Source organism: Kitasatospora sp. Ki12 (assembly GCF_054601375.1).
The window spans coordinates 1821884-1877377 of sequence record NZ_BAAIHT010000003.1 but is presented as its reverse complement, the minus strand read 5'-3'; the positions used below and the strand labels follow the sequence as shown (position 1 = coordinate 1877377).

Here is a 55494-nt window from a genome sequence, read left to right as displayed (position 1 = left end):
CCGTGCTGATGACCCGCCGCCCGCTCAAGGCCAGCGAATCCGCCCTGCTCAACCGGTCGTTCATCAGCCTGCTCGACCACGCCATGCTCGGCCACGAGGCGGGCGGCCCGGATCACCAAGGCCCGAAGGAGGCGTGATGCTGGAGACCCCCGACGCGGTGATGGCCGCGCTGCACGAGAACGACTCCCGCCCGTACGGCCGCACCCGGACCGTCACCGCCGAGGAACTCGTCGACGCCGCCGAGCAGTTCGAGGACACCAAGGTCCGCTCGATGGCCCTGCTCGAACTGATGGAGGCCTACGAGTACGACGGCGAGCGGAACAAGACCCCGGTCGTCTTCGCCCGGGTGCTCAAGCTCTGGGACCAGGATCCGGACGGCTTCGGCGAATGGGCCCGCCACCAGGTGTTCTGGCGCTTCAAGTGGGTGGCCGGCGCGCTGCGGGACAACCCGGACGTGCCGCTGGCCGCCGTCGAGCGCTGGCTCACCGAACTGCGCGACCGCTACCGCGCGGCCGGCCACGGCCTCCACCCGTACTACGCCGAGCGCTACCACCTGGCCGAGGTCACCGGCGTCGGCGTCCAGGACGCCTACGAGCTGTGGACGGCCCGCCCGCGCTCCGAGATGAGCGACTGCCCCGCCTGCGAGACCCGCGCCCGCGCCCGGCACTTCATCGACCTCGGCGACGACGCCCGGGCCCTGGAGGTGCTCGCCCCGGTGCTCGGCGGCCGCAGCACCTGCGAACTGGAGCCGTACCTCAGCCAGTCCGTCGCCCTGCTGCCGCTGCTGCGCCGGGGCCGCACGGACGAAGCCCGCTCCGCGCACCTGACCGGCTACCGCTTCGCGCGCGGCAAGTCCTCGATGCTGGGCGCCGTCGCCCGGCACATCGAGTTCTGCGCGCTGTCCGGCAACGAGCCGCGCGGCCTGGAACTGCTCGCCGAGAACCGGGACCTGTTCGCGGTCACCGGCGAGGCCGCCGCCCGGCTGGACTTCCTGACCGGCGTCGAGGTGCTGATCGCCGCCCTGGCCCGGGCCGGCCACGGCGAGCTCGCGGTCAGCGGCCCGGCGGGCACCGCCTGGACGGTGGACACCCTGCTCGCCCACCTGCGCACCGAGGCGGACGCGCTGGCCGCCCGCTTCGACACCCGCAACGGCACCGACGCGGTCGGCGCCGCGCGGCGCGCCCGGCTGGCCGTCGAGCCGCTGACGTCCGAGCCGCTGGCACTGGGCGTGCGGGCCGCCGCCGCGCCCGGGACGACGGCCGCCGTCCCGGCCGTCGCGCCCGCGCCGCGTCGGGCGGTCGAGGCGGAGCCGGAGGACTTCACCGCCCTGGTGGTCCGGGCCCGCGAGCTGGAGCTGCTCGGGCACCCGGACTCCGACCGGCTGTGGAAGCGGATCGCCGAGCGGGTCGCGGCCGCGGACTTCGTCCACCCCGAGGGCACGGCCGTCGGCAGCCCCGAGCGGCTGCGCGCCGAACTCGCCGAGCAGCGTGCCCACGAGGCGCTGGAGCGCGACGCGTACGCGGAGGGCAAGGCGGGGCTGCTGGAGGCGGCCGCGCTGTTCGAGGCGGCGGGGATGGCCGGGTCGGCGCTGATGGTCCGCACCCGGACGCTGATCGTCGACCTCGACGAGGCGTCGGAGGTGGCGGAGGCGTCGGGGGACTCGTCGTCGGAGGACTCGTCGTCGGGGGCCGAGGACGGCGAGGCCGAGGTGAAGGGTGAGGCGAAGGGCGAGCTCGAGGCCGAGGCGAAGGGCGAGGCGAAGGGCGAGGCGAAGGGCGAGGCGAAGGGCGAGGCGAAGGGCGAGGTTAAGGCCGAGGTTAAGGCCGAGGCGAAGGCGAAGGCGGCCGACTGGCCCGCGCTCGACGAGGCGCTGGCCCGGGCCGAGGAGCTGCGGTCGGCCGGCGAGCTGACCGACGACGACTACCTGATCGTGCTGCAGACCCGCGCCTACGCCGCCCACCACGACCTGGTCGAGGCGCTGCCGGAGCCCGCCGCGGAGACCGTCGCACGCTTCGAGGCGGCGGTCGGCGGCTACCACCGGAGCGCCGTCGAGCTCGGCTCCGACCGGCGGGCCGCGACCTCCCGGCAGTACACCGCGGACGCCGCCGCCCGGCAGGGCCGCCTGGCCGAGGCGGTGGCCGAACTGCGCGAGGTGCTGGCCCAGTTGGACGCGGCCGAGCTGCCCTGGCACACGCCGCGGGTGCTCGGTCTGCTGGGCCAGGCGCTGCTGCAGAGCCGCGAACCGGCCCAGGCGGCCGAGGTGTTCCACCGGGCGCTGGCCGAGGCCGCGCGCTGGGGCGACGACTCCTACCCGTACGCGCCGACGTACATGATGCTCGGCCACTCCTGCATGCAGGTGGGCGACCTCGGCGGTGCGGTCCGCGCGCTGTCCGAGGCGGCCGCGCGCTACGACCGCAAGGGCCCGGAGGCCGTCGAGGAGGCCGCCCAGGTGCGGCTGCAGCTGGCCGACGTGCTGCGCGACACCGGCCGGACGGCGGACGCGGTGGCCGTCCTGGAGTCGGTGCTGCTCGACGCGTCGGCGGCCCGGCTGGACGTCCGGATGCTCGCCCAGACCCGGCTGGACCTCGCCCGCGGCCTGGCCGAACTGGAGGAGTACCGGGACGCGGCCGAGGAGTACCTGCGGCTGGCCGACCTGGTGGCCGGCTGGGAGGACCAGGAGACCCACACCATGGTCGCCTGCGAGGCCGCCCTGGCGCTCGCCCAGGCGGACCGCTGGGACGCCGCCGAGGCGGCACTGGCCCGCGCCCGGGAGGCCCACCGCGAGGCCCCGCAGGTCGACCAGATGGCCGCCACCCTACGGGAGTTGGCGCGGACGACGATGCGCGCCCGGGGCGCCGACGGGATGGACTCCGCGCTGGCTCTGATCGCCGAGGCGGACGGCGTCGGCGCGGCCGCCGAGGAGAGCGGCCAGGAGTACAACGCCTGGTACCTGCGCGGCGGTTCGCACTACGAGCGGGCGCGCTGCCTGGCCGTCGCCGAGCGGTACGAGGAGGCGCTGGCCGAGGTCGAGCGGGCCGTCGCGGTCTACGACGGGGGCGGCGAGCGGGCCGAGGCGCCGCGGGCGGAGTCCGTCCGGCTGGCCGCGCTGATCGAGGGCAGCGACCTCGGCCGCACCGGGGCGGCGGTGGCCCGGCTGACGGGCGGCATCGCGCGCTGCGAGGCGGCCGGGCTGCCGGAGGCGGCACAGGTGCTGCAGGAGCTGCGGGAGCGGTTCGCGGCGTCGCGGTGACCGGGCCGCCGGTCGGTGCCGGTGCTGAACCGGCGTGAGGGGCACCGGGGTTGTGCACCCCGGGGCCCCTCACGCCTGCGGTTCGGTCATGCGGCCGGCTCTGCCGGTGCGGTCGGTCCGGCCGTTTTGCCCGGTGTGCCCGGGCGGAGTTCGGTCGGCCGGGGCCTGGCCGGCCGGGGCGCGGTCAGCAGGGGCCGTCGTCGGCCCAGACGCCCCACTGGCCGCTGGCGCTCGGCACCTCGTTCAGCGTCCACCACTTGGCGTGGTAGTTGTGCCCGTTGTACGAGACCTTGGCGCCGCCGGTGTACGTGGTGCTCGCGCTCCACGCCGGCGCGGTGCAGGCGCCCGGGGTGCCGGGGCTGGTCGGCGGTGTGGTCGGGGGAGTCGTCGGCGGCGTGGTGGGCGGGGTCGCCCCGGCGAACTTCACCGTGTACTTGGTGAAGTCCCAGTCGTTCTGCGCCACGCTGGAGCAGGAGCCGGACAGCCCCGGGTCCACCGGGCCCTGGCACTGCCGGTCCCGGTTGACCGACCAGTAGGTGTACCGGGCCAGGCCGTGCGCGGTGGCGAAGTCCAGCACGGTCTGGAAGTCGGCCTGGCGGAAGTACTCGGCGGCGTCGGTGCGGCCGTTCATCAGCGACACGCCCTCGTGGGCGTACGCGGTCGCCTCGTTCCAGCCGAAGGTGGTCTGCAGGATCCCGTTGAGCTTCACCAGCGCGTCGGTCTGCGCAGCCGCGCCGTTGAAGCCGCCGTCGAACGGCATGATCGAGTAGTTGTTCGGCGTGAAGCCCTGCGACTTGGCCTCGTTGAGCATCTGGGTGCCGAACCAGCCGGTGCCCGCGTTGGTGCCGGCGGTGGTGATCGAGATGTACAGGCCCGGGTTGTTCTGCTGGAGGATCCGCGCGGCGCCGATCTCGTTGTGGATGGCCGTGGTGTTCTCGTACTCCGGCTCCTCCAGGTCGAAGTCGATCGCCTTGAGCTGGTACTTGGTGATCACCTTCTGGTAGCCGGCGGCGGTCGCTTCCGGCGTGCCGCAGACCTGGCCAAGCTTGGTGCCGCCGTACCCGCCGACCGACACCGAGACGTCCCCGCCCTTGCCGCGGACGGTCTGGATGACGTTCGGCATGGTGGTGTCGGTGTCGATCGAGGAGGTGCCGCCCCAGGCGGGGGAGCAACTGTTGCCCTGGGCCAGGATGAAGGCCAGCTGGAAGGCCTTCTGGCCGGTGGCGTCCATGACGGCGGCGGCGTCCGGCGGGCTGTTGTCCTCGGGCATCAGGTAGGGCGCCGAGGCGTACCAGTTGCTGCCCAGGCCGGTCGCGGCGGTGACGGCCGTGGTGTCCGTGGTGTCCGTGGTGTCCGCCGCGGCGGCGCCGGTGCCGACGAGTGCGGCGAGGCCTCCGGCGACCAGGCCGAGCACGCCGGTCACGGCGAGGGCGGTCCGGCCGGAGCGGACGCGGTGCCGGTTGCGCGGCCGGGTTCGGGGCTGGATCCGGGGTTGGTTTCGGGGTTGGTTTCGGGCGGTGGAGGTGCCGGGCGGATCGGCGGGGTGTTCCGGGCCGGTCGGGTGTGGGGGAATGGCGCGTTCCATCGGAAGCCTTCCAGGAAACGGCGGTGGGGGAAGTGCCCGTTTCGCGCCGGAGGTGGGGGTGGCGCGGCGGCAGGCAGAACTGCCCAGGGGCGTTGGGTGGTTGCCGTGGGCTCCCACTGGTATAGACCTGTCCCGGAGGGCGGGTCAAGACCCGGTGGAGGGGGAGTGTGAACCGCCGGGAACAGGAGCCTCTTGTTCCGGATTACCGTCCGTTGACCGCTTTCGAAGTTGGTCTAGACAAGCTCTCGAGCGGTCGGTTAGCTTTTCGAACCGCGAGATCTCGTCAGTAAGTGCACAGCCTCTCCAATCCATCTTCCCGAGTGGAGGAACAAATGGTTCAGGCAGTTCTCAACCTGGTCGACCGCGTGGTTTCCGGTGGCCGCAAGGCCGATGTCGCGGACGCGTACTGCGCCTGCCCGGCCGGCACCACCACGCACTGCAGCGGTGAAAACCTGTACGTCACGGAGTGCTGCTCCTGGAACTGTGCGGTCAAGCCGTCCTGTGTCACGTACGTCATCGTCGGCGGCTGCTGATCGTCCGCTGATCCGTCCGTTGATCCGTCTGCCGGCCCGTCTGCCAGCCCGTCTGTCGACCTGTCTGCCGGCCCGTTCCGGTTCGCCGGTCGAGCCGGTCGAGCCGGTCGGCTGACACACGGCCGCCGGTGCCCCCGTCCTGCGTCGGCGGGGGCACCGGCGGAGGGGGAGTCATGACCGCATACCTGTTGCTCGGCTGCCGCGCCGTGATCGCGGTGGTGTTCGCCGGATCCGCCCTCACCAAGTTCCGCGCGCGCCGCGACTTCGCCTCCGCGCTGCGCGTGATGGCGGTCCTGCCGCCCCGGCTGACCGGTGCGGCGACGGTCGGGGTCCCGGTCGCCGAGGCTGCCCTGGCCCTCCTGGTCTGGGTGCCCGAACCCGTCTCGACCTGGGCTTTCGCCGCGACCGGCGGGTTGATCGCGCTGTTCTCCGCCGTCCTGGTCCGGCTGCTGCGGCAGGGCGCCGACGTCTCCTGCTCCTGCTTCGGCGCCTCCGGCGTGCCCGTGAGCAAGGCTCATGTGGTGCGCAACCTGGTGCTGATCGCCGTCGCCGCGGCCGGCCTGGCGGCGAGCATCGCGCCCGGCCCCGGTGGCCTCGGGCCGACCGGGGTGGCCGTCGTACTGCTCGTGGCGGGCTTCGCGAGCGCGCTGATCATCGCCACCGACACGCTCGTCGAGCTCTTCTCGGCGGCACGCTGAGCCGCGCCCGCCCCCGCCCCCGCCTCTCGCCGTTCGGGCCGCCCGACCCGGTTCGGGGGTGCCCTCCCGGGCGGCGCGGTGCCCCTTTCCTCCCGGATTCCACCGGGGATTCGTACCGGAATTCCTCCCTGTACCCGACCGAACCAGGAACGAGGCACGGAATCGTCATGACCATGCTTTTCATCGTCATTATCGGCTGTCTTTCGCTGTTCAATCTGATGTTGACGCTCGCGCTCGCCCGGAAAATCAACACGCATGGTTCCGCGCACGGTTCGCCGACCTCCTTCGGAAATATCAGGACGGGCGTCTCGGTGCCCGACAACCGGATTCCGGACGGTGCTCCCGTACCGGAATTCCGGGCATCCACCGGAGCGGAGGGCGACGTCACCAGGGCCGACCTGGTCGGCGCACCCGCCGTGGTCGGCTTCTTCTCCGGGACCTGCGGGCCGTGCCTGGAGCAGGCGCCCGACTTCGTCAAGGCCGTCACCGGCTACCCGGGCGGGCGCGAGCGGGTCCTCGCCGTCGTCAAGGGCAGCGGGCCGGTGGTCGCCGAGCTGCGCACGCTGCTGGAGCCGGTCGCCCGGGTGTCGGTCGAGACCTCCGGTGCCGGCCCCGAGTCCACGGCCGAGGCGTTCGGGATCGTGCGCTGGCCCAGCTACGTCTCCGTCGACGCGGACGGCCGGCTCACCAACCACCTGGTCCCGGGCGAGCTCGTCATCCCGACCGCCGCGCGATGAGCGGGACTCATACCGGTGGCTCCGCCGGCCCGGTCGGCGGTGGGTCGGTCGAGGGTGGCCCGGTCGGTGGTGGCCCGACCGAGGGTGGCCAGGTCGGTGGTGGGTCGAACAGCGGTGGCTCGACCGGCCGCCGTCCGGTCGGCCTGGGTCCGGCCGGAGCGGGGATCGGATCGGGGGCCGGGGCCGGGGCCGGGGCCGGGGCCGGATCGGGGGCGGGTGCCGGGCGGGCGTTCCGCTCGGCGGGTGCCGCCTGCGCGCTCGCGTGGCGGGCCGGCCGGACCACCCTGCTGCTGTCGCTGCTCTGCGGGCTGGTCGCCGGCCTGCTGCCCGCCGCCACCGCGCTGCTGGTGAGCCGGCTGTTCGACGCGCTCACCGGTGCCGCGGACGGCCCGACCACCGGCACCTGCGTCCTGCTGGTCGTGGCCAGCCTCGGCATGGCGCTGTTCCCCGCGCTCGGCGAGTACACCCGGGCGCGCTCCAGCCGGGCGATCCGACTGCGGGTGCAGGAGGAACTGTTCGACGCGGTCAACCGGCTGCCGGGCCTGCGGCCCTTCGAGGACCCGCGCTTCCAGGACCGGCTCCGCCTCGCCCAACAGGCCGGCGGCGTCGCCCCGGACATCCTGGTCGGCGCGGCCTTCGGCAGCCTCCAGGCGCTCCTCACCGTTGGAGGCTTCCTCGTCACGGTCTTCGTCGTCAACCCGCTGCTCGGCGTGCTCACCCTGGTGCTGACGCTGCCCCTGGTGCGGGCCCAGCTGGCGGCCGGCCGCCGCCGGGCCGCCGTCCTGAGCGAGACCATGTCCCGCAACCGGCGCCAGTCCTTCTACAGCAGCCTGGTGTCCGACGTCGACGCCGTGAAGGAGATCCGCCTCTTCGGCCTGCAGGACTTCCTGCGCGGGCGCGCCCGGCACGAACTGCGGGCGGTCAGCGGCGCCGAGGAACGCACCGACCGGCAGAACCTCGCCCGTCGGCTGCCCGCCTCACTCCTCGGCGTGGCCGTCTACGCGCTCGGCCTGCTGTGGGCGGTACGGGCCGCCCGGCACGGCGAACTCTCCCTCGGCCAGGTCTCGGTGTGCCTCGCGGCGGTCGCCGGCATCCAGACCGGTGTCGGCCAGCTCGCGGCCGGCGGCGCCTCCGCCTACCAGGCCGCGCTCACCTTCGACCACTACCGCACGCTCGGCGAGGCCCCGCCCGACCTCGCCCCCGCCACCGACCCGCGCCCGCCCGCGGCGCTGCGCGGCACCATCGAGTTCCAGGACGTCTGGTTCCGCTACCACCCCGACGCGCCGTGGATCCTGCGCGGCGTCTCCGTCACCCTGCGGGCCGACACCGTCACCGCCCTGGTCGGCCTCAACGGCGCGGGCAAGAGCACCCTCGTCAAACTGCTCTGCCGGCTCTACGACCCCGACCGCGGCCGGGTGCTCTGGGACGGCGTCGACATCCGGGAGTTCCCGCCCGACGAGTACCGGCAGCGGATCGGCGTCGTCTTCCAGGACTACTGCCGCTACGACCTGACCGCCGGCGAGAACATCGGCCTCGGCCGCCTCGCCCACCTCGACGACCAGGCCCGCATCGCCGACGCCGCCCGCGCGGCGGGCATCCACGACCGGGTGCGACGACTGGACGGCGGATACGGCGCCCTGCTCAGCCGGATCTTCCTGCCCGAAGGAGTGACGGAGGCGGGCTGGGGCCACTCCCTGTCCGGCGGTGAATGGCAACGCCTCGCGGTGGCACGGGCGTTCATGCGCGGTGACGCCGACCTGATGATCCTCGACGAACCCAGTGCGGGCCTTGACGCCGCCGCCGAACAGGAACTCCACGAGAACCTCCGCGAGTTGCGCCGGGGCGCCACCAGCCTGGTGATCTCCCACCGGCTCAGCACCGTCCGGGACGCCGACCGGATCGTCGTCCTCGGCGCCGGCCAGGTGATCGAGGACGGCACCCATGACGCCCTGATGGCCCTCGGCGGACGCTACGCGGAACTCTTCACCCTCCAGGCCTCCGGCTACCAGGACGCGGTCGTGTCGATCCGGGCGGGCGGGGTGTGAGGTGTCGGGCTGTGAGGTGTCGGGCGGGGCCGTGCCGGTGGTGATGCGGGTCCGGGTGTCCAGTCGGTCGGTTCGCTGAGCGGAGGAGGTGCAGGGGTGGGGCTGCTGGTGGTGGTCGGTGGCGGGCTGGTGGTGGTCGCGGTGGCCCTCGCGGGGCTGTTGCGGGTGGTGATGTCGGTGGTCGTGGTCTCCGGCCCGAGCATGAGTCCGGCGCTGCGGCCTGGTCAGCGGGTCCTGGTGCTGCGGCGGGGCCCGGCCCGGTTGCGTGCGGGCCGGATCGTGGTGGTCTCCCCGGACGGCCTTGGTGCCGCACCAGCCGGCGCCGCACCGGTCAGCGCCGCAACGGTCGGCGCCTCGCCGGTCGGCCCGGCCAGGCGGCAGCCGGACCGGCTGCTGGTGAAGCGCCTGGCCGCGCTGCCCGGTGATCCGGTCCCGCCGTCGGTGCGTCCGGTCGTGGCGGGCGGTACGGTGCCGGGCGGGCATGTGGTGCTGCTGGGCGACAACCCGGAGTTCAGCACGGACTCCCGGATGTGGGGCGCCGTTCCGGCGCGCAGCGTGGTGGGCGTGGTGCTCGACGGCGTCCGGCTGCGGGATTGACCGGGGGCGTCGGTTCCGTCGGCTCTCTCGTCTCGTCGTCGTCCCCTCGTCGTCCGGTCAGGGCCGTGCCAAGGGTGCCGGGACCGGGCCGGCGGACTTGAGGGTGCGGAGGACGGGGGCGGACTCCAGGGCGGTGATCTCCGGGACGGCGCCCAGCCGTTGGGTCAGGTACCGGTGGAGGTCGGCCGGGTCGGTGCACAGGGCGAGGGCCGCGAGGTTGCTGGGCCCGGTGGTGGCGGCGACAAAGGCGAGTTCGCGGTGGGTGGCGAGGGCGCGGCCGACGCGGTCGAGGTGGGCGGGGGCGACGCTCAGCCAGAGCAGTGCCTGCATGTCCGCGCCCAGCAGCCGGGGGTCGAGCTCCACGTCGAGGAACACCGTGCCGTCCGACCGGAGTTCGGTGAGTCGGCGGGCGACGGTGGCCGGGGTGCGGCCGGTGGCGGCGGCGAGGTCGCCGAGGGGTGTGCGGCCGTCCCGGTGGAGCGCGCCGAGCAGGGTGTGGTCGGACTCGTCCAGGCCGCCGGACGCGAGGCCGGACGAGGGGAGGCCGGACGGGGGGAGGCCGGACGGGGTGGGGTCGGCGGTGGCCGGGCGCAGCCGGGCCTGCTGGTCCTCGCTGAGTGCCTCGGTGCTGGCCGGCCAGGCGCTCGGGCCGCCGCGGTAGGTGTGCAGCAGGCAGTGGGCGGCGACGTCGGTGACGGCGGCGGTACGGGGGATGTCGCGCAGCAGCAGGCTGTGGCCCTCGGGGCCGGGGCCGGTGTCGACGATGGCGGTGATCTCGGTGCCGCCGGAGGCGAGCTTCACCCAGGCGGTGTCGGCGCGGCGGACCAGCGCCTGGGCGAGGTTCTGGGCGGTGTGCGGGCCGGCGGTCAGGCGCAGCAGCCACTGTGAGCGTCCGGCCCGGTGCGGGTCGGCGAGCCCGACGACCCGGAGTCCGGCCTCGGCCCGCAGCCGCCGGTAGCGGCGGGCGACGGTCTGCGGGGAAACGTCGAGGACGGCGGCGATTTGGTTGAACGGGGCGCGCCCGTCGACGCGCAGGGCGTGGACGAGCGCGCGGTCGAGGTCATCGAGCATGAGTGGGTTCCCGGGGGTCGGACGCACCGTCCGATTCTGCCGTGTCCGGTCCTGCCGTGTTCCGTTCCGTCGCCTCCGGTGCCGTCGCCTCCGGTTCTGCCGCGTCCGGTTCTGTCGCGCGTGGTTCGGTGGGGACGGCGGCGGGGGAGGTATGAGCGCCGCTCATGGCCCGCCCGGCGACGACGACGGCTGCCAGCACTCCGACCGCGACCCAGCAGGCGCGCTGGGCCCCGGCGCTGTCCGGGGCGGCCAGGTAGATCCGTCCGAGCACCGCGACGCCCAGGGTCGAGCCGAGCTGCTGGACGGCGTTGAGCAGGCCGGCGGCCGATCCGGTCTCCTGCGGTCGCAGCGGCCGCAGGGCGGTGGTGAAGAAGACCGGGGTGAACAGCCCCTGCCCGAGTCCGACCACGGCGAGTGCGTACGGCAGCGCGTCCGGCCGTTCGCCCGTCCGGTAGGCGCCGATGGCGGCCGTCACCCCGATCGCCATGACGGCCACCCCGGCGGGCATCACCCGCGCCCCGTACCGCGGGACCAGCGAGGAGCCGGCCCACACGGAACCGGCCGCGAGCCCGGCCGACATCGGCAGCAGGGTCAGGCCGGAGGCCAGGGCATCCGCACCGCTGCCGAGTTGGAGCTGCAGGACGACGACCAGGCCGAGCCCCGTGGTGGCGGCGAAGGCGAGCGCCAGGGCGACCAGCGCGGCCGGGAACCGCACGGAGGTGAACAGGCTCGGCTCGACCAGGGTGTCGGTACCGCGCCGGGCCCCGCGCCGCTGGTGGACGACGAAGGCGACCGCGGCTGCCGCACCGACGGCCGGCCACACCGGCGGGGTGTGTCCGGTGGCCAGCAGCGGCAGGACCAGCAGTCCGGTGGCGAGTGCCGCGAGCGCGCTGCCGACCGGGTCGAGGCCGGGGCGGCGCGGGGCGCGGTCCTCGATGAGCAGCGGGGCGAGGGTCAGGACGGCGAGCGAGAGCGGGAGGTTGACCAGGAAGACCGCCCGCCAGGAGGAGCCGAAGAGGTCGGCGTGGGTGAGCACCCCGCCGAGCACCGGTCCGGCGACCGCGGCGATTCCCATCACGGGCCCGATCGTGCCGAGGGCCCGGGCGGTCTCGGGGCCGCGGAACATCGCCTTGATCAGGCCGATGGTCTGCGGCACGATCACGGCCGCCGCCGCACCCTGGACGGCCCGGAAGACGAGCAGCGCGCCGAGCGTGGGCGCACAGGCGCAGGCCAGCGAGGAGAGCAGGAAGCCGATGACGCCGATCCGGAACATCCGCCGGCGTCCGGCCCGGTCGCCGAGCCGACCGCCGGTGAGCAGCAGGACGGCGAACGGCAGGGTGTACGCGGTGGTGAGCCAGGGCACGGCGGCGGCCGGTCCGCCGAGGTCGGCGCGCATGCGCGGCGCGGCGACCTGCACGATCGTCGCGTCCAGCAGGTTCATCGCCTCGGCGGTGAGCAGCGCACCGAGTGCCCACCAGCGGTGCGGGTGCGGGTGGCCCGGTCGGGCGGACGGTGGGGGCAGCGGCTGAGCGGACAACAGGTCCTCCTTCGGGCGTACGGCTGGAATGCCGTCACCCTCCGGCCGTACGCCCGCGCCGACCAGCCGCCGCAGCCCGGATCGGCGGAAAGTTCCACCGGCCCGGCCCCTGGCGCCGAAAAGCTCCATTCAGCTCGGCGCCACCGCCAGGGCCTTGCTCGTGTTCGAGTCGCTCCCCTCGCCGTCGCCCGTGGCTCCGCCCGCGACCCTGCCCGCGACTCCGCCCGCGCCCTTGTGCATCGAGGCCAGCCCCGCCAGCAGTCCGCTGACCGCCGGGGTCCACGGTCGGCCCGCCGGCCCGGTGAGGGTGAGCCTCCGGTGGACGGCGGGCCGGATCGGGACCAGTACGCAGTCGGCCGGGAGCATGGTCAGTGCCAGTGCGGGCATCACCGACACCCCGACACCCGCGTTCACCATGCCGATCAGGGTGTTGAGGTCGCGGATCCGGTGCCGCGGCGAGAAGCGGGTGCCGGCCCGCCGATAGGCCTCCCGGATGTGGCGCTCGCAGCCGCCCTCGGAGAGCAGGAAGTCGTCGTCCTCCAGCTCGGTCACATGGATGGTCTCCTGCCCGGCGAGCGGGTGGTCGCGGCGCAGCAGGGCGTGCATCGAGTCGGCGCCGAGCGGGACCGCTCCGGGCTGCGGCGGCCCGGCGTCGACCAGGACGGCGGCGTCCACCGTGCCGGCCTCCAGCCAGGTGGCGAGCTCGGCGTCCTCGCCCTCGAAGACCCGGACGGTGAGCTGCGGGTAGGCCGCCTTCCAGTCCCGGAGCAGCCCGGGCAGCAGCGCCTGGCAGACGGTGGCCGGCGCGGCCAGCCGGACGGTGCCGGTCAGGCCGCCGGCGTGCTGGGTGGCGACGGTGCGCACGGCGGCGGCCGCGGCGACCGCAGTACGGGCGTGCGGCAGGACCTGCCGGCCGAGCGGGGTCGGCCGGCTCGGGTTGCCGCGCAGCAGGACGGGCGCGTCCAGGGCCCGCTCCAGGGCGGCTACGGCGTGCGAGACGGCGGACTGGCTGATGCCCAGTTCGTCGGCGGCCGCGCCGAAGCTGCCGGTGTCGGCGACCGCGATGAGGGCCCTGAGCTGTGCCAGGTTGACGTCCGTGGTCATCGGACGTCCTGGTACCTGTGACCTGGGGACATGAGACTTCCTCATCCACGTCGGACTGCCACTTGTTGGACTCATGCTCGGGCGCCGGAGCACCCTCTGTCCAGGTGCAGGGAACACGGGAGGAATGCGGGGGTGGTTGCGGTGCGGCGCTGGTTGCCGGGTTTTGCGGCACTGTCGGCGATCTGGGGTGCGAGCTTCGCCCTGATCAAGGTGGCGGTCGACGCGGGGGTGCCCCCGGTCTGGGTGGCGCTGTGGCGGTGCCTGCTGGGCGCGGTCACACTGGGAGCCGTTCTGCTGCTGCGCGGCGAGAGGGTGCCGCGCGACCGTGCGCTGTGGGGGCACTCGGCGGTGGTCGCGGTGCTGCTCAACACCGTGCCGTTCATCCTGTTCCCGTTCGGCGAGACCAGGATCAGCTCGGTGCTGGCCGGGGTGATGAACGCGACCACTCCCCTGTTCACCCTGCTGTTCGCGGTGCTCACCGTCCCCGAGGAGCGCCACCCGGGCGCCCGCCGGCTCATCGGGCTCGCGCTGGGGTTCGCCGGGGTGCTCGTCGTGTTCGGGGTCTGGCGCGGCATCGGCTCCGGTGAGGCCGCCGGGGGCCTCGCCTGCCTGGCCGCCGCCTGCTGCTACGGGGCGGGCTTCGCCTACCTGCGGCGGTTCCTGTCCGGGCGACCGGAGTCGGTCACCACCCTCTCCGCGCTCCAGATCGGCTGTGCCGCGGCCGAGTTGGCCGTCATCGCGCCGCTCGCCGCGGGTGCCCCGCACTGGCCGGGGGCCGGCCCGGCCGTCGCCCTGCTGGTGTTCGGCGCCGTCGGTACCGGCCTGGCGTACCTGCTCAACCTCGGTCTCGTCCGGACCGCGGGCACCACGGTGGCCTCGGCTGTCACCTACGTGATGCCGCTGTGGTCCACCGCGATCGGCGCGCTGTTCCTCGCGGAGCCGGTCGGCTGGAACGCCCTGGCCGGCGGTGCCCTGGTGATCGCGGCCGTGGTGCTGGCCCGGCCGCGCCCCCGGGCCGCGACCGGCGCGGCGGACCAGGCTCCGAAGGCGCGCCAGCCCGTCCGCTAGGGCATGCGCCGCCCCGACGACCGCACGTACGAAGATGCCGCGCATGGGGATCTCCTTCCCCTTGACGGCCCCTCCCGGACAAGCCGGTGGGAACCGGGCTGATCGGACAGCCGCATTCGTACCCGATCTGACGTTCGGTGTCCACTGGATTACGGAATGTCGTCGGGCCCCGCTATGGTGGCGGCGTGGTGAGGTCGTGGGATGCGGCGGTGGAGCGGGCGCAGGACCGGCTGGCGGCGGGGCCGCGGCTGCGGGCGGTCGGCGATGGGGGCGAACGGCGGTTCGCGCTCTGGGACTTGGCGTCCCTGGTGGAGGGCGAACTGGGCGAGCTGATGGACCCGGACGGGCTAACGGCGCCCGCCGAGCGCGACTGGCGCGAGCGGCTGGGGGAGAGCGGCCGCGAGTGGCCTGGCGGCGAGCTGTACCGCCGCCGGTACTGGATCCAGGACGGTGACGGCGCCGTCGTGGGTACCGTCGCGGTGGACAACTGGACCAAGGGCCCCGGCCAACTCGCCGTCTCCTCCCTCTACGTGAGCCCGGCGGCGCGCGGGCGCGGACTGGCCGCCGGCGCGCTGGACGAGGTGTACGCGGCGGCCGCCGCCGAGGGCCTGCCCGGCTTCCGGCTGGAGGCGCACTGGACCTGGCGGCCGGCGGTCGACTACTACCTGCGCCGGGGCCTGTGGGTGGTCGGCTGGAAGCGCGCGCTCTCGCTGGCACGGATGCCCCAACTCCCCTCCTACCGGGTGCGCGAGGAGGACGGGCGGCTGCTCCTGCTGGTCGCCGACCGGCTGCACGGCTGGGTGCCGATACTGGCCGCCGGCCAGGAGGGCCGCTGGCTGCGCCTGGACGAGACGGCCGACTACCGGGGCGTCGACGGCTGGGTGCACGAGTACGCGCGCTCGACGCTGGCCCTGCACCTGGCACTGGCGGGCTTCCCGCTGGTGCGCGGGCCGCAGTGGTGGGCGGAGGCGTGGCGCTGGTCGGACGCGGGCGAGCCGGAGGGGCTGGCGTACCGGATCGAGGAGTTCGAGCGGGCCGCCCGCCGGCCGCCGTCCTCCCCGCACCGCCCGGTGCCGGTCCCCGCCCCGCAGCCTCTGCCGCAGTCCCCGCCGCGGTGTTCGGCGCAGTCCTCGGGACAGTCCCTGCCGCGGTCTCCGCTGCGGTCCCCGTCGCGGACGGCCGAGCAGGGCCCGGTGCCGGCCCCGCCGTCGGCCGCGCTGCCCGCGCCGCAGCTGGCAGACTCCGGGGATGGCTGAGATCGAGATCGACGGCGCCCCCGCCGACCCGGCGCGGCTGGCCGCGCTGGGGCTGCTCAACTACGGGCACTTCACCACCCTGCGCGCCGAGGCTGGCCGGGTCCGGGGCCTGACGCTGCACCTGGACCGGCTGGTCCGGGACTGCCGCGCGCTGTTCGCCGTCGAGCTCGACCGGGAGGAGGCGCGGGAGCGGATCCGCGCGGTGCTGCCGGCCGACGGCGCGCCGGTGACCGTCCGGGTCACCGTGTACGACCCGGCACTCGGTCTGGAGCGCCCCGCCGCCCCCGCGGCCCCCGCCCTGCTGGTCACCACCCGTCCGGCCGCGGCGGCCGGGCCCGCCCCGCTGCGGGTACGGACCGCGGTGTACCGGCGGGAGCTGCCGGAGGTGAAGCACGTCGGCCTGTTCGGCCTGGTCCACCACCGCCGGCAGGCCCAACTCGCGGGCTACGACGACGTGCTGCTGGTCGACCCGGACGGCCGGGTGACCGAGGGCGCGACCTGGAACGTCGGCTTCCTGGACGACGACGGGCTGGTCTGGCCGGAGGGGCCGAGCCTGCCCGGCGTCACCGAGGCCCTGCTGTCCGGCGCGTACCGGGGCCCGCAGTCCCGCGAGCCGCTGTCCGCTGCCGGGCTCGCCCGCTTCTCGGCCGCCTTCGCGGTGAACGCGGGCGTCGGCGTCCGTCCGCTGGCTGCCGTCGACGGCACCCTCCTCGACCCGGCCCACCCGCTGCTCGCCGAGCTGCGGGCCGCCTACCTCGGGGTCGCCGCCGAAGCGGTGTAGGGATAACCCCACCCCCGGTCCGCCGGTGACCTCCATGGTTCGGGGAGCCCGTCCTTCCTAGCGTTGAGCGTGATGACGACGAGCGACGCAGAACCGAAGGAAGGCCCCGCCATGGCACGCCGCCACGACCGCCGCAGGACCGACGAGCGCGGGACCGATCCGCACGCCACCGACGCGTACGGCGACGCTTCGTACGACGGCGTTCCGAACGTCGGCGTTCCGAACGTTGCCGCTCCGAACGTCGGCGCCCCGTACCGCGCCGACCGGTACGGTGCGGCGCAGGCGGTCCCCGCGATCGAACTGCGCGGCGTGCGTCGCAGCTACGGGCGCGGCGAGGCGGCGGTGCAGGCGCTGCGCGGGATCGACCTGGCGCTCGCACCCGGCAGCTTCACCGCCGTGATGGGCCCCTCCGGCTCCGGCAAGTCGACCTTCCTGCAGTGCGCGGCCGGCCTGGACCGCCCGGACGCCGGGGAGATCCGGCTCGGCGGCGAGGAGATCACCGCACTGAGCGAGACCCGGCTCACCAAGCTGCGCCGCAGCCGGATCGGTTTCGTCTTCCAGTCCTTCAACCTGTTGCCCTCGCTGAGCGTCGAGCAGAACGTGCTGCTCCCGCAGCGGCTCGCCGGGGAACGCCAGGACCGCGCCCGGGCCCGGGAGTTGCTGGAGCGGGTCGGTCTCGGGCAGCACGCCCGGCGGCGCCCCGGCCAGCTCTCCGGCGGCCAGCAGCAGCGGGTCGCGATCGCCCGCGCGCTGATCACCCGGCCGGACGTGGTCTTCGCCGACGAGCCGACCGGCGCGCTGGACACCCGTACCGCGCACGAGGTGCTCGGCCTGCTGCGGCAGGCCGTGGACTCCCTGGGCGCGACCGTCGTCATGGTCACCCACGACCCGGTCGCCGCCTCCTTCGCCGACCGGGTGCTGTTCCTGGCCGGCGGCGCGATCGTGGACGACCTGCCGCACCCCGGCCCGCAGGCCGTCGCCGACCGGATGGTCGCGCTCACCGCCCGCCCGGTGGGAGCGGCGGCGTGACCAACGGACTCGCCCGCGCCTCGGTGCGCTTCCGGCCCGCCTCCTTCGTGGGCACCCTGGTCGCCCTGCTGCTCGGCGCCGCAGTCGTGACGGCCTGCGGCGTGCTGCTGCAGACCGGACTGACCGCCGGCCTCCAGCCCACCAGGTACGCCTCCGCGCCCGTGGTGGTCGCGGCCGAGCAGACCGTCAAGATCCAGAAGAAGGTCGGCGAGGACACCGAGACCCAGGAGCAGGCCACCCCGGAACGGGCCCGCACCGACGCCGCGCTGGTGGGTCGGCTGACCGCCCTGCCCGGCGTCGCGGCCGCTCGGCCGGACACCGCCTTCCCGCTCACCGCCACGACCGGCGGCAGCCAGGCCCCGGCCGGCGCTCCGGCGCTGACCGGCACCTCGGCCCCGGCCGGTGCCCCGGCTCTGATCGGTCGGGGCTACGCCGCCCTCGGCATCGCCGGTCCGGCCGACCGGCTGACCGAGGGCCGCTCACCCGGCGCGAACGAGGTGGTCCTGGACGCCGACACCGCGCACGCCGCCCACCTCGCGCCCGGCGCGAACCTCACGCTCTCCGCGCCCGGCGGCACCGCGAACTACCGGGTCTCCGGCCTCGCCGCCAGCCAGGCTGCCGGCCCCACCGCCTGGTTCGCCGACACCACCGCCGACCGCCTCTCCGGCCACCCCGGCCGGATCGACGCCATCGCCGTCCAGCCCCGCGACGGGGTGAGCGCCGCCGCGCTCGCCGCACAGGTGCGCCAGGCCGTCGGCGGCGACGCGAAGGTCTACTCCGGCGACGGCCGCGGCGCCGTCGAACACCCCGCCCTCGGCGAGGCCCGGACCCTGCTGATCGGCCTCGGCGGCAGTTTCGGCGGCTACGCCACCATGACCGCGGTCTTCGTGGTGATGAGCACCGTCGCCCTCGCCACCGGCCAGCGCGCCCGCGAGTTCGCCCTGCTGCGCGCCATCGGCGCCACCCCGCGCCAGATCCGCCGCACCATCGCGGCCGAGGCGGTGCTGGTGGCCCCCGTCGCCGCGGCGCTCGGCATCCTGCCCGGCCTCGCCCTCGCCCGCTGGTGGTTCGGCCAACTGGCCGATCGCGGCGCCGTCCCGAAGGGCGTCCGCCTGGACGTCGGCCCGCTGCCGATGCTCGCCGCCGTCCTCACCTGCACCCTCGCCGCGCTGACCGCGGGCTTCCTGGCCGCCCGCCGGCCGTCCAGGCTGCGCGCCGCCGAGGCGCTCGGCGAGGCCGCCGTCGAGGCGCCCCGCCCGGGCAAGGTGCGCACCGTCCTCGGACTGCTCTTCGCCGCCGGAGGCATCGCCGTCGCGACCGTCGCCGCCTCCCTGGACGGTGCCGCGGCCGCCCAGACCGCGCTCGGCGTGGTCATGTGCCTCATGCTGGCCGTCGCCCTGCTCGGCCCCTGGGTGGCCCGGATCGCCGCCGCCGTGCTCGGCGCCCCGCTGCGGGCCGGCGGCGCGCCCGGCTCGCTCGCCGCCGACAACACCCGCGCCAACGCCCGTCGGCTGGCCTCCGCGATCACCCCGATCGTCCTGGTCACCGCCTTCTGCGGCACCCTGCTGATCCTGCAGAGCACCCTGAGCCACACCAGCGGCGCGAACGTCCGGGCCGGCGTCACCGCCGACCACGTGATCGGCGCCACCGGCCCGGGCCTGCCCGCCGGCACCGCCGAACGGGCGGCGAAGGTGCCCGGCGTGCACACCGCCGTCGGCGTGCTGCGCACCGGCCTCGTCGTCGAGAGCGGCGGCCGGCTCAGCTCCGCCCCCGCGCTCGGTGTCGACGGCGACCCGGCCCGGCTGCCCGAGGTGCTCGACCTGGACGTGCGCGGCGGCTCGCTCGCCGACCTCGGTCGCGCCACCGACACCATCGCCCTGAGCACCACCCTCGCCGACGCCCTGGACGCCGGGGTCGGCGACCGCGTCCCGCTGCGGCTCGGCGACGGCACCGCCGTACGGCCCGCCGTGGTCGCCGTGTACGACCGGGGGCTCGGCGTCGGCCAGGCCGTGCTGCCCCGGGCGGCGGTCGCCGCGCACGTCACCACCGGGTACGACAGTCAGGTGCTGGTCGCCGACGCGCCGGGCGCCGACCGTACGGCGGTGGCCGCCGGGCTGGGCGCGCTCGCCGGGACCGGCGTGACCGACCGGGCCGGGTTCGTCGCCCAGGCCGACAAGGACATGGAGCTCAGCGGCTGGGCCAACACCGTGATGGCGGGTGTGCTCGGCGGGTTCGCCGCCGTCAGCGCCGCCAACACCCTGGTGATGACGGTGCTGGACCGGCGGCGCGAGGTCGCCTTGCTCCGATTGGCCGGCACCACCCGGCGCCAGGTGCGCGGCATGATGCGCTGGGAGGCGCTGCTGGTGGCCGGGACCGGGCTGACGGTCGGCGCGGCGATCGCCTGGATCACCCTGGTGCCGGTCACCCGGGGCGTCGCCAACGCCTCCCCGTACGTGCCGCCGATGCTCGCCCTGCCGCTGGCCGCCGGAGCCGTGCTGCTCTGCCTCGGCGCGACCGGGCTGCCGGTCCGGGCGCTGCTGCGGACCCGGCCGGTGGCGCTGGCGGCGGCGCGGCAGTAGGACGGCGGGAGATGAGAGGGGCTCATGGGGGGTGGGTCATGAGCTCCTCTCATGAGGTGGGTGATGAGCTTCTCTCATGACGCGGAGCATGAGACGAGCTCATGACGCGGAGCATGAGACGAGCTCATGACGCGGAGCATGAGAGGAGCTCATGGCGCATGAGCATGAGACAAGCTCATGAGGGATGCCCTTGAGGACCGCTCAAGGGCATCCCTCGTCCGGGTGACAAAGGCGGTCCGAGCAGGCGCAATGGGGTAACCGGAAGGACCAAAGGCCTTTATTGGGGCTGATCGTGATGTCAGATCAGCTACGCTCTCGCCCGCCCCGCCCGACCGCCGAAGCAGAGAGTAGCCCGACATGAGCAGCCCCCCTGTCGCCCCCGCACCCCGCTGGCCGCTGGTCCTGCTGCGGACCACCGCCACCGCGCTGGCTCTGTTGGCCCTGCTCCAGGTCATGCTGGCCGGCAGCTTCCTCAACGGTACCTACGAGTCCCTGAAGGACCACGAGGGCAACGCGATGACGCTGGCCACCGTGGTGGTGCTCCAGCTGGCGGTGGCTGTCGCGGTGCGGTGGCCCGGCCGGGGTCCGCTCTGGCCGCTGTGGACCACGCTCCTGCTCGCCGTCGCGGTCACCGGCCAGATCGCGGCCGGCTACGCCCGCTCGCTCGGCCTGCACGTCACCCTCGGCGTGCTGCTGGTCAGCGGCATCCTGTTCGTCCTGGCCGGCGCCTGGCGGCTGCCGCTGCCCGTCCGGGCGGCGCTGCCCGGTGCGGCCCCGGACGGCAGCGGCCGGCTGCCGCGCCCCGGTGGGCCGGTGGAGGTGTCCAAGTGAACCGCCGCCGCTTCCTGGGCATCGGTGCCTCCGTGCTCGGCGCGGGCGCGCTGGTCGCCGTCGCCGTCCCCTCCGCCGCCCGGCTGTTCGCCGAGGGCCGCCCCGGGCGGCTGCTGGGCAGCGGCCTCGACCTGCCGGAGGCGTTCCGGGTCCCGCTGCCGGTCCCGGCCGTGTTGAAGCCGGTCCGTACGGAGGGCACCACCGACTACTACGAGATCACCCAGCAGGTCGCCAAGCTGGAGATCCTGCCCGGCGTGAAGACCGAGGCCTGGACGTACGGCGGCAGTTTCCCCGGCCCGACCGTGGTCACCCGCTCCGGGCGGACGACGGTGGTCAAGCACCGCAACGAGCTGCCGGTGCCGTCCGTCACCCACCTGCACGGCGGGCACACCCCGGCGGACAGCGACGGCTACCCGGTGGACCTGCTGCTGCCCGTCGGATCGTCGGCGGACGCCGCCCAGGGCGCGGCCGGCATGGCGGGGATGCCGGGCATGGCGGGCATGCCCGGGATGCACCACGCGGCCGGTCGCAACGTCGTCGGCGAGCGCAGCTACACCTACCCGGGCAAGCAGCGCGCCGCCACGCTCTGGTACCACGACCACCGGATGGGCTTCACCGGCCCCGGCGTCTGGCGCGGCCTGGCCGGCTTCCACCTCGTCCAGGACGACGAGGAGGGCGCCCTGCCGCTGCCGCGCGGCGAGCGCGACCTGCCGCTGATGATCGCCGACCGCTCGTTCGCCGCCGACGGCTCCTTCAGCTACCCCTCCAGCGACCCCGCGCTCGGCGAGCCCGGCGTCACCGCCGCGTACGCCAACGGCGTGCTCGGCGACGTCATCCTGGTCAACGGCGCCCCCTGGCCCCGGCTGGACGTCGACCGCCTCCGCTACCGGCTGCGCCTGCTCAACGCCTCCAACGCCCGCCTCTACCGGCTGGAACTCGACCCGCAGCCCGCCGGCGGCGACGCCCTGGTCCAGATCGGCTCCGACGGAGGCCTGCTGGCGGCCCCGGTCGCCCACGACGGCATCGAGATCGCCCCCGCCGAGCGCTTCGACGTCGTCGTCGACTTCTCCCGCTACGAGCCGGGCACCCGGGTGCGCCTGGTCAACCGGTTCGGCAGCGGCCGTACCGCCGAGGTGATGTGCTTCGACGTCTCCGCGAAGCAGGTGAAGGACGACTCGTCGGTGCCCGACAAGCTCGCCACGGTCGAGGACCTGAGCGCCTCCGCCGCCGTCACCACCCGCGACTTCACCTTCCGCCGCAGCCGCACCGACGGCTGGATCATCAACGGCGAGCCGTACCAGCCGGGTCAGAGCATCGCCACGCCCGCGCTCGGGACGGTCGAACGCTGGCGCTTCTCCTCCGACCTGCACCACCCGGTGCACGTCCACCTCGACCACTTCCAGGTGATCGGCCGCGACGGCAAGGACCCGGGCCCGTACGACGCGGGCTGGAAGGACACCGTGGACCTGCGTCCGGCCGAGGCGGTGGAGGTGCTGGTGCGCTTCACCGACTACGCGGGGGCGTACATGCTGCACTGCCACAACCTGGAGCACGAGGACATGGCGATGATGGCGGACTTCACCGCGCAGTGAGCCGCCGTGCGGAGACCCGCCGTGACAAGAACCGTCGCGGCGCGGTCCGCCGCACGGCGAACCGACCGGCTTCACCCGGACGGCTGAGTGCCGGAGGGCGTGCGCTGCGCCCTCCGGCACTCGTGTCCTAGCGTCGCGGGGAGGGGCACCCGCGGACCCCCGACGTCGCGGGGAGGACCGCCGACGGACGGAGCCGCCGCATGACCACTCCCGCCGAGCGCCGCCGCCGCGGCCGGGCCGCCCGCGACCGCGTCTCCCGCTCCGACCACGGCCGGTGGATCCCCGCCGCCGACCGGCCCGACCCGCTCGCCGTCCTCGAACAGCAGGGGGCGGACCGGGTCACCCGGCTGCTGCCGATCCGGTACGGGCGGATGGCCGAGAACCCGTTCGGCTACCTGCGCGGCGCCGCCGCGGTGATGGCCGCCGATCTCGGCGCCGCCCCCGACACCGGCCTCACCGTCCAACTCTGCGGTGACGCGCACCTGGTGAACTTCGGGGTGTACGCCTCGCCGGAACGCGCCCTGCTCTTCGACGTCAACGACTTCGACGAGACCTATCCCGGTCCGTTCGAGTGGGACGTCAAGCGCCTCGCCGCCAGTGTGGCCGTGGCCGCCCGCGACAACGGCCAGGACGAGCGCCGGGTACGGCGGGCCGCCCGCGCCGCCGTCGAGGGGTACGCGACGGCGATGCGCCGGCTGGCCGGCATGGGCGAACTCGACGTCTGGTACGCCCGGGTGGACACCGCTCACCTGGTGCCGCTGCTCACCAAACCCCGGCAGCGCGAGCGCGCCGAGGCCGAGCTCGCCCACGCCCGCCGCCGCACCAGCCTGCAGGCCTTCGGCAAGCTCACCGAGGAACGGGACGGGCGCCGGCGGATCATCAGCGCGCCACCGCTGATCGAACCGCTCAAGAAGACCGAACTGCACGGCATCGGCAAGGTGTTCAGCGACTACCGGGCCACCCTCGCCGAAGACCGACGGGTCCTGCTGGACCGCTACCACTTCGTGGACGCGGCCACCAAGGTGGTCGGCGTCGGCAGCGTCGGCACCCGCTGCTTCATCGTCCTGCTGGAGGGCCGGGACGCCCGCGACCCGCTGTTCCTTCAGCTCAAGGAGGCCGGACGCTCGGTGCTGGAGGACCACCTGCCGCCCGCCCTGGTCGACGCCGAGGTCGCCACCCACCACGGCGGCCGCCGGGTGGTCACCGGCCAGCACCTGATGCAGGCCGCCAGCGACATCTTCCTAGGCTGGACCACCGGCGTCGCCGGCCGCCACTTCTACGGTCGCCAACTGCGCGACATGAAGGGCTCGGTGGAGGTCGGCGACATGCGGCCCTCCGGCCTGCGCGCCTACGCCGACCTCTGCGGCCGCACCCTCGCCCGTGCCCACGCCCGCACCGGCGACCGCCTCGCCATCGCCGGCTACCTCGGCGGCGCGGACACATTCGCCGAGGCGGTGGCCGAGTTCGCGGTGCGCTACGCGGACCGGACGGGGGCGGACCACGGAGAGTTGGTGGCGGCGATCGCGGACGGCCGGATCACGGCGACCCGGGGCGTGTGAGGCCGGGGTGATTGCGGCCGGGCCGGGTGTGGCCGGCGCGTGTGAGGGCGAGGCGGTTCGCGTGCCGGTGCCCGGTCACCACGACTCGCCGGCCTTGAGGGCGGCCAGGCGCTCCAACTGATCCAGCTGGTCGGACAGTTCGAGCGCCCCGAGGCGGGCCACGACGTGCCGGGCACCGGCCGCCGTGTAACGGGCGAGCGTGGCGGCGACCTCGTCGGGGGTGCCTAGGGCGAAGGCCTGGATCCGTTCCGTGTCGGCCAGCGGCAGGCCGTAGTTGGCGCGGGTGTAGGCGTCCATGGTCCGGCGGGCGGCGCCGGCGCTGCGGTCGATCCGCACGTTGACGAAGAGGGCGGGGGTGACGGCCTCCGTCGGTCGTCCGGCCTGCCGCGCCGCCGTCCGGACGGCTTCGAGCCCGGCGGCGTAGTCGGCCGGTTCGGGTGGGTAGGGCAGCCAGCCGTCGTAGTGTCGCCCGGTGCGGGCCAGGGCCGCCGGGGTCGCGCCGCCGAGCCAGACCGGCGGGCCCCCGGCGCGGAACGGCTTGGTGGCGGGCGGGAGTTCGGCGAAGGAGTGGAACTCGCCGTGGAATGCCTCGGCCCCGGACCAGATCGCCCGCCACAGGGCGACCGTCTCGTCCAGCCGGGCGAAGCGGCGCTCCCACGGCACCTGGGACAGCTCGTGCAGCGGACGGCCGAAGCGCCCGGGGAAGCCGGCGCCGACGGCCACCGTCAGCCGGCCGCCGGAGAGCAGGTCCACCGAGGCCAGCGTCTGCGCGGTCTGCACCGGGCGGCGCAGGACCGGCAGCAGGGCGCCGGTGCCCAGTCGTACGCGTTCCGTCACCGGGGCGACGGCGGCCAGCATGGTGAGCGGTTCGATCCGCGGGCTCAGCAGGGAGTCGTTGACGAACAGCGAGGAGAAGCCCGCCTCCTCGCTGCGCCGGGCGAACCCGATCAGGTCGCGGGGGTCGTGGGCGGCCCATTGGTCCTGGCCGGTGGGGAGGAATACGCCGATGTCCATGGCACCGATGCTGGCGGGCGGCGGTGCCTGGGCTCAATTCCCCCGGGGGAATGGCGTGATGCGTGACGGGAGGGTTGGCTGGTGGCGTGGACTTCCCCCAAGCACTGCGCGAGCGCCGTACCGGCCGCCGCCTCAGCCAGCTCGACCTCGCCACCCTGGCGGGCACGACCCAGCGGCACCTGAGCTTCATCGAGTCCGGCCGTTCAGCGCCCGGCCGGGGCATGGTCGTCCGGCTCGCCGAATCGCTGGACCTGCCGCTGCGGGAGCGCAACGAGCTGCTGCTGGCCGCCGGTTACGCCCCCGTCTACCCGGAGTCGCCGCTGGACGGGCCGTCGCTGGCGCCGGTGCGGGAGGCGATCGGCCACGTCCTGGCCGGCCACCTCCCGTACCCGGCGCTGGTGGTGGACCGCCGGGGCGACGTGGTCGCCGCCAACTCGGCCCTGGACGTGATCACCGAGGGCGCCGACCCGCGACTCGTCGGCCCCGGCACCAACGCCTACCGGCTCGCCCTGCACCCGGACGGCATTGCCCCGCGCATCCTCAACTTCTCCGCCTGGGCCCGCCACATCGTCGAACGGACCAGGCATCTCGGCGAACTGCACGAGGAGTTGAGCTCGTACGTGCCCGAAGCCGAGGTGGGGGAGCAGCACTTGGGCTTCGCCGTCCCGCTGGAGCTGCGCACCTCGCTCGGCGAGCTGCACCTGATGACGACGGTCACCACCTTCGCCACCGCCGTGGACGTCACGCTCGCCGAGCTGAAGCTGGAGGCCTTCCTCCCGGCGGACGCGGCGACCGCCGAGGCGCTGCGGGGAACGGCTGCTCAGAGCCCCGGGAACTGGTAGTCGGTGGTGATCCGGCCGTCGGCGTCCAGGACGACGAACTCCTCGCCGCCGCCGACCGGTTCGCCGTCGGTCACGGTCACCATCTCCCAGCCGAAGCGGACGACGTCCCGCAGCCGTACGGCGTCCGGCCGGGCACGGAAGGTGAACTCGCCGGACGCCACGAACTCCTCGTGGGCGCGGGCGACGCGGAACTCCAACTCCTCGTAGCCGCGCGCCTCCAGGACGGGCTCGGCGAAGCCGACCCGGACGGCCGCCTCGCGGGCCTCGACGGGCGGGTGCAGCAGGTGCACGCCGCCCTCGGCCCACAGCCGCTCGATCGCCTCGCGGCGCGCGCCGGCGTCGGGCTCGGTCCACAGGGCGGCGTAGCGGTCGGCGAGTCGCTGGGCGCTGGTGGCGGCGGAAAGCTCGGTGGTCACGGGGGCTCCTCGGAAGGTTCGCTCGGTTGCGGTGCTCCCCATCCTCGGACCGGGGCGGAGGCTGGACAATTCCCGCCGGGGAATGGCCGGTTGGCGTCGGTGGCTCGGGCGTCTGGTCGTCTGGTCGCTTCGTCGCTCGGTCAGGGGCGGGGCCGGAGTCCGTCCAGCACCAGCCGGAAGAGGTGGTCCCGGCGTTCGGCGAGGGTAGGAGCCTGGTCGGTGATCCAACTCAGCGCGTTGGTCAGGGCGAAGAGGTCGAGGGCGGTGACGTCCGGGCGGATCACGCCCTCCTGCTGGGCGGCGGCGAGCAGTCGCCCGCCCGCCTGGCGCATCCGCAGGCAGAGCGCGTGCAGGGCGGACTCCGGGTCCGAGAGGGTCGCCATCAGGGTCGCGGGCAGGCCGTGGTAGGCGCCGGCGTCGAGGGTGAACTCGTGGAGCCAGTCGGTCAGCGCGCGTTCGGCCGGTTCGGTGGCGGCGAGGGTGTCGGCCCGGGCGGCGAGGTGTTCGAAGCGCCGGCCGAGCAGTGCCTCCAGCAGGTCCTCGCGGGTGGGGAAGTGCCGGTAGAGCGTGCCGAGGCCGACCCCCGCGCGGCGGGCGACGTCCCGCAGGGAGGCCTGGGTGCCCTGCTCGGTGACCAGGGTGGCCGCCGCGGCCAGGAGGTGGTCCCGGTTGCGCTGGGCATCGGCGCGGGGCGCGCGCGGCTCGGCGGGGGCGTGCGGTTCACGGGGCATGGGGTTCCTCGCCGTTGACAATCGGAGCACTGCTCCGGTTAATCTCTTCCGGAGCACTGCTCCGGATTCTAGCCGGGGCCGTCCGTCCTGCGTTGGGGAGACACATGGGTACGGAGGAGTCGACGACCGAAGAGTCGACGACCGAAGGCACGACGACCGAAGGCACGACGACCGAAGGCACGATGAAGGCCGCTCGGCTGCACGCCTTCGGCGAGCCAGAGGTGCTGGAGTACGAGGACGTGCCGCGGCCGGCACCGGGGCCCGGCGAGGTCCTGGTCCGGGTCCACGCCGCGGGCATCAACCCGCCCGACTGGTACACGCGGCGTGGCTTCGACAACATCCCGGCCGAACTGCGGCCGGCGCTGCGCCCGCCGGTGATCCCCGGCAGCGACGTCTCCGGCGTGGTCGCGGCGGTCGGCGGCCCCGACACCGGGTGGAGCGTCGGCGACGAGGTCTTCGGACTCGTCCGGTTCCCCGGGTTCGCCGCCGGCTACGCCGAGTACACCGTCGCGCCCGCCGCCGACCTGGCGCGCAAACCGGCGGCCCTCGACCACGTCGAGGCCGCCGCCGTCCCGATGGCCGGGCTGACCGCGTTCCAGTTCCTGCACAAGCGCCTCGGCTACGAAGGCGGCGGACCGGCCGTGGTCGTCGGAGCGGCCGGCGGGGTCGGGCACCTCGCGCTCCAGCTCCTGCGCCTCGCCGGGGCGCGGGAAGTCATCGCGGTCGCCTCCGGGCGGCACGAGGAGTTCCTGCGCGGGCTGGGCGCCGACCGTTTCGTGGACTACACCCGCACACCGGTCGCCGAGGCGGTCGCGGACGCCGACCTGCTGGTCGACACCGTCGGCGGACCCGAAGCCCACCGCCTGCTGCCCGCCCTGCGGCGCGGCGGCCGGCTGGTCTCCGTCTTCTTCGGCGACTACCGGCCCGAGCGGGCCGCCGAACTCGGCGTGGTGCTCCCGGAGGGGAGGTGGCAGGTCCGCTCCAGCGGCAGTGACCTCAGCGAACTCGCCGCGCTGCTCGCCGACGGGCGGATCCGGGTGGCCATCGACGGCGTGTACCCGCTGCGCGAGGCCGCGGCCGCCCACCGCAGGGCCGAACAGGGGCACATCCAGGGCAAGATCGTGCTCCGTGTGGTCGAGTAGGGTTCCGGGGCACCCGGCGGGGTGACGTCGGGCGGCAGGCGGCAGGCGGCAGGCGGCAGGCGGCACTCGGCAGGCGTCCGACGTCGGCCGTCCGACGTCAGCCGTCACCCGGCGTCGGGTGCCCGGAGCGCGGCGATCAGCAGGGCGGCCGCGACGAGGAGCCCACCGGCGTAGAACGGGCCGAGGTCGCCGGCCGCCGTGCCGAGTGTGGCGGCGGCGAGCAGCGGGCCGGCGGTCGCGCCGAGGTTGAGGGCGGCGGTCGCGTAGGCGCCGGCCATGGTGGGGGCTCCGGCCGCCTCGTACAGGACCCGGGTGATCAGCGTGCCGCCGACGGCGAAGGACAGCGTGCCCAGCAGGAACACCAGGGGCAGCAGGGCGACCGGTCGGTCCGCGAGGACGGCGAGCGCGGGCCAGCCCACGACCAGCAGCGGGCCGCCGACCGCCAGGACCGCCCCGGGGCGCCGGTCCGCCGATCGCCCGACGATCGTGACGCCGACGAACGATCCGGTACCGAACAGCACCAGGACGACGGGCACCCACAGCGCGCCGAGCCCGGCGGCGCCGGTTACCACGGGGGCGAGGAAGGTGAAGCCGCCGAAGGTCGCCGCGTTGACGAGGGCGGCGAGCAGCATCGGGCGCAGCAGCGCCGGGCGGCGCAACTGCCGTAGTTCCGCGCCCAGGGCCGGGGTGCCGGACCCGTCCGCGGTCGCGGGCCGGGCCGGGAGGCTCCGGGCGAGGCCGACCGCGGCGGGCAGGCAGAGCACGGCGACCGCCCAGAACGCGGCGCGCCACCCGAACAGCGCGCCGAGGACCGAACCGCCCGGTACCCCGGCGACCGTGGCCACCGTCGTCCCCGACAGCAGTACGGCGAGCGCCCGGCCCTTCCGGTCCGCCGGGACCAGCGCGGCGGCCGTGGTCAGTGCCACGGCGAGGAACCCGGCGGCGGCCAGCGCGGCGATCACCCGGGTCGACAGCAGCAGCGGGAAACTCGCGGTCAGCGCGCCCACCACGTGCGCGGCCGCGAACAGCAGCAGCAGGCCGAGCAGGCTGCCGCGTCCCGGCCTCCTGCGGGCGAGGGCGGCCATCAGCGGGGCGCCGACCGCCATCCCGGCCGCGAAGGCCGAGGTGAGGCCGCCTGCCGTGGCGAGGCTGACGCCCAGGCCGGCGGCGAGGTCCGGCAACAGGCCGGCGAGCATGAACTCCGAAGTGCCCATGGCGAACACGGCCAGGGCGAGCAGGTAGAGCGGACGGGGCATCGAGGGGCTCCGGGGCGAGGAGAAGCAACGAGGGACGACGTCTCGTCACCGCGCTCAGCCCCCGAAGGCCGGCCCGCACGCGAAGCGGCGCCCGCGCGGCTCTTCCAGCGCGCGGGCGCAGGGCGCGAGCAGGGCTCAGCGCCTCAACGGGTACGGGGGTGCAGGGAGCTGACGGCGTGACCGAAAGCCCCCACCCTGGATGCCTCAGGGCTCGACATGCTCCGCACACTACCCGACGGGTCCACCGCCCGGCACCGGGATATTTTCCGCTTGCCCCGGCGGGCGGGGTGCCGTTGGGTGGCCGCATGAACGCACCACTGAACGCACTTCTGAACGCGGCGTTGGACGAACCGTCGAGCGCGCCGCTGAACGAACCGCCGAACGAGCTGCCGAACGCGCCGTCGAACGCGCCGCTGAACGAACTGCGCACCGAACGCCTGCTGCTCCGCCGCTGGCGGGAGTCGGACCGCGCCCCGTGGGCCGCGATGAACGCCGACCCGGAGATCCGGGAGCACCTCGGCGGTCCGCTCACCCGTGAACAGAGCGACGCCTCGGTGGCGCGCTTCGAGGCGGCGATCGAGCGGCGCGGGTACGGGTGGCTGGCGGTCGAGGTGCGGGAGAGCGGCGAGTTCGTCGGCTTCGCGGGCCTGGACGACATCGAGGAGACGGACCCGGTCGACGGCGTCGAGATCGGCTGGCGGCTGGCCCGCTCCGCCTGGGGCCACGGCTACGCCACCGAGGCGGCCCGCGCCGTCCTCGGGTACGGCTTCGACACCCTCGGCCTCCCGGAGGTCCTGGCCATCACCACCGCCGCCAACCACCGGTCCCAGGCGGTGATGCGCCGCCTCGGCATGACCCATCACGCCGCCGAGGACTTCGACGACCCCGACACCCCGCAGGGGCCGCTGCGCCGCAACGTCGTCTTCCGGCTGCGCCGGGAGGACGGGCTGTCCTAGGCCGGCCGGGACGTGCGGTGGGGGCCGCCCGGGGTAGGGGGATCGATGAGGCTTCGGGGAAGGATCGGCGGCGTCCTGGCCGGCAGCGCCCTGCTGCCGTTGCTGGTGTGCGCGGTGGGGCGCCGGGCGTCCCGGAGCGGTGGGCGGATGGCGGTGGCCGACGCCCTGGACCGGCCGGTCCCGCTGATCGCCGTGACGGCCGTCCTGCTGCTGGCAGCGGCCCTCGTCCGGCGGCGGTGGGACCTCGTCGGCAGGACGGCGGCGGGGGTCGGGGGCATCGTGCTGGTGGGCGCGCTGGGTCTCCTCGCCCTCCACACGGCCTTCGTGGAGCCCTCCACGCAGACCCGGACGAGCTCTCCGGCGCGGGCGGACCAGGTCCTGGTGGTCGTCCACCTCGGTGGTCCGGGCGCGGAGACGGAGGCGCAGGAACGGCGGATCACGGTCGAGTCCGGCAGCGGTCTGTCGGGCCGCCGTTGGCACCTGCTCGACCTGCCGGAGCGGTTCCCGGGTGAGGGGGCGTTCGTCTCGGCGGGCTGGACCGACGCCGGCCACATCCGGATCGCCACCGACACCGGCTTCCGGGTGTTCGGCATCGACCCCGACACGGGCGAACCGACCCTCACCGAGAGCGTCGGCCGGGTCAACGCCTCCTAGCGGGACCGGCGCGGGGCCGTCGCGTACCCGGCCGGCCAGCCGGCCTGATCGCGGGCGCACCGTCCCTGAACTGCGGGATCGGCCGGGGTGATTGTCAGTGGCGTGTGCAAGGGTGATCACATGCTGGCGATCACGGTGCAGACGAACGACGGGGAACGGCACTCCCGGCTGAGCGCGGACGAGCTGGCGGGGCTGGTCCGGCGCATCGGCGCGGAGGACGACCGCTTCCTCGTCGTGGAGCGGATACCGGACCTGCCGGACGTGTACGTCCAGGTGTGGCACGCCGAGGGCGAGGAGTACACGCTGGAGCACCGTGACGGCTCCGCCCAGCGGCACTTCGAGGTGCGGCTGGACGCGCCCGGGCCGGTCGTCGAGGCGATGACGGCCTGGGCGCGCGGCGAGGCGGGCTGGGGCGCGGGCCTGGACTGGCAGCCGCTCGACATGGGCCCGGCACCGGAGCCGGTCCCGCCGCCGGAGCTGGACGCGGGCGAGCGGCGGGAGTTGGAGGAGCGGCTGCGGCTGACCCTGGCCTGCGGCTACACCGACCGGGCCCGGCTCGCCGAGGAGGCCGAGGAGTACCTGGTGTCGAACGGCCGCCGGCCGCTCTCGCGCGCCCAGGCCGAGCAACTCGCGGACCGGCTCTGGCTGGAGCGCGTCGGTGAGCAGACCGGCTGGATCGGCGAGACCGACCCGGAGCGCCTCGCCCGAGCCTTCGCCGCTCTGGATGCGAGCGGCATCACGGCCAGGGAGGACTTCACCTGCTGCCGCTCCTGCGGTGAGGCCGAGATCGGTGCCGCCGGCGTCCCGGACGCCCGCGGCTTCGTCTACTTCCACTCCCAGTGCACCGAGTCCGCGGCCGCCGGCCACGGGCTCTCCCTCCTCTACGGAGGCTTCGACGGTTCGCCGTCGACCACCACCGCGATCGGCCACGAGGTGGTCGCCGCGCTCACCACCGCCGGCCTGCCCGCGGTCTGGAACGGCGACCCCTCGCACGCGATCGAGATACGCCCGCTGCTCTGGCGCCGCCGCCTGGGCAGCTGACCGGGCCGAACTGCCGTACGCTCCGTGGTCCATGACGGCGTTCTACGGGCCGGGGGACAGGGTGCTGCAACGGGGGCAGGTGCCGCGGAGCAACGCGCGGGAGCTGTGGGGCGCGTTGCCGAGAGGTGTTCGGCGACAGGTGATCGCGGCCGCGCGGAGCGGGCGGGGCTGGACGGACCTGCGGGTGGCGGCGGTGGCGGTCGGCTGGGCCTGGCAGGTGTTGGGCGCCCCGGGCGCCCGCCGGAAGCCGGGCCTCGACGAGGCGCTGCGCTACCTGCTCGACGCGGTCATGCGCACCGGTCCCGGTGCGACGGCGGGCGTGGACGTCCTGGACGGCTCCCCGGACCACGACGTCAACCCGCTGGTCCGTCACTGGGCCCGGCGGATCGAGGCGGCCAACCCGGTGCGGGACACGGCCGACGAGGGGCGGTAGGACCCGACGGCGGCGTCGAGGCCACGGTCGCTTCCGCTCTGCTCGGGCGCGCTCTCAGCGGGTGCGGTCCTCGCGCAGCCTGGTCCGAGCGGCCACGCCGAGCATGACGCCCCACAGGACGAAGAGGCCGTACCAGAACAGCCCCCAGGCGGCCTGCGGGTGGGCGTCCTTGGTGGCGAAGGCGGGAGCGGAGACGACCCGCCCGGCAGCGAGCAGGTACTGCATCGCGAAGTAGGTGAAACCCCACAGGGTCATGCCGACCGAGGCGGTCAGGGACAGGGCACAGAGCGTACGGCGGGGGAGCCGGCGGCCCCAGGGCCGGACCAGGGCGAGCGCGACGACCGCGCCCACCACCGCCACGGCGCCCATCACCCAGTAGCCGATCGCGGCCTCCCAGGTGCCATGCGGCGCGGAGGCGAAGTCCCCGGGGAACGTGGCGGCGATCCCGGCGCCCCACCAGAAGTGCGGCGCCGCGTAGGCGAGTGCGGCTGCGGCGGCCGCATATCCCGGCCAGGTCCGGCCACGTCCGTGGTACGCCGGGGCCGTCGGCGTCACCGTTGTCATCGACGTCGTCATTGGCGTCACCGCCGTCATTGCCGTCGTCATGGTTTCCCCCGAAGTCTCGTCTGGCGCGGTGCGGCTGCCTGAGGAACTCTGCCGGAACGGGCCTGCGGACGACTCAGCCGTCGGGACGAACCTGCCTCCCCCGCGCAGGGGAGACGCCGGTCGTCCGAGGCGGTGCGTCGAGTGGGGAAACCCGCGTCGAAGGCTCGTGACGGCACCGGCGGGGATGAGCGGCGCGCATCGGGTGACGACGGTGGCTGTGCCGCGGTCCGGTCCGGTTGGGTTCGGGCCGCGGCTTCAGCGTCTCACGGCACCAGCAGGTGCAGGGCGTCCTTTCGCACCGTCACCTCGACCGGCAACGACGCGATGAACTCGCCGTCGGCGTAGGCGGTGATGCCCGGGGACTCGATGCGCAGGGACTCGGCGCGCAGGGTGGTGACCTCGGGGCGGGTGGTGTGGGTGCCCTTGAAGAGGGTGGGGAAGAAGCGGGCGATGCGCAGGCGGGGCATGGCGTCGACGAGGGTGACGTCGAGCAGGCCGTCGTCCGGGAGGGCGTCGGGGCACATGAGCATGCCGCCGCCGTAGCTGCGGGTGTTGCCGACGGCGGCGAGGGTGAGGTCGCGTTCGATGGCGGTTCCGTCGGCGAGGGTGATCCGGAACGGCAGCGGGCGCAGGTTGGCGAACTCGATGAGGATCGCCAGGTTGTAGCGCATCCGGCCGCGCGGCCAGCGCAGGCGGTTGGTGCGGTCGCTGACCAGGGAGTCGAAGCCGGTGGCGAGGATGGAGCCGAACCAGCGGACGGCGCCGTCGGGGCCGGTGACCCGGCCGAGGTCGACGGTGCGGGTCCGGCCGGCGGCGATGACGTCGGCCGCGGCCTCGGGGGCGTCGAGCGGCAGGCCGTACGCGCGGGCGTGGTCATTGCCGGTACCGGCCGGTACGACGCCGAGCGGGACGGCGGTGCCGGCGAGGGCCTGCAGGGCGAGGTTGATCATGCCGTCGCCGCCGACCACGGCCACCGCGTCCACGCCGCCCGCCGCCGCCTCGCGGGCGAGGCGGACGGCGTCCTCGGCGGAGCTTCCCGCGTGCTCCTCGACGTCGAGGCCGAGGGAGCGCAGACGGGCGACGGCCCGCCCGGCGGCGGGGCCGGCGTGGCCGGCGCCCGCCGCCGGGTTGGTGAGGACGGCGACCCGGCGGACGGCCCTCGGGCCGGCCTCGCCATGAGGTCCGCTCATGTCATGAGACCTGTTCATGTCGCGGGACCCGACCGTGCCATGAGACTTGCTCATGTCACTGGACTCGCTCACCTCATGAGACTTGCTCATGTCGCGCGAATCGCTCGCTTCATGAGACTTGCTCATGCCATGAGCCCCGCTCACCTCATGCGCTCTGCTCGCCTCATGAGGCTCACTCACCTCATGAGACTCGCTCATCCCATGAGGCCCGCTCACGGGATCAGCTTGCCCGGGTTGAGGATGCCCGCCGGGTCGAGCTCGGCCTTGACGGCACGCAGGATGCGGACGCCCAGGTCGCCGATCTCGTCGGTCATCCAGGGGCGGTGGTCGGCGCCGACGGCGTGGTGGTGGGTGATGGTGCCGCCCGCGCCGGTGATGGCGTCCCCGGCGGCGCGCTTGGCGGCGCCCCAGGTGGTGAGCGGGTCCTCGCCGAGGGCGGCGACCACGGTGAAGTAGAGCGAGGCGCCGGTCGGGTAGACGTGCGAGATGTGGCAGAGCACGAGCGCGCCGGGCAGGGTGGCGGTGAGCGCCTCGGTGACGGCGGTGCGCAGGGCGGCCAGCCCGCTCCAGTTCGCGGCCGTCTCCAGGGTCTCGCACAGCGCGCCGGCGCTGAGCAGCGAGTCGCGCAGGTAGGGCGCGTTGTACCGGCCGTGCTCCCAGGCCCGGGCGGGGGCCTCGCCGAGCGAGGTGGCGCCGGCGGCGAGCAGGACCTCGCGGGTGGCGTGGTGCCGGGCGGCGACCTGCTCGGCGTCGCCCTCGAAGACGGTGACGGCCAGGCAGCCGCTGACCGCCGGGGCGCCGCCGATCTGCTCGGTCATGGCGAGGTTGACCATGGTCTCGGCCTCGTCGGAGAGCCGGATCACGGTCGGGCCGGTGCCCTGCTGCTCGACGGCGCGCAGCGCTGCCGTCCCGGTGGCGAAGTCGGGGAAGCTCCACGCCTCGTACGCCTTGACGGCGGGCAGCGGGTGGACGCGCAGCCGGACGGCGGTGATCACGCCGAGGGTGCCCTCGGAGCCGAGGAAGAGCTGGCGCAGGTCGGGCCCGGCGGCGGAGGCGGGGGCGCGGCCGAGGTCGAGCACGCCGGCGGGGGTGACGACCCGCAGGCCGCGCACCATCTCGTCGAAGCGCCCGTACCCGGCGGAGTCCTGGCCGGAGGAGCGGGTGGCCGCGAAGCCGCCGATGGTGGCGTAGCGGAAGCTCTGCGGGTAGTGGCCGAGTTCCCAGCCGCGTTCGGCGAGGAGGGCTTCGGCGGCCGGGCCGGTGAGGCCGGCGCCGAGGACGGCCTCGCCGGAGGTCTCGTCGAGGTCGAGCAGTGCGTCGAAGCGGCGCAGGTCGAGGGAGACGACGGCGTCGAGGCCGCCGCGGTCGGGGTCGAGGCCGCCGACGACGCTGGTGCCGCCGCCGAACGGGACGACGGCGACGCGGTGCTCGGCGCAGACCGCGAGGACGGCGGTGATCTCCGCCTCGCTGCCGGGCAGTACGACGGCGTCGGGCGCGTCCTGGGGGTCGCGGCTGCGCCGGCGCAGCAGGTCGGGGGTGGACTTGCCGCCGGCGCGGGGCAGCCGGTCGGCGTCGGCGGTGCTGACGTGGGTCTCGCCGACGGCGTCGGTGAGCGCCTTGAGGGCTTCGGCGCCGATCCGGGACGGGCGCAGCCGGACCTCGTCGGCGCCGGGCCCGGGGGCGGCGTCGCCGGTGACGCCGAGGGCGGCGGCGAGCAGTCCCTTGACGTCGGCGGACAGCTCCTTGGCCAGGGCCGGGTCGCCCCAGGCGTTCCACTTCATCGGGGGGAGCGGAAGCGCGGCGCCCGCCGGTCCCGCTTGCGTCTCAGGTGCCATGCGTTACAGTTTCACACATCATGTCAAGTAGTAACGCCGAGCCGGCGACCGCAGCAGAGCAGCCCGGCACCACCGGGACCCGCAGCACCGACGACGCGATCCTGGACGCGGCCGCCGACCTGATCGTCCACCTCGGCGTGCGCCGCACCCAGTTGGCCGAGATCGCGCGCCGCGCCGGGGTCAGTCGGCCGACGGTCTACCGCCGCTGGCCGGACGTCCGGGCGGTGATCGGCGCGCTGCTCACCCGCGAGATCCTGCTCACCCTGGAGGGCGCCGAGCTGGACGTCCAGGACCGCGAGACCTTCGTGGACCGGGTCGTCGAGGTCTCCGTACGGCTGCGCGACCACCCGGTGCTCGGCGCGCTGCTCCGCTCCGACGACTCCGACCTGCTGCTCGAGTACGTCGTCGAGCGGCTCGGCGCGAGCCAGCGCGGCCTGCTGGAGGCGCTGCGCGCCGGCATCGAGCGGGGCCAGGCCCAGGGCTCGATCCGGGCCGGGGAGCCGCTCGAACTGGCCGCCATGGTCCTGCTGATCGCCCAGTCCACCGTCCAGTCGCACCGCATGGTCGCCTCCCTGCTGCCCGAGGCGGCCTGGCGGCGCGAACTGGCCAGAGCACTGAACGGATACCTCGCGCCATGACGACGCCCACCCCGGCGCCCACCCCGGCACCCGCGACGGCGCACACCCCGACGACGCCCACCCCGACGCCCGCGACGACGCCCACCCCGACGCCCGCGACGACGCCCACCCCGACGCCCGCGACGACGCCCACCCCGACGCCCGCGACGACGCCCGCCGTCGGCCCCTTCGCGGGGACGAGCCGGCTCAACGCCGCCCGCCGCACCCTGGAGCTCGGGGCGCTCGGCGACGACCCGCACGTCGACCTGCTGGTGATCGGCGGCGGCGTCACCGGCGCCGGGGTGGCCCTGGACGCCGCCTCGCGCGGCCTGCGCACCGTCCTGGTCGAGTCCCGCGACCTGGCCTTCGGCACCAGCCGGTGGAGTTCCAAGCTGGTCCACGGCGGCCTGCGCTACCTCGCCTCCGGCCGGATCAAGGTGGCCCGGGAGAGCGCGGTCGAGCGCGGTGTGCTGATGACCCGCACCGCCCCGCACCTGATCCGCGCGCTGCCCCAGCTGGTGCCGCTGCTCCCGGACCTGCTGCGCCCCGGGCAGGGCGCGCTGATCCGCGCGGGCTTCCACGCCGGGGACGCGCTGCGGGTCAGCGCCGGCACGCCGGGCGCGCTGCTGCCCCGGATGCGCCGGATCGACGCCGCCCGCACCCGGCGGCTGGTGCCCGCCGTCCGGACCGCGGGCCTGCGCGGCGCGCTGGTCGCGCACGACGGCCAACTCGTCGACGACGCCCGGCTGGTGGTCGCCCTGGCCCGGACCGCCGCGCAGTACGGCGCGAGCGTGCTGACCAGGGTGCGGGCCGAGGCGGTCACCGGCACCTCCGCCCGGCTGGTCGACACCCTCACCGGCGAGGGACTGACCGTCCGGGCGGGCGCGGTGGTCAACGCCACCGGTGTCTGGGCGGGCGAGGTGGACACCTCGATCACGCTGCGCCCGAGCCGCGGCACCCATGTCCTGGTGGACGCCGGGATGCTGGGGAACCCGGCCGCCGCCCTCACCGTGCCGGTGCCCGGCTCGACCAGCCGCTTCGTCTTCGCCCTGCCGCAGCAGCTCGGCCGGGTCGCGATCGGGCTGACCGACGAGGACGCCCCGGGCCCGGTCCCGGACGAGCCGCAGCCCACCGAAGCCGAGCTGGCCTTCCTCCTCGACACCGTCAACACCGCCCTCGCCACCGCGCTGACCAGGGCGGACGTCATCGGCGCCTACGCCGGACTGCGTCCGTTGATCGACACCGGGGGCGGCAGCACCGCCGACATCTCGCGCGAGCACGCGGTGCTGGAGTCCCCGTCCGGGGTGGTCACCGTGGTCGGCGGCAAGCTCACCACCTACCGTCGGATGGCCCAGGACGCGGTGGACACCGCCGTCCGGCTGCGCGGCCTGCCCGCCCGTGCCTGCTGGACGGCCCGGCTGCCGCTGGTCGGCGCACCGGGGCACCGGGACAGCCGCCCCCTGCCCGTACGGGAGGCGCCCGCCTCGCTGCTCGCCCGGCACGGCGGCGCCGCCCACGAGGTGCTGGCCGCGGGCGACTCGGCGCCGCTGGTGGAGGGCCTGGACGTGACCCGCGCCGAGATCGCGTACGCCGTCACCCACGAGGGCGCGCTGGACGCCGCCGACGTGCTCGACCGCCGCACCCGGATCGGACTGGTCGCCCGGGACGCCGACCGGGCGCGGTCGGCGGTCGAGGAGATCCTGGCGGAGCGTCAGGAGGGCTGAACCGGAACGGCCCGCGGGAAGGGGGCGAGGTCCGGTTCGACCCAGGTGGTCCGGGCGCGCTCGTCCGCGAGCGTCCCGGGCCGGTAGTGGCGGGCGAGCAGTTCCTTGTCGAGCAGCTCGGGGTGCCGGGCGGCGAACTCCTCGAACCCCTCGGACTCCTTGAAGTCCTTGAAGCACGTCGAGGCCTCGTGGTTCTCGCGGCCCTCAAGGCCCTCGTGCCGCTCGGAGTCCGGCGCGTCGCCGACGTGGTGGGCCACCAGCTCGACCCAGGCCCGGGTCATGGTGACGTGGAACTTCCCGGGCGCCCCGGCCGCGGTCGCGGTGCGCAGGATGCCGTCGGCGATCAGGTCGAGGGCGGCGCCGGCACCGTGGCGGCGCACGGCGAGCCAGGTGAGGCGGACGTGCTGGCGGTGGCCGAAGCGCTCGGCGCCGGTCATCGCCTCGCGCAGCAGGGCGCCGAAGGCTTCGGAGGCCTCGGGCGTGGCGGGGACGGCGGGGGCGGCCGGGACGGCGGGGGTGGTCATGCGGCGGCTCTCGTCGGGGTTCGGGGCGGGGGCGGCCCGGGAAGGACCCGAGGCGTGCGGACGGGAAATCGTAACGTTCCGTGGTATTCAGGGGCGAACCGTCCGGCCCGGGGCCGTCAGCGGGACGTCTTCTCCGGCATGGGGTGTTCGGCGCCGGCCAGGTCCAGGACGCAGGAGAGCGGGTGCTCGGTCGTGCCGGTCCGGTCCAGGGTGACCTTGAGCGGCCGCGGCGGTTCCTCGGCCAGCTGGGCGGCGAGGGTCAGCGGGTACTTGCCGTGCCCGTGGACCCGGTGGAAGCCGCACTCCTTGCCGTCCACCAGCAGCTCGGTCTCGGTGATCCAGCCGGAGCGGACGTTGACGGTCACGGAGTGTCCGCCCTGGTCGACGTGGAAGCTGTACCGCTGGCGCATGGGAACCTCCCGCGAGGGCGCCGCGACCGGGGCCGGGGATGAGGGGCCGGGAGTCGGGGACCGGAATCAGGGGGCCGGGAATCGGCGGATCCACCGCCAGTCTAGGTCGGCCGCCCCGCCCCGGCGTCCCGGCCGATCCCGGCGGATCCAGGCCGGCCCCGACCGGTGCGGGCCGGTCCGGGCCTTCCTCCTGGCTGCTCCGTACCGGCCGTGCCGTGGACGGCCGCCCGGTACGGTCATCGGTGTACGGAGGGAGGGGTGCGGGATGCGACCGTACGAGTACGGGGACGAGCTGGCGGACGAGGAGTACGTCCTGGCGCTGTACCGGGTGGCGGTGCGGATCAGGACCGGCCGTTCGGCGGGTCCGGCGGCCGGGTCCGGACCGCTGGAGCGGTACGCGGACGGCGGCGCGATGCGGGCGGTCCTGCGGCGCCTGGGCGCGCGGAGCCTGCCGACATTGGTCCGGTACGAGCCGGACATCGACGACACCACGCGGATCAAGGGCTCGGCGGTGGCCGCACTGGTCCGGGAGATCGAGCAGGTGGACCTCGCGCGGCTGCCGGAGGGCGAGAGCGCGCTGCTGCGGGTGCTGCTGGACTGGGGCCGTCGCGCGTCGGCCGAGAACGGCGCGCTGCGGATCTCGATCGACGGGCCGGTGTGAACCGCCGGGCACGTGGGCATCGACAGCTGGGTGGGCATCACGATCGGTTCCCGGCGGAGCCCCTGAATCCGCCCCGAGAAATTCCCGGGGCGGAGCCCGACCGCAGGCGGATTCTCGTGATCTCTACAGTGTTGTAGATTCGTCCGTAGGGAGAGATCCGAGGAGGGCATTGTGGGAGTTTCGCTGGCCAAGGGCGGCAACGTCTCGCTGAGCAAGGAGGCGCCCGGTCTGAGCGCCGTGATCGTCGGTCTCGGCTGGGACGTGCGTACCACCACCGGGGCCGACTACGACCTGGACGCCAGCGCGCTGCTGTGCAACGCGCTCGGGAAGGTGATCTCGGACCAGCACTTCGTGTTCTTCAACAACCTTCGCAGCCCCGAGGGTTCGGTCGAGCACAGTGGCGACAACCTGACCGGTGGCGGCGACGGCGACGACGAGCAGATCAAGGTCGACCTGGACCGGGTGCCGGCCGACGTGGCCAAGGTGGTGTTCCCGGTGTCGATCTACGACGCCGACGCCCGGCTGCAGAACTTCGGCCAGGTCCGCAACGCGTTCATCCGGATCGTCAACCAGGCCAACGGCCAGGAGGTCGCGCGCTACGACCTGAGCGAGGACGCCTCCACCGAGACCGCGATGGTCTTCGGCGAGCTGTACCGCAACGGCGCCGAGTGGAAGTTCCGTGCCATCGGCCAGGGTTACGCCTCCGGCCTGCGCGGCATCGCGACCGACTACGGCGTCAACGTCTGACGGTCACGGCGGAGTCCGCGCCGTCGGGTCGACCCGGCCGAGTCGGCCGAACCGGCTGAGCCAGCTGGTTCGGCCGAGCCGGCGGGGGTTGTCGGCGGTCATGAGGAGGGCTCGGTCCGTCCGAGCGCGTGGCCGCCGAAGCCCCCGCTGCCGGTGAGCTGGTGCTGCCACCAGGCGGCCATCGCCGGCCCGTCCATGGCGGACCAGTCCGGCGCCTCGGTGACCTGGGCCCGGCCGAGGGTCCGGCCCAGGTCCACCAACTCCCGTCCGGCCGCGCTGCGTTCGCGGTCGTACGCGGCCAGCAGGGCCGACCAGGAGCCGGCCGCTCCCGTGCCCGCCCGCTCGAAGGCGTGCGCGTCCTGCAGGGCCTTCACCGCGCCGCTGGTGTTGTGCGGGCGCACGACGGTGGCCGCGTCCCCGCCGATGAGCAGCCGTCCGGCCGTGCGGTGCGGGGCCACCAGGTCGTAGACGGGCTGCAGCAGGGTCCGTTCGCGCGGGGTGAGGGTGACGACCCCGGCCCAGTACGGCGGCAGGTGCCGTTCGGCGAGCTGCCGCAGTTCGTCCAGCCGCCCCTCGGTGAGGGCGCCCGCCGGGACGCTGGTCGCGCCGTCCGGGTGGAGCCAGGCGGGGGTGGGCGCGTAGAAGACCCAGTTCACCTGGGTGCGGCCGGGTTCGAGCCCGGGGATGCGGTAGATCACGACCTGTCCGCCGCGGTAGCAGGCGGTGATGCACTCCTCCTCGGGCCAGGCTGCGGCCCCGCCGGGCAGTTCGTCCAGCAGCGCGGTGTCGTAGCTGCCGCGCCAGCACACGTACCCGGCGTACTCGGGCGCGGCCTGCGGGCAGACGGCGGCGCGCACCACCGAGCGGTAGCCGTCCGCGCCGATCACCAGGTCGTACGGCTCGCGGCCGCCGTCGGCGTCCTCGGTCCAGGCACCCCCGTCGTTCCCGTCATCCCCGTCGTTCCCGACCGCGGTGACGGTGGTGCCCAGCCGGTATTCGACCCGGGCGGGCGTCCGCTCGCGCAGGGCCTGCCAGAGGACGGCCCAGTGGTGGGAGTGGAAGGGGAACGGCTGGTCCCAGAGCAGCCGTCCGCGTCCGTCCGGGCCGTCGCCCTTGCCGGCCGGCCCCCGGGTGACCCAGCGGCGGACGGTGAGGCGGTGCCGGCGGGTGTCCGCGGCGAGGTGGCCGGCGCGGACCAGTTCGTCGAAGCGGTCGTTGTGGGTGCAGATTCCCACACCGCGGTCCTCCAGCCGGCCCGGGCTGCGTTCCAGCACCACGACCCGTTCCGCGCCCAGCCGGGCGGCGGCCCCGGCGAACGCGCTCCCGGCGATGCTGCCCCCGACCACGGCCACCGAGCCACCCCGCACGGCTGCCCCCTCTCCCGCGTGAGCCATTCCGTGCCCGTGGTCGCGGCGCGTGGTCGCGTGCCCGTGGTGCGGGTCGTGACCGGGCCTGCGGTTCCGGGCCGGTGCTGTCCGGGACACGACGATACGCGGCCCGTCCGGCCGTGGCGGGGTGTTCGGGGGCATCGGGGTGTTCCGGGACAACGGGGCGGACGAGGGCGGGGCGGACGGGGGCGGGGCGGACGGGGGTGGCGGGAGGCCGGTTCCGGCTTTATGCAACTAGTTGCATAGGGCTCGACCCGTCCCCTACCCTGCGGTAACCAGGACCCGACCCGCCCCCAGCCCGCGCCCCAGGAGACGTCGATGAGCGCCACCCCCGGCAGCAGCCGCTACCCGCACCTGCTCAGCCCGCTCGACCTCGGCTTCACCACCCTGCCCAACCGCGTGATCATGGGCTCGATGCACGTCGGCCTGGAGGAGGCCCCCGGCGGCTACGAGCGGATGGCCGCCTTCTACGCCGAGCGCGCCCGCGGCGGCGTCGGCCTGATCGTCACCGGCGGCATCGCCCCCAACGAGGCCGGGCGCCCCTGGGAGGGCGGCGCGATGCTGACCACCGAGGAGGAGGCCGACAAGCACCGCGTGGTCACCGACGCGGTGCACGCCGCCGGCGGCAAGATCGCCCTGCAGATCCTGCACTTCGGCCGCTACGCCTACCACCGCGACCTGGTCGCCCCCAGCGCCGTCCAGGCGCCGATCAGCCCCTTCGTGCCCAACGAACTCACCGCCGAGCAGGTCGAGCAGACCATCGAGGACTTCGCCCGCTGCGCCGAACTCGCCCGCCGCGCCGGGTACGACGGCGTCGAGATCATGGGCTCCGAGGGCTACCTCGTCAACGAGTTCATCGTCGCCGCGACCAACCACCGGGACGACGAGTGGGGCGGACCGTACGAGCGGCGGATGCGCTTCCCGGTCGAGATCGTCCGCCGGGTCCGCGAGCGGGTCGGCGAGGACTTCATCATCGTCTACCGCCTCTCCATGCTGGACCTGGTGCCGGGCGGCTCCACCCTCGACGAGGTGGTCCTGCTGGCCCAGGCCGTCGAGGCCGCCGGTGCGACCGTCATCAACAGCGGCATCGGCTGGCACGAGGCCCGCATCCCGACCATCGCCACCTCGGTGCCGCGCGGCGCCTTCGCCTGGGTGACCAAGAAGGTCATGGGCAAGGTCGGCATCCCGCTGGTCACCTCCAACCGCATCAACACCCCCGAGACCGCCGAGCGGTTGCTCGCCGACGGCAGCGCCGACCTGGTCTCGATGGCGCGCCCGCTGCTCGCCGACGCCGACTTCGTCGCCAAGGCCCGTGACGACCGCGCCGACGCCATCAACACCTGCATCGGCTGCAACCAGGCCTGCCTCGACCACACCTTCAACCTCCAGATCACCTCCTGCCTGGTCAACCCGCGCGCCTGCCACGAGACCGAACTCGTCCTCGCGCCCACCAAGCTGCGCAAGCGCGTCGGCGTCGTCGGGGCGGGCCCGGCCGGCCTCGCCTTCGCCGTCTCCGCCGCCGAACGCGGCCACGACGTCACGCTGCACGACGCCGCCGACACCGTCGGCGGACAGCTGAACGTGGCCCGGCGCATCCCCGGCAAGGAGGAGTTCGACGAGACGCTGCGCTACTACCGCACCCGGCTCGCCGAACTGGGCGTCACCCTGCGCCTCGGCGCCACCGCCACCGCCGAGCAGCTCGCCGGGGCGGGCTACGACGAGATCGTCCTCGCCACCGGCGTCAGCCCGCGGACCCCCGCCGACATCCCGGGCATCGACCACCCGAGTGTGGTCGGCTACCTCGACGTGCTGCGCGACGGCGCGCCCGTCGGCGAACGCGTCGCCATCCTCGGCGCGGGCGGCATCGGCTTCGACGTGGCAGAGTTCCTCACCGACCAGGGGGACCAGGCGAGCCTCAACCCGTCGGTCTTCCAGGCGAAGTGGGGCATCGACCCGGAGTACCGCGAGCGCGGCGGCCTGCGCGTCCCGGAGCGACCGAAGCCCCCGCGCAGCGTCCACCTGCTGCAGCGCAAGACCGGCAAGGTCGGCGCCGGGCTCGGCAAGACCACCGGGTGGATCCACCGCACCGAGCTCAAGCACCGCGGCGTGGTGATGGTCCCCGGCGTGACGTACGACCTGATCGACGACGCCGGCCTGCACATCACCGTCGACGGCGAGCGCCAGCTGCTGCCCGTCGACACCGTGGTGCTCTGCACCGGCCAGGAGCCGCGCCGCGACCTGTACGACGCGCTGCGCGAGCGTGGACTGGCGGTGCACCTGATCGGTGGCGCCGACGTGGCCGCCGAGCTGGACGCCAAGCGGGCCATCAAGCAGGGCACCGAGCTGGCGGCGGCCATGTGACCCGCTCATGAGGTGGGGCCGCCATGAGGCCCGCTCATGGGGGCGGCGCGCATGAGACCTCTTCATGCGTGCCGTACATGAGGTCCGCTCATGCCCGCCGCTCATGAGGCCCGCTCATGGGCTGCGGGCATGAGACTTCCTCATGGCGAGGTGCATGAGACCTGCTCATGGCCGCGTCCGGGTGGCCCGTCCGGGCGCCTCTAGGATCGTCGGCATGTCGCTGCCGCACGCCATCCTCACCGCCCTGCTGGAGAAGCCGTCCTCGGGGCTGGAGCTGACCAGGCGGTTCGACAAGTCGATCGGCTTCTTCTGGCCCGCCACCCACCAGCAGATCTACCGCGAGCTGGGCCGGCTGGAGGCCTCCGGACAGATCCGGGCCCTCCAGCCGGACGGGCCGGTGCGCGGGCAGAAGAAGGAGTACGAGGTCCTGCCGGACGGCCGCGCCGAACTGGCCCGCTGGACGGCCGAGGGTGCGGGACCGCGGGCCGTCCGGGAGCCGCTGCTGCTGCGGCTGCGGGCGGCCGCGGTGGTCGGTACGGACGGCCTGGCCGCCGAGCTGGAGCGGCACCTGGTGCTCCACCGCGCGCAGCTGGCCGACTACCTGGAGATCGAGCGGCGGGACTTCCCGGCCGAGCGGGCGGACGGCGAGAACCGGCTCCAGCACGCGGTGCTGCGGGCCGGCATCGGGCTGGAGACGTTCTGGGTGGAGTGGCTCGCCGAGACCGTCGAGACGCTGGCGTCCGATGAGTCCCGCTCATCGGATCCCGTATGAGACCTGCTCATCGCGTCCGCCATGAGACGTCCTCATGGCACCCCTCGTACGCATGGCACCCCTCATGAGACCTGCTCATGACGCCCCCATGAGACCTGCTCATCAGCGCCCCATGAGCCCCGCTCACACCGCCCCCCATGAGCTCCGCTGATGACCACCGAACCGGTCGTGACCTGCGCCGATGGCCGCCCCGCGCGCCCTGACCGGCACCCGGTGGGACACTGGTCTCCTGTCCCTGCCCGAACTCTCGACCGGGGGCCCGCATGTCTCTTCCGAGGCCTTTCCACGCTGTCACCGCCGCGGCCGTCGTCGTGGCGGTCGCTCTGGGCCCGGCCCAGCTGGCGTCGGCCGCACCCGCCCAGGAGCTCCCCTCCGCCGACCAGCTGAGATCGGCCCTGCTGACCGCAGCCGACCTCGGCCCGGGCTACAGCGAGGTGCCCGTCCCGCAGAGCCCCAGCCCGGAGCAGAACCCGAGCCCGGTCAGCGGCTGTGACGCGCTCAGCGCCCTGATCAACATGCACGCCACCCAGCCGAGCCCCACGAACCCGCGGGCGGAGGCCGAGTTCGACGGCCCGGACGGCAACCCGATGGTGACGGAGGCCCTCACCGCCGAGCCGTCCGACCGGCTCACCAGCGACTTCAACGCCGTCGCCGACGCTCTCCGGAGCTGTCACACCATCACCTTCAACGCCGGCATCGGGGACACCGTGACCTTCACCGTCACCCCGGTCGCCCTCGGCGACCGACAGGACGCGCCCGCCGTCCGGCTGGACGGCACCCTGGCCGGCGTCCAGCTCAACGCCTACCTCGGCATCGAGCGCTTCGGTACCGTCGCGCTGGCCTTCGGCTACTTCCAGCGCGAGGGCGCCTCCTCGCAGGCGGCCTCGATGCAGTACCGCACCGCCGTCGCCAAGGTCGAACGCATCCTCGGCGCCAAGGCCGGCAGCACCGCCCCGTCCACCGTCGCCGCCACCCAGGACATGCGGGTCTGAGCCGGGGCCCTCCGCCTACCCGACCCCGGGGGCATCCGGGAGGACGCCCCCGGATGCCGGGTAGACGGGGTAGGCGGAGGGCGCCGGAGCCGGTGCGATGATCGGCTCATGGACTTCCTGCGGTCGAACACTCGCCCAAGTCTCAGCACCAGGGCGCCCGTTCCGCTCCTCGTCCTGGCCGTTGCCCTGGCCGTCGCCCTGTCGGCGCTGACCTCCTGCACGGTGGCGAAGGTCACGGCGCCGGTGGTCGGGGTGTGGCGGGCGGAGCAGGCCGGCTCGATCGAGTTCCTGGAGGACGGCCGGCTGGGGGAGGTGACCCTGGTCCCGGCCGCGTGCCGCGGGGACGAGTCCGCGGCGGGGGTGAGGTTCACCGGCACCTGGCGGCACGGCCGGGTCGACGATGCCGGGTACGGCGCGTTCGTCCGACTCGCCTCCGTGGACGGCTCGCTGACGTGTGAGAAGTACCTGCAGTACGGCAAGCACGACGGCGTGGAGGCGCTGATGCTGGGCGATCTGGGGATCGGCGGCACGCACTTCCTCCGGGTCGGCCCGGGACTTCCGACGGCGTTCGCGTCGCCGAAGCGGCAGATCCGTACGGACGTCGACCCGTTGCGGCGCCGCTTCCCGGAGCTGGGCGAGCTGTCGAAGGCGCGGTGGATCGGTGCCGCCCTGGGGAGCCCGGACCCCCGCCCGGCGGTTCCCGGGCCGACCGATGTGACGGTGGACGGCTTCGCCACGGTGGATCCGGCGAAGCTGGCGGCCGTCACATCGACCGGCACCTGGAAGGAGGAGCACATCTCCTGCCCCGTCCCCGACGAGCTCGCCGCCGAACTGGGGGAGCCCGCGAACTGGCTGCACAGCGAGCTGTTCGACCGGTCGGTCACCTGGGACCACTACACGGGCAGCTTCTACTTCGACCGGCGGACCAGCCGGGTCTACTTCTGCGCGGTCAACCCGAAGGAGCGGGCCGGCTGACGGCCGGCCGGTCGGCGCCGGGTCAGGATCCGGGTCAGGATCCGGCGGTGCCGAACGGGTTGTCGATGACGTAGTGCCAGTGGCCGGCCGGGTCGCGGCGGGCGACGTCGGTGGCGGTGCCGGTGAGGTGGACGGGGGTGCCGTCGGGGGTGGTGCCGGTGATCTCCCAGTCGACGATGAGCAGGGCGATGTCGTCGGCGACGTAGGTGTGCCGGGGGCGGACGGTGATCGGCAGGCCGAGGGCGAGGAACTCGGCGGTGGCGCGCTGGAGGTCGGGGCCGGTGGTGGTGGTGCCGGGGGCGGGGACGAAGACGGCTCCGGGTTCGTAGACCCGGGCGAGCAGCGCCGGGTCGCCGGAGTTGAAGGCGGCGGCGAAGACGGCCGGGTGTTGTGCCGGGTCGGTGCTCGCGGGGAGGCTGGTGGGGTGAGTCATGCGAGCAGTGAAGACGGGCGCGTCGTAGGTCACCAAACGGGAAGCGACGTGCGGGCCGAAGGCCGCCGCTGGGACGCGGAGTTGGTGCCGGACGGCCGTGGCCGTACGGCGCGGCCGGAGGCGGGCTGTCCGGTGGAGGTGGCGCTGGCGGCGGTGGCGGGCCGGTGGACGACGTTGGTGCTGCGGGAGTTGATGCACGGCTCCGCCTCGTACGGGGAGTTGCGCGGGCGGCTGCCGGAGATCAGCTCGAAGGTGCTCGCCGAGCGTCTGCAGGCGCTGGGGGAGCGGGAGTTGGTGGCGCGCGAGCGGGTCGCGGGTTTTCCGGTGCGGACGCTGTACCGGTTGACGCCGGCCGGGGAGGCGCTCCGCCCGTTGTTGGTGGAGCTGTACCGGACGGGTGTGGCGCTGTCCTCGGCGCCGTGATCGCGGTCAGGCGTCGGCGCGGACGCGCTGCCCGGCGGGCACGGCGCCCGGGGTCGCGCCGGCCCCTGTGACCCCCGCGACCCCCGCGGTCACCGGTCGGCGTCCGGCGAGGCGGCAGCCGAGGCAGTCGGGGTGGCCGTGGCGTCCGGCGGGGTCCGGGGTGCGCCAGTGGCGGAGGTGGGGCGGGCGTGGGCCGGTGGGTTTGCCCCGGCCGGCGAGGTGGAGCAGCCAGGCGGCGACGGCACCGAGGGCGGTCAGGGCGCCGCCGGCCCAGAGTCCGGCGGCCGAGCCGAGGACGAGGGCCGCGCCGGCGACGGCGAAGCCGAGGACGGCGATGGTGGAGCCGGTCCAGCCGGCGACGGTGTGCCCCATGTCGTGATCGCCGTGTGCGCGCATGTCTCCTCCGGTGGTGTGAGATGGGTGGGTGCCGGTGGGCGACCCAGGTCGTTTATCTCACGAGCTAAGTAACTTAGATGCTAAGGAGAAGTTGGGTGAAGGGCAAGCCGCGCCCCCAGGCGACGCCCGAGCAGGCGCAGTACTCGATGGACCGCATGATCGCGCTGGCCCAGTTCGGCCAGCAGGACATCGCCGCCGGGCTCGGGCTCAACGTCACCGACCTGACCTGCCTCGGCTTCGTCATCGAGGCCGCGACGGCCGGCGAACCGCTGGCCGCCGGCGACCTCGCCGAGCGGGCCCAGCTGACCACCGGGGCGGTGACCGGGGTGCTCAACCGGCTGGAGAAGGCCGGGTACGCCCACCGGGAGGCCGACCCCGGTGACCGGCGGCGGGTGCGCGTGGTCATGGCGGACGGCGCGCAGGAGCGCGTCCTCCAGGTCTACGGGCCCTTCTACCAGCGGATCGGCGCGCTGTTCGCCGACTACACGCCGGACGAGATCGCGGTGATCACCGACTGGTTCACCCGCGCCAGGGAGGTACTGGCGGAGTCGCTGGAGGAGGTCCGGACCGGGACGCCGCAGGGCCCCGGGGCGCCGTAGCGCCCCGGGATGCCGTACGGCCCCCGCACGCCGCAGCGCCGCGGGACGCCGTACGGCCCCGGGGCGCGGACGGGACGGCCGCCGGGGCGAACACCTGGCGGCCGCCGACGCCGGAACGGCATGGGCCGCCGACGCGCGAACGACGTGGCCCGCGGGCGGGCTACGGGTGGAAGACGACCTCCGGGAAGCCCGCCGACGGCCCGTCGAGCAGGTGGCGGCCGCGGTGGCGCAGGTGGAGGTCGAAGAAGGCGAGCGGGTAGGCCTGCTGGATGCGGATGCCGCGGTCGGGGTCGAGGGTGCCGACCTGGGACTGGATCTGCTGCTCGGTCATCCCGAGCAGCTTGCCGGCCTGCGGGATCAGCGTCATGTTGTCGCCGTACGAGAGGTGGACGGCGCCGGTGGCCTGGACGTCGAGCCGCCAGCCGCGCAGGTGGGTCCAGAAGGTCTCGGCGGCGGGGTTGGTGGCGCGGGCCCACCTGGCGGTCATCAGCATGAACGGCCGGTCGAGGTCGGCGGTGGGGGCGGGGTTCGCGATCAGCGGCGCGTCGACGGCGAGCCCGGCGCGGATGCGCGGGTCGGCGCCCATGGCGAGGGCGGTGGCGGTGCCGCCCTTGGACCAGCCGAACGCGCCGACGGTGTCCGGGTCGAGGCCGCCGAGCAGGCCGGCCGGGAGGGCGCGCCGGTCGACGTCGGGGTTGCGGCCGGCGGCGAGGTCGTCGACGAGGTCGAGCAGGAAGCGGAGGTCGGCGGCGTAGTCCCGGGGGTACATGGGGACGCGGTCGTCCGGGGTGGAGACGGTGCCGTCGGGGAACTCCGTGAAGCAGTCGTGGGTGTGGTCGACGGTGACGACGGCGTAGCCGTGAGCGGCGAGTTCCTGGCAGATGACCGTGTGGTCGCCGCGGTGGCTGCCCGAACCGTGCGAGAAGACGATGACGGGCAGCCGGTGGCCGGTCCGGTGGACGGGCGCGCCCTGGTGGCCGGCGGTGAGCGGGGCCAGGGAGGGGTCGAGCGGGAAGCCGGTGTCGGCGAGGAAGGCGCGCATTGCGCCGTCGGTCATCCAGGGGGCGAGCGGGTACGCGTCGGAGTCGGCGCACCGGGCCGGGTACCAGACGGTGGCCATCAGTTCGCGGAATCGTCCGGGCCCGGCGATCGGGTCGGGGCGGGAGGTGTCGCGCAGGTGGAGCGGCACCATGCCGACCGGGTACGGGCCGGTGGGCGCGGGGAGGGTGAGCCGGGCGGGCGCGGCGGAACCGGTGACGGCGGAACCGGGGGCGGAGGACGGGGCGGACGCGGCGGAGCGGGCGGGCGCGCCCCAGGCGGTGTCGGCGAGTCCGAGCGGCGCGACGGCGCCCAGCGCCAGTGCGGCGCGCAGCATGTGACGACGCGTCGGGTCGGAACGGCGACCTCGGGCGGGGGTTCCGACACGGCTTCCGGTGCGGCGTGCGATCGGCGTGGTGTCCATGTGAGGAACGCTGTCACGCGCCGCGGGCGGGCGGCATCGGCCCACCGATTGATCCTCCGTCGCCCCGCATTGGCCCAGGGGTTTACATCCACGGGCTGATGCGCGGGGAGCGCCGAGGGCTCGGCCCCCTCCGCCGGGGAGGGGACCGAGCACGCGGACGCAGGCGTGGCACGAGCAGACCGTGAACCGGGAGCGGAGCCGGTTACACGAAGTTCTTGTCGATCAGCATCTGCAGCACGTTGACGTGGAAGTCCGGGAAGTCCATCGGCACGATGCCGAACCGGGCGCGCTGCTGGGTGCGGGCGTTCAGGTACGGGTAGATCGCGTGGTCCATCAGGTCCTGCGAGCTGCGCTTGGGCCAGTAACCACCGGCGTAGCTGAGGAAGTTGACGAACATCTTCGAGGAGCTCGGGTTGAGGAAGGCCTTGTCGAACTGGCTGACGATGTACTGGCCCTTCTTGCCCAGCGGGTCGCTGCCGCCGATCTCCCAGACGTCCTGGGTGTCCATGTACTCGTTCTGGCCGCTGGACCAGTTGATCAGGCCCCACGGGTTGGCGAAGTCGGCGAGCAGGACGACCTTGCCGCGGGCGGCGGTGATGGTGGGCCAGCCGTAGAAGTGGAAGAGGCTCCGGAAGCCGAGCTCGTTGAAGTAGTGGTTGACCCGCCGCATGAACTCGTCGTCGCCGAGCGCCTGTCCGCCCGCCCGCTCGTTCCGGAGGCGCATCACGATGGTCTCGCCGGAGTGCCCCTGGAGGAAGGACCGGCACTGGTTGAGCACGTCCTGGAGCCGGATGTGCTGGTAGTTGTCGGAGTGGTAGATCCCGAGTTCGTCGGGCGCGCCCTGCAGGCCGTTGCAGCGGATGTCGAGGAAGCGGACGCCTTCCTGCAACTGCTGGGTGATGCCCCAGTTCTGGGTGTGCGACCACTCGGTGCCGTAGTCGGGGTTCTCGCAGCACGAGTCGTGGGTGCCGGGGATGGTGAGGTCGAGCAGGGGGACGCCGTCCTTGATGTAGCGCATCCAGTTGTCGGTCGGCAGTCCGCGCGGGGTGGTCCGCGCGGCCGCCGAGGCGGTGGACGGCAGGACGAGTCCGCTGCCCAGGGCGGCTGCTCCGCCGACCCCCGCGCCCCACTTGAGAAGATCACGACGTGCGATGCCCATGGCGTGGCTCCTTAGGCCTTCGATGGACCGGGACGTGCGCTGTCTCTGCTGCGAACGCCGCCTCGCGGTCGGCGGGTTCACCGCGTGAGGGGCGAGGGGCGTCTTCCGGCCAGGGTCCCACCGGGGCTCGTCCACGGTCGAGGGCGGACGCCAGTGGTCGCCTGGGCGGCGGGCATGTCGGTGCGGGCAGGCAGAATGCCGGGCATGAGTCATGAGTACCGCCCCGGCGACGTCCTGCGGCTGGAGTGCCCGTTCGCCGAGACCACGGTCAACGAGGTGTACCGCTCCTACGTCTGCGTGCCGTGGCCGTGGCTGGAGGTGGACCGGGAAGCCACGCACATCCGGTGGGACGGCGACCGGGCGCTTCCGCTGCCTGGCGCCCGTGAGTGGGAGGCCTTCCGGACGGAGCCGGCGGAGACGCTGCTGAAGCCGGGGGACAGCTGTCGGGTGGGGATCCCCCCGACGGTGGTGCACGTCCAGTCGGTCGAGTACTACGACCCGCCGCTGGTCACCGGCATGCTGCCGCGGCCGGCGTGCTACCTCGACGTGTTGCCGCAGGGAGAGACGTACGATCCCGAACTCGAGGAGCAGTGTTACGCGTTCGATCCGGCCGGCGGTGAGCCGATCGGCATCGAGCTGGTGTTCCGTCCGTACGCGTTCCTGGAGCCGGGGGACGAGGTCGCCGACCGGGACGGGCGCGCCTGGCGGTTCGACGCGGCCTGGGACTGGCACGCGTTCGACGGTGCGGGGCCGGGCGCGCCGGTGTGGCCGCTGGTGCTGCTGGCCCGTGGGGGCGGGCCGGCGCCGGAGGACGTCGCGGCGGTGGCCCGGGCGACGGCGGACGGCAGCCACGCGGCGGAGCTGGAGCGGTGGACGGGGCTGACGCTCGCGCGGCCGGTCGTCGAGTAGCGGGAGTGGGCCGGGGAGTGGGCTGGGGAGTGGGAAGTCGACGGAGCCGACCTCCCACTCCCCGATCCACCGGCGGTTCCCGGCCCGGTCAGCGGGTCTCGATGACGACCGACTCGATGACCACGTCCTTCACCGGGCGGTCGGTGCGCGGGTTGGTCTCGGTCGTGGCGATGGCGTCGACGACCCGCCGGCTCGCCTCGTCGGCGACCTCGCCGAAGATGGTGTGCTTGCCGGTGAGCCAGGTGGTCGGCCCGACGGTGACGAAGAACTGGGAGCCGTTGGTGCCCGGCCCGGAGTTGGCCATGGCCAGCAGGTAGGGCTTGGTGAAGGCCAGGTCCGGGTGGAACTCGTCGGCGAACTTGTAGCCGGGGCCGCCGGTGCCGTTGCCCAGGGGGTCGCCGCCCTGGATCATGAAGCCCTCGATGACCCGGTGGAAGACCGTGCCGTCGTACAGCTTGTCGTCGCTCGGCTGCCCGGTGTTGGGGTCGATCCACTGGCGCTCGCCCGTGGCGAGTTCCACGAAGTTCTTGACGGTCTTCGGGGCGTGATTCGGGAGCAGCCGGATCACGATGTCGCCCTGGTCGGTCTTCAGGGTCGCGTACAGCTCGTCTGCCATGGCACATCCTTCGGTCGGTCCTAGCGGTCCTGTCGGTCCTGCTGGCGCGGCCAGTCTTCCGATCGGGGTGGACGAATCCGGGGCGACCGCACGGCATCTCACCCGCACGAGTGATGTACGGGTGACACGCGGCAGCGGGGGCGCGTCCTTAACACGGCACGGGGGCCGACGGCCGGGGTCGTCCGCCGGTCCACCCGTTCGAGCGAAGCTGATTGATCATCAGTTTGGCTACGTCCCATCCGGCCAAGAAGGGCTTCGGTATCCGTTCACGAGAGGGTGGTTCCACATGACCGACCAGAACCCGGGCCAGATCCCTTCGATCACCGAAGCGACACTCGCCGACATCGCCGACAACGGGCTATGGCGTTCCGACGCCACCGTCAACCCGGCCGCCGTCGATCTCGGCAGGGGTCTGGCGGAGGCCCTCCAGGGGCGGGAGGGAGTGCAACTCCCGCCGGAGCTGGCCGATCTGGTCGCCCGGGTGCTGCGGATCGCCGCGATCGACACACCGACGATCCTCGCGGCGGACGACATCGGCCTGTCGGCGTTCTCCATCAAGCTGAAGGGCGAGGAGCAGCACCCGGTCGTGATCCTGCCCGCCGGCTGGAGTCCGGTCGGCTGGCTGCCCTTCGTGTACGCGTACCTCACACTGGCGCTTCGCGGGTACCACGTCCTGGCCTACACCCCCCGGGGTCTGGGCTACCCGGGCTGGCCGTCCACCTCGGAGGGCTACGTCGACGTCGCCGGGCCGAACGACTGGTCCGACGGCTCGGTGGTGATCGACTACGTGCAGCGGGAGTTCAACCCGAGCAAGATCGGGTTCCTGGGCGAGTCCTACGGCTCCGGGATCAGCCAGCTGGTCGCCGCGCACGACGAGGACGACCGGGTCGACGCCGTGGTCGCGCTGAGCACCTGGGGCAACCTGGCCACCAGCCTCTACGCCAACAACACCCGGCACACGAAGGCCGTCGAGCTGCTGATCGGCTTCACCGGCGGCCCGAAGGAGGAGAAGTTCGACCAGGAGACCCGGGAGATCCTCGACAAGTTCGCGGAGAACCGCGACCTGGACGACGTGGTCGCCTGGGGCACCGAGCGGTCCCCGGAGACCTACGTCCGCGAGACCAACCGCCGGGGCATCCCGACCTTCATCTCGAACACCTGGCACGAGACCCTCTTCCCGGCGGCCCCCGTGGTCGACCTCTTCACCGAGCTCGACGTGCCGAAGCGCCTCAACCTGTGGATCGGCGACCACGGCGCGCCCGAGGGCCCGGGCCTGTCGGGCCTGCTGACCACGCTGCCGTTCCCCGGCCTGCGGGTGCCGATGCAGGAGGCCTACGAGTTCCTGGACCACCACCTGCTGGGCGCCGCCAACGACGTGCCGAACTGGAAGGCGGTGGAGAACCAGGTCATGTTCACCTACAAGACCAAGCCGGTGCTGGGCGGCGGCAAGCGGATCACCGAGCCCGCCCACCGGGAGGCGTACGCGTCGTGGGCGGACGTCACCACCGGCGGCGAGACCTGGTACCTGACGGGCACCAACGGTGACGGGGACGGCGCGCTGGCCGACAAGCAGGCCGCCGGCTGGGAGCGGAGCTTCGAGCTCGGCGAGCTGACGGCGGCCACCGCGGTGGACGAGGTGATGGGGACGGGCCAGAAGGAGTGGACGGGCAACCCCAAGTCGTACGTCCTGGCGGACTTCGAGCGTCCCAGGCTGCTGGTCTGGTCGACCGACCCGCTGACCGGGCAGGGTGAGGTGGCCCGCCGGATCCGCGGTGCCGCGGAGGTCCGGCTGACCGTACGCGGCACGGGGGAGGACGTCACCCTGGTGGCCTACCTGTTCGACGTCGCCCCGGACGGCACCGCGCGCATCATCGCGCACGAGCCGTACACCGCGCTCGGCCTGACCCCGGGCGTGGACGCCACGGTCGAGTGGAAGCTCCAGCCCGCCGCGTACGACCTGCCGGTCGGCCACCGGCTGGCGCTGGTCGTCAACAGCCGTGACGAGCTGTACTCCTTCGCGGCGGAGGCGGGCACCGCCACCATCGGCTCGCCCGGCGGGAACGAGTCCCGCCTGGAGCTGCCGCTCGGCTGAGCCCGAGCCGGAACCGGAGCCCGAGCCCGAGTCCGAGTCCGATTCGGAGCCGGGGTCCGAGCCGGAGCCAGGGCCCGAGCCCGAGTCCGCGTCCGTTCGTCGGCGGCCCGTCGCAGTGGTGCGGCGGGCCGTCGGCATGTCCGCTTCGTCTGCCGACCGCCCGTGCGGGGCCTGGTGAGCAGGGTGATCGGCGCAACGGAGCCCTCACGGGCATTTAACACACATGTTCGCTTCCACGTGGCCTACGCCACAGTAACCTCGCTCCG

General features: G+C 74.2%; 52 protein-coding genes (1 of these 52 running past the window's edge). 33 read left to right on the top strand and 19 right to left on the bottom strand.

All coding sequences use genetic code 11. The annotated features are described in order from the left end of the window. Both ACYP53_RS38835 and ACYP53_RS38830 read left to right on the top strand, forming a co-directional pair. Window positions 1-137 carry the end of an HSP90 family protein gene (locus ACYP53_RS38835; protein ID WP_459650856.1) on the top strand. 1735 nt of this gene lie to the left of the window's left edge, so only the last 137 of its 1872 coding nucleotides appear in the window; the start codon falls outside the window, past its left edge; its stop codon occupies window positions 135-137. Further along, window positions 137-3250: a hypothetical protein gene (locus ACYP53_RS38830; RefSeq protein ID WP_459650855.1), complete on the top strand. Its 3114-nt coding sequence runs from the start codon at window positions 137-139 to the stop codon at window positions 3248-3250. The genes ACYP53_RS38835 and ACYP53_RS38830 overlap by 1 nt, the downstream gene beginning before the upstream one ends. A gap of 184 nt (window positions 3251-3434) precedes the next feature. Here ACYP53_RS38830 and ACYP53_RS38825 read toward each other — a convergent pair whose 3' ends face one another. Further along, window positions 3435-4673: a carbohydrate-binding protein gene (locus tag ACYP53_RS38825; protein WP_459650854.1), complete on the bottom strand. Its 1239-nt coding sequence runs from the start codon at window positions 4671-4673 to the stop codon at window positions 3435-3437. Window positions 4674-5167: 494 nt separating this feature from the next. On the opposite strand from ACYP53_RS38825, the gene ACYP53_RS38820 reads away from it, so the two are divergent. From ACYP53_RS38820 to ACYP53_RS38800, 5 genes are all read left to right on the top strand, one after another. Continuing rightward, on the top strand, window positions 5168-5368 hold the full coding sequence (locus ACYP53_RS38820) for a hypothetical protein (protein ID WP_229928331.1): 201 nt from the start codon (window positions 5168-5170) through the stop codon (window positions 5366-5368). A gap of 173 nt (window positions 5369-5541) precedes the next feature. Beyond that, on the top strand, window positions 5542-6066 hold the full coding sequence (locus ACYP53_RS38815; protein ID WP_459650853.1) for a MauE/DoxX family redox-associated membrane protein: 525 nt from the start codon (window positions 5542-5544) through the stop codon (window positions 6064-6066). Window positions 6067-6233: 167 nt separating this feature from the next. Continuing rightward, window positions 6234-6803 carry a TlpA family protein disulfide reductase gene (locus ACYP53_RS38810; protein WP_459650852.1) on the top strand — a complete coding sequence of 190 codons (570 nt, stop codon included), beginning with the start codon at window positions 6234-6236 and terminating at the stop codon, window positions 6801-6803. Further along, on the top strand, window positions 6800-8848 hold the full coding sequence (locus ACYP53_RS38805) for an ABC transporter ATP-binding protein (RefSeq protein ID WP_459650851.1): 2049 nt from the start codon (window positions 6800-6802) through the stop codon (window positions 8846-8848). The genes ACYP53_RS38810 and ACYP53_RS38805 overlap by 4 nt, the downstream gene beginning before the upstream one ends. A 96-nt stretch (window positions 8849-8944) precedes the next feature. After that, window positions 8945-9445 (top strand): S26 family signal peptidase, encoded by a 501-nt coding sequence (locus ACYP53_RS38800; protein WP_459650850.1) that lies wholly within the window; start codon window positions 8945-8947, stop codon window positions 9443-9445. 57 nt (window positions 9446-9502) lie between these two features. Here the strand turns inward: ACYP53_RS38800 and ACYP53_RS38795 are convergent, their stop codons facing one another. The 3 genes from ACYP53_RS38795 to ACYP53_RS38785 all read right to left on the bottom strand — a co-directional run bounded on the left by ACYP53_RS38795 (window position 9503) and on the right by ACYP53_RS38785 (window position 13157). After that, on the bottom strand, window positions 9503-10516 hold the full coding sequence (locus ACYP53_RS38795; protein ID WP_459650849.1) for an Lrp/AsnC family transcriptional regulator: 1014 nt from the start codon (window positions 10514-10516) through the stop codon (window positions 9503-9505). Beyond that, complete coding sequence (locus ACYP53_RS38790) at window positions 10506-12053, bottom strand: MFS transporter (protein WP_459650848.1); 1548 nt, start codon at window positions 12051-12053, stop codon at window positions 10506-10508. The genes ACYP53_RS38795 and ACYP53_RS38790 overlap by 11 nt, the downstream gene beginning before the upstream one ends. 129 nt (window positions 12054-12182) lie before the next feature. Continuing rightward, window positions 12183-13157, bottom strand: a complete 975-nt coding sequence (locus ACYP53_RS38785; RefSeq protein ID WP_459650847.1) for a LysR family transcriptional regulator — start codon at window positions 13155-13157, stop codon at window positions 12183-12185. A 132-nt stretch (window positions 13158-13289) separates the two neighbouring features. On the opposite strand from ACYP53_RS38785, the gene ACYP53_RS38780 reads away from it, so the two are divergent. From ACYP53_RS38780 to ACYP53_RS38745, 8 genes are all read left to right on the top strand, one after another. Next, window positions 13290-14225, top strand: a complete 936-nt coding sequence (locus tag ACYP53_RS38780) for a DMT family transporter (RefSeq protein ID WP_229928327.1) — start codon at window positions 13290-13292, stop codon at window positions 14223-14225. Window positions 14226-14410: 185 nt separating this feature from the next. Then, on the top strand, window positions 14411-15481 hold the full coding sequence (locus tag ACYP53_RS38775) for a GNAT family N-acetyltransferase (RefSeq protein ID WP_459650846.1): 1071 nt from the start codon (window positions 14411-14413) through the stop codon (window positions 15479-15481). Continuing rightward, the gene (locus ACYP53_RS38770; RefSeq protein ID WP_459650845.1) at window positions 15474-16262 is read left to right on the top strand and encodes an aminotransferase class IV; all 789 of its coding nucleotides are present in this window, start codon (window positions 15474-15476) and stop codon (window positions 16260-16262) included. The genes ACYP53_RS38775 and ACYP53_RS38770 overlap by 8 nt, the downstream gene beginning before the upstream one ends. Before the next feature lie 111 nt (window positions 16263-16373). Beyond that, window positions 16374-17291 carry an ABC transporter ATP-binding protein gene (locus ACYP53_RS38765; protein WP_189914015.1) on the top strand — a complete coding sequence of 306 codons (918 nt, stop codon included), beginning with the start codon at window positions 16374-16376 and terminating at the stop codon, window positions 17289-17291. Continuing rightward, window positions 17288-19870, top strand: a complete 2583-nt coding sequence (locus tag ACYP53_RS38760) for an FtsX-like permease family protein (RefSeq protein ID WP_189914014.1) — start codon at window positions 17288-17290, stop codon at window positions 19868-19870. Before ACYP53_RS38765 ends, ACYP53_RS38760 begins: the two co-directional genes overlap by 4 nt. A 357-nt stretch (window positions 19871-20227) precedes the next feature. Next, window positions 20228-20701, top strand: a complete 474-nt coding sequence (locus tag ACYP53_RS38755; protein WP_229928326.1) for a hypothetical protein — start codon at window positions 20228-20230, stop codon at window positions 20699-20701. Next, entirely contained in the window at window positions 20698-22293 is a 1596-nt protein-coding gene (locus ACYP53_RS38750) for a multicopper oxidase family protein (protein WP_459650844.1), read from the top strand. The genes ACYP53_RS38755 and ACYP53_RS38750 overlap by 4 nt, the downstream gene beginning before the upstream one ends. 200 nt (window positions 22294-22493) lie before the next feature. Then, complete coding sequence (locus ACYP53_RS38745; RefSeq protein WP_459650843.1) at window positions 22494-23852, top strand: DUF2252 domain-containing protein; 1359 nt, start codon at window positions 22494-22496, stop codon at window positions 23850-23852. Window positions 23853-23927: 75 nt separating this feature from the next. On the opposite strand, the gene ACYP53_RS38740 is transcribed toward ACYP53_RS38745, so the two are convergent. Next, entirely contained in the window at window positions 23928-24866 is a 939-nt protein-coding gene (locus ACYP53_RS38740) for an LLM class flavin-dependent oxidoreductase (RefSeq protein ID WP_459650842.1), read from the bottom strand. Between the two features lie 86 nt (window positions 24867-24952). Between ACYP53_RS38740 and ACYP53_RS38735 the strand changes: the two genes are divergently transcribed. Continuing rightward, on the top strand, window positions 24953-25708 hold the full coding sequence (locus ACYP53_RS38735; RefSeq protein ID WP_459650841.1) for a helix-turn-helix domain-containing protein: 756 nt from the start codon (window positions 24953-24955) through the stop codon (window positions 25706-25708). Here the strand turns inward: ACYP53_RS38735 and ACYP53_RS38730 are convergent. Both ACYP53_RS38730 and ACYP53_RS38725 read right to left on the bottom strand, forming a co-directional pair. Further along, window positions 25687-26124, bottom strand: coding sequence for a hypothetical protein (locus ACYP53_RS38730; RefSeq protein WP_459650840.1), 438 nt, complete (start codon window positions 26122-26124; stop codon window positions 25687-25689). The genes ACYP53_RS38735 and ACYP53_RS38730 overlap by 22 nt on opposite strands. 140 nt (window positions 26125-26264) lie before the next feature. Beyond that, the gene (locus ACYP53_RS38725; RefSeq protein ID WP_459650839.1) at window positions 26265-26855 is read right to left on the bottom strand and encodes a TetR/AcrR family transcriptional regulator; all 591 of its coding nucleotides are present in this window, start codon (window positions 26853-26855) and stop codon (window positions 26265-26267) included. Window positions 26856-27037: 182 nt separating this feature from the next. Here ACYP53_RS38725 and ACYP53_RS38720 point away from each other — a divergent pair, with 182 nt between their 5' ends. Beyond that, the gene (locus ACYP53_RS38720; RefSeq protein WP_459650838.1) at window positions 27038-27997 is read left to right on the top strand and encodes an NADP-dependent oxidoreductase; all 960 of its coding nucleotides are present in this window, start codon (window positions 27038-27040) and stop codon (window positions 27995-27997) included. A 104-nt stretch (window positions 27998-28101) separates the two neighbouring features. On the opposite strand, the gene ACYP53_RS38715 is transcribed toward ACYP53_RS38720, so the two are convergent. Beyond that, window positions 28102-29253, bottom strand: a complete 1152-nt coding sequence (locus tag ACYP53_RS38715) for a Cmx/CmrA family chloramphenicol efflux MFS transporter (RefSeq protein ID WP_459650837.1) — start codon at window positions 29251-29253, stop codon at window positions 28102-28104. Between the two features lie 413 nt (window positions 29254-29666). Between ACYP53_RS38715 and ACYP53_RS38710 the strand changes: the two genes are divergently transcribed. The 4 genes from ACYP53_RS38710 (at window position 29667) to ACYP53_RS38695 (ending at window position 32337) form a co-directional block, all read left to right on the top strand. Next, a complete protein-coding gene (locus tag ACYP53_RS38710; RefSeq protein ID WP_459650976.1) occupies window positions 29667-30209 on the top strand; it encodes a GNAT family N-acetyltransferase in 543 nt (180 codons plus the stop codon). Between the two features lie 45 nt (window positions 30210-30254). Next, complete coding sequence (locus tag ACYP53_RS38705) at window positions 30255-30863, top strand: hypothetical protein (protein ID WP_459650836.1); 609 nt, start codon at window positions 30255-30257, stop codon at window positions 30861-30863. A gap of 120 nt (window positions 30864-30983) precedes the next feature. After that, on the top strand, window positions 30984-31904 hold the full coding sequence (locus tag ACYP53_RS38700; RefSeq protein WP_459650835.1) for a DUF6891 domain-containing protein: 921 nt from the start codon (window positions 30984-30986) through the stop codon (window positions 31902-31904). 139 nt (window positions 31905-32043) lie between these two features. Continuing rightward, window positions 32044-32337, top strand: coding sequence for a hypothetical protein (locus tag ACYP53_RS38695; RefSeq protein ID WP_459650834.1), 294 nt, complete (start codon window positions 32044-32046; stop codon window positions 32335-32337). A 54-nt stretch (window positions 32338-32391) separates the two neighbouring features. Here ACYP53_RS38695 and ACYP53_RS38690 read toward each other — a convergent pair whose 3' ends face one another. From ACYP53_RS38690 to ACYP53_RS38680, 3 genes are all read right to left on the bottom strand, one after another. Next, a complete protein-coding gene (locus ACYP53_RS38690; RefSeq protein ID WP_459650833.1) occupies window positions 32392-32901 on the bottom strand; it encodes a DUF3995 domain-containing protein in 510 nt (169 codons plus the stop codon). A gap of 305 nt (window positions 32902-33206) precedes the next feature. Beyond that, window positions 33207-34133 carry a diacylglycerol kinase gene (locus tag ACYP53_RS38685; RefSeq protein ID WP_459650832.1) on the bottom strand — a complete coding sequence of 309 codons (927 nt, stop codon included), beginning with the start codon at window positions 34131-34133 and terminating at the stop codon, window positions 33207-33209. A 212-nt stretch (window positions 34134-34345) separates the two neighbouring features. After that, window positions 34346-35914 carry an FAD-binding oxidoreductase gene (locus tag ACYP53_RS38680; RefSeq protein ID WP_459650831.1) on the bottom strand — a complete coding sequence of 523 codons (1569 nt, stop codon included), beginning with the start codon at window positions 35912-35914 and terminating at the stop codon, window positions 34346-34348. Window positions 35915-35988: 74 nt separating this feature from the next. Between ACYP53_RS38680 and ACYP53_RS38675 the strand changes: the two genes are divergently transcribed. Then, window positions 35989-36606 (top strand): TetR/AcrR family transcriptional regulator, encoded by a 618-nt coding sequence (locus tag ACYP53_RS38675; RefSeq protein ID WP_189913999.1) that lies wholly within the window; start codon window positions 35989-35991, stop codon window positions 36604-36606. Continuing rightward, on the top strand, window positions 36603-38309 hold the full coding sequence (locus ACYP53_RS38670; protein ID WP_459650830.1) for a glycerol-3-phosphate dehydrogenase/oxidase: 1707 nt from the start codon (window positions 36603-36605) through the stop codon (window positions 38307-38309). Before ACYP53_RS38675 ends, ACYP53_RS38670 begins: the two co-directional genes overlap by 4 nt. Here ACYP53_RS38670 and ACYP53_RS38665 read toward each other — a convergent pair. Both ACYP53_RS38665 and ACYP53_RS38660 read right to left on the bottom strand, forming a co-directional pair. Continuing rightward, on the bottom strand, window positions 38297-38833 hold the full coding sequence (locus ACYP53_RS38665; RefSeq protein ID WP_459650829.1) for a hypothetical protein: 537 nt from the start codon (window positions 38831-38833) through the stop codon (window positions 38297-38299). The two genes, ACYP53_RS38670 and ACYP53_RS38665, sit on opposite strands and share 13 nt — an antisense overlap. Window positions 38834-38949: 116 nt before the next feature. Further along, a complete protein-coding gene (locus ACYP53_RS38660) occupies window positions 38950-39243 on the bottom strand; it encodes a hypothetical protein (protein ID WP_189913997.1) in 294 nt (97 codons plus the stop codon). A gap of 265 nt (window positions 39244-39508) precedes the next feature. Between ACYP53_RS38660 and ACYP53_RS38655 the strand changes: the two genes are divergently transcribed. Further along, window positions 39509-39904 carry a hypothetical protein gene (locus ACYP53_RS38655; protein ID WP_459650828.1) on the top strand — a complete coding sequence of 132 codons (396 nt, stop codon included), beginning with the start codon at window positions 39509-39511 and terminating at the stop codon, window positions 39902-39904. Window positions 39905-40075: 171 nt separating this feature from the next. Next, window positions 40076-40651 (top strand): TerD family protein, encoded by a 576-nt coding sequence (locus ACYP53_RS38650; RefSeq protein WP_189913995.1) that lies wholly within the window; start codon window positions 40076-40078, stop codon window positions 40649-40651. A gap of 98 nt (window positions 40652-40749) precedes the next feature. Here ACYP53_RS38650 and ACYP53_RS38645 read toward each other — a convergent pair whose 3' ends face one another. Next, complete coding sequence (locus ACYP53_RS38645; RefSeq protein ID WP_459650827.1) at window positions 40750-42018, bottom strand: FAD binding domain-containing protein; 1269 nt, start codon at window positions 42016-42018, stop codon at window positions 40750-40752. Between the two features lie 339 nt (window positions 42019-42357). Between ACYP53_RS38645 and ACYP53_RS38640 the strand changes: the two genes are divergently transcribed. From ACYP53_RS38640 to ACYP53_RS38625, 4 genes are all read left to right on the top strand, one after another. Next, the gene (locus tag ACYP53_RS38640; protein ID WP_459650826.1) at window positions 42358-44400 is read left to right on the top strand and encodes an oxidoreductase; all 2043 of its coding nucleotides are present in this window, start codon (window positions 42358-42360) and stop codon (window positions 44398-44400) included. A 214-nt stretch (window positions 44401-44614) separates the two neighbouring features. Further along, window positions 44615-45172, top strand: coding sequence for a PadR family transcriptional regulator (locus ACYP53_RS38635; RefSeq protein WP_459650825.1), 558 nt, complete (start codon window positions 44615-44617; stop codon window positions 45170-45172). 311 nt (window positions 45173-45483) lie between these two features. Continuing rightward, window positions 45484-46164, top strand: coding sequence for a hypothetical protein (locus ACYP53_RS38630; RefSeq protein WP_459650824.1), 681 nt, complete (start codon window positions 45484-45486; stop codon window positions 46162-46164). A 108-nt stretch (window positions 46165-46272) separates the two neighbouring features. Beyond that, the gene (locus tag ACYP53_RS38625; RefSeq protein ID WP_459650823.1) at window positions 46273-47139 is read left to right on the top strand and encodes a hypothetical protein; all 867 of its coding nucleotides are present in this window, start codon (window positions 46273-46275) and stop codon (window positions 47137-47139) included. Between the two features lie 34 nt (window positions 47140-47173). Here the strand turns inward: ACYP53_RS38625 and ACYP53_RS38620 are convergent, their stop codons facing one another. Then, window positions 47174-47572 carry a YybH family protein gene (locus ACYP53_RS38620; protein ID WP_459650822.1) on the bottom strand — a complete coding sequence of 133 codons (399 nt, stop codon included), beginning with the start codon at window positions 47570-47572 and terminating at the stop codon, window positions 47174-47176. Window positions 47573-47620: 48 nt separating this feature from the next. On the opposite strand from ACYP53_RS38620, the gene ACYP53_RS38615 reads away from it, so the two are divergent. Further along, window positions 47621-47995: a winged helix-turn-helix transcriptional regulator gene (locus ACYP53_RS38615; RefSeq protein WP_268256530.1), complete on the top strand. Its 375-nt coding sequence runs from the start codon at window positions 47621-47623 to the stop codon at window positions 47993-47995. Window positions 47996-48001: 6 nt separating this feature from the next. Here the strand turns inward: ACYP53_RS38615 and ACYP53_RS38610 are convergent, their stop codons facing one another. Continuing rightward, window positions 48002-48391 carry an HGxxPAAW family protein gene (locus ACYP53_RS38610; protein ID WP_229928323.1) on the bottom strand — a complete coding sequence of 130 codons (390 nt, stop codon included), beginning with the start codon at window positions 48389-48391 and terminating at the stop codon, window positions 48002-48004. A 95-nt stretch (window positions 48392-48486) separates the two neighbouring features. On the opposite strand from ACYP53_RS38610, the gene ACYP53_RS38605 reads away from it, so the two are divergent. Continuing rightward, window positions 48487-48990, top strand: coding sequence for a MarR family transcriptional regulator (locus ACYP53_RS38605; protein WP_459650821.1), 504 nt, complete (start codon window positions 48487-48489; stop codon window positions 48988-48990). 160 nt (window positions 48991-49150) lie between these two features. Here ACYP53_RS38605 and ACYP53_RS38600 read toward each other — a convergent pair whose 3' ends face one another. Then, a complete protein-coding gene (locus tag ACYP53_RS38600) occupies window positions 49151-50365 on the bottom strand; it encodes an alpha/beta hydrolase family protein (protein WP_459650820.1) in 1215 nt (404 codons plus the stop codon). A 289-nt stretch (window positions 50366-50654) separates the two neighbouring features. Further along, complete coding sequence (locus ACYP53_RS38595) at window positions 50655-51611, bottom strand: phosphatidylinositol-specific phospholipase C (protein WP_189913986.1); 957 nt, start codon at window positions 51609-51611, stop codon at window positions 50655-50657. A gap of 204 nt (window positions 51612-51815) precedes the next feature. On the opposite strand from ACYP53_RS38595, the gene ACYP53_RS38590 reads away from it, so the two are divergent. Further along, window positions 51816-52520 (top strand): hypothetical protein, encoded by a 705-nt coding sequence (locus ACYP53_RS38590; protein ID WP_229928321.1) that lies wholly within the window; start codon window positions 51816-51818, stop codon window positions 52518-52520. Window positions 52521-52608: 88 nt separating this feature from the next. Here the strand turns inward: ACYP53_RS38590 and ACYP53_RS38585 are convergent, their stop codons facing one another. Further along, window positions 52609-53136, bottom strand: a complete 528-nt coding sequence (locus tag ACYP53_RS38585; protein ID WP_459650819.1) for a peptidylprolyl isomerase — start codon at window positions 53134-53136, stop codon at window positions 52609-52611. Between the two features lie 286 nt (window positions 53137-53422). Between ACYP53_RS38585 and ACYP53_RS38580 the strand changes: the two genes are divergently transcribed. Continuing rightward, the gene (locus ACYP53_RS38580) at window positions 53423-55228 is read left to right on the top strand and encodes an alpha/beta fold hydrolase (protein ID WP_459650818.1); all 1806 of its coding nucleotides are present in this window, start codon (window positions 53423-53425) and stop codon (window positions 55226-55228) included. Window positions 55229-55494 lie beyond the last annotated feature (266 nt).

What these genes read in the sequence shown, in the direction of transcription:
- ACYP53_RS38700 (WP_459650835.1), top strand. Translation starts at nt 30,984, where the DNA reads ATGCTGGCGATCACGGTGCAGACGAACGACGGGGAACGGCACTCCCGG.
- ACYP53_RS38675 (WP_189913999.1), top strand. Translation starts at nt 35,989, where the DNA reads ATGTCAAGTAGTAACGCCGAGCCGGCGACCGCAGCAGAGCAGCCCGGC.
- ACYP53_RS38815 (WP_459650853.1), top strand. Translation starts at nt 5,542, where the DNA reads ATGACCGCATACCTGTTGCTCGGCTGCCGCGCCGTGATCGCGGTGGTG.
- ACYP53_RS38765 (WP_189914015.1), top strand. Translation starts at nt 16,374, where the DNA reads ATGGCACGCCGCCACGACCGCCGCAGGACCGACGAGCGCGGGACCGAT.
- ACYP53_RS38625 (WP_459650823.1), top strand. Translation starts at nt 46,273, where the DNA reads ATGGACTTCCTGCGGTCGAACACTCGCCCAAGTCTCAGCACCAGGGCG.
- ACYP53_RS38820 (WP_229928331.1), top strand. Translation starts at nt 5,168, where the DNA reads ATGGTTCAGGCAGTTCTCAACCTGGTCGACCGCGTGGTTTCCGGTGGC.
- ACYP53_RS38660 (WP_189913997.1), bottom strand. Translation starts at nt 39,243, where the DNA reads ATGCGCCAGCGGTACAGCTTCCACGTCGACCAGGGCGGACACTCCGTG.
- ACYP53_RS38600 (WP_459650820.1), bottom strand. Translation starts at nt 50,365, where the DNA reads ATGCTGCGCGCCGCACTGGCGCTGGGCGCCGTCGCGCCGCTCGGACTC.
- ACYP53_RS38580 (WP_459650818.1), top strand. Translation starts at nt 53,423, where the DNA reads ATGACCGACCAGAACCCGGGCCAGATCCCTTCGATCACCGAAGCGACA.
- ACYP53_RS38590 (WP_229928321.1), top strand. Translation starts at nt 51,816, where the DNA reads ATGAGTCATGAGTACCGCCCCGGCGACGTCCTGCGGCTGGAGTGCCCG.
- ACYP53_RS38755 (WP_229928326.1), top strand. Translation starts at nt 20,228, where the DNA reads ATGAGCAGCCCCCCTGTCGCCCCCGCACCCCGCTGGCCGCTGGTCCTG.
- ACYP53_RS38685 (WP_459650832.1), bottom strand. Translation starts at nt 34,133, where the DNA reads ATGAGCGGACCTCATGGCGAGGCCGGCCCGAGGGCCGTCCGCCGGGTC.
- ACYP53_RS38715 (WP_459650837.1), bottom strand. Translation starts at nt 29,253, where the DNA reads ATGCCCCGTCCGCTCTACCTGCTCGCCCTGGCCGTGTTCGCCATGGGC.
- ACYP53_RS38830 (WP_459650855.1), top strand. Translation starts at nt 137, where the DNA reads ATGCTGGAGACCCCCGACGCGGTGATGGCCGCGCTGCACGAGAACGAC.
- ACYP53_RS38640 (WP_459650826.1), top strand. Translation starts at nt 42,358, where the DNA reads ATGAGCGCCACCCCCGGCAGCAGCCGCTACCCGCACCTGCTCAGCCCG.
- ACYP53_RS38665 (WP_459650829.1), bottom strand. Translation starts at nt 38,833, where the DNA reads ATGACCACCCCCGCCGTCCCGGCCGCCCCCGCCGTCCCCGCCACGCCC.
- ACYP53_RS38595 (WP_189913986.1), bottom strand. Translation starts at nt 51,611, where the DNA reads ATGGGCATCGCACGTCGTGATCTTCTCAAGTGGGGCGCGGGGGTCGGC.
- ACYP53_RS38680 (WP_459650831.1), bottom strand. Translation starts at nt 35,914, where the DNA reads ATGAAGTGGAACGCCTGGGGCGACCCGGCCCTGGCCAAGGAGCTGTCC.
- ACYP53_RS38785 (WP_459650847.1), bottom strand. Translation starts at nt 13,157, where the DNA reads ATGACCACGGACGTCAACCTGGCACAGCTCAGGGCCCTCATCGCGGTC.
- ACYP53_RS38620 (WP_459650822.1), bottom strand. Translation starts at nt 47,572, where the DNA reads ATGACTCACCCCACCAGCCTCCCCGCGAGCACCGACCCGGCACAACAC.
- ACYP53_RS38740 (WP_459650842.1), bottom strand. Translation starts at nt 24,866, where the DNA reads ATGGACATCGGCGTATTCCTCCCCACCGGCCAGGACCAATGGGCCGCC.
- ACYP53_RS38810 (WP_459650852.1), top strand. Translation starts at nt 6,234, where the DNA reads ATGACCATGCTTTTCATCGTCATTATCGGCTGTCTTTCGCTGTTCAAT.
- ACYP53_RS38635 (WP_459650825.1), top strand. Translation starts at nt 44,615, where the DNA reads ATGTCGCTGCCGCACGCCATCCTCACCGCCCTGCTGGAGAAGCCGTCC.
- ACYP53_RS38795 (WP_459650849.1), bottom strand. Translation starts at nt 10,516, where the DNA reads ATGCTCGATGACCTCGACCGCGCGCTCGTCCACGCCCTGCGCGTCGAC.
- ACYP53_RS38705 (WP_459650836.1), top strand. Translation starts at nt 30,255, where the DNA reads ATGAGGCTTCGGGGAAGGATCGGCGGCGTCCTGGCCGGCAGCGCCCTG.
- ACYP53_RS38770 (WP_459650845.1), top strand. Translation starts at nt 15,474, where the DNA reads ATGGCTGAGATCGAGATCGACGGCGCCCCCGCCGACCCGGCGCGGCTG.
- ACYP53_RS38610 (WP_229928323.1), bottom strand. Translation starts at nt 48,391, where the DNA reads ATGCGCGCACACGGCGATCACGACATGGGGCACACCGTCGCCGGCTGG.
- ACYP53_RS38655 (WP_459650828.1), top strand. Translation starts at nt 39,509, where the DNA reads ATGCGACCGTACGAGTACGGGGACGAGCTGGCGGACGAGGAGTACGTC.
- ACYP53_RS38745 (WP_459650843.1), top strand. Translation starts at nt 22,494, where the DNA reads ATGACCACTCCCGCCGAGCGCCGCCGCCGCGGCCGGGCCGCCCGCGAC.
- ACYP53_RS38805 (WP_459650851.1), top strand. Translation starts at nt 6,800, where the DNA reads ATGAGCGGGACTCATACCGGTGGCTCCGCCGGCCCGGTCGGCGGTGGG.
- ACYP53_RS38670 (WP_459650830.1), top strand. Translation starts at nt 36,603, where the DNA reads ATGACGACGCCCACCCCGGCGCCCACCCCGGCACCCGCGACGGCGCAC.
- ACYP53_RS38720 (WP_459650838.1), top strand. Translation starts at nt 27,038, where the DNA reads ATGAAGGCCGCTCGGCTGCACGCCTTCGGCGAGCCAGAGGTGCTGGAG.
- ACYP53_RS38725 (WP_459650839.1), bottom strand. Translation starts at nt 26,855, where the DNA reads ATGCCCCGTGAACCGCACGCCCCCGCCGAGCCGCGCGCGCCCCGCGCC.
- ACYP53_RS38690 (WP_459650833.1), bottom strand. Translation starts at nt 32,901, where the DNA reads ATGACAACGGTGACGCCGACGGCCCCGGCGTACCACGGACGTGGCCGG.
- ACYP53_RS38585 (WP_459650819.1), bottom strand. Translation starts at nt 53,136, where the DNA reads ATGGCAGACGAGCTGTACGCGACCCTGAAGACCGACCAGGGCGACATC.